General features: G+C 66.6%; 54 protein-coding genes and 3 tRNA genes (1 of these 57 cut by a window edge). 27 read left to right on the top strand and 30 right to left on the bottom strand.

What is annotated here, in order from left to right; genetic code table 11:
* The 3 genes in view from PKE84_RS07220 to PKE84_RS07210 are tightly spaced (at most 54 nt apart) and all read right to left on the bottom strand, a layout consistent with a single transcriptional unit that may run on beyond the window.
* Positions 1-559, bottom strand: the 5' portion of a protein-coding gene (locus PKE84_RS07220) for an ABC transporter permease (protein WP_271176554.1). Its footprint begins 398 nt before the window's first position; 559 of the gene's 957 nt are visible here — the first part of the coding sequence; its start codon is at positions 557-559; the stop codon falls past the left edge of the window.
* Between the two features lie 30 nt (positions 560-589).
* Positions 590-2,242 carry an ABC transporter substrate-binding protein gene (locus PKE84_RS07215; RefSeq protein WP_271176553.1) on the bottom strand — a complete coding sequence of 551 codons (1,653 nt, stop codon included), beginning with the start codon at positions 2,240-2,242 and terminating at the stop codon, positions 590-592.
* Positions 2,243-2,296: 54 nt separating this feature from the next.
* A complete protein-coding gene (locus PKE84_RS07210; RefSeq protein ID WP_271176552.1) occupies positions 2,297-3,949 on the bottom strand; it encodes an amidohydrolase in 1,653 nt (550 codons plus the stop codon).
* Between the two features lie 180 nt (positions 3,950-4,129).
* Between PKE84_RS07210 and PKE84_RS07205 the strand changes: the two genes are divergently transcribed.
* Positions 4,130-4,834, top strand: a complete 705-nt coding sequence (locus PKE84_RS07205) for a TetR/AcrR family transcriptional regulator (RefSeq protein WP_271176551.1) — start codon at positions 4,130-4,132, stop codon at positions 4,832-4,834.
* 125 nt (positions 4,835-4,959) lie between these two features.
* Here PKE84_RS07205 and PKE84_RS07200 read toward each other — a convergent pair whose 3' ends face one another.
* The 4 genes from PKE84_RS07200 to PKE84_RS07185 all read right to left on the bottom strand — a co-directional run bounded on the left by PKE84_RS07200 (position 4,960) and on the right by PKE84_RS07185 (position 7,970).
* The gene (locus tag PKE84_RS07200; protein WP_271176550.1) at positions 4,960-5,304 is read right to left on the bottom strand and encodes an ArsR/SmtB family transcription factor; all 345 of its coding nucleotides are present in this window, start codon (positions 5,302-5,304) and stop codon (positions 4,960-4,962) included.
* Positions 5,305-5,383: 79 nt separating this feature from the next.
* Positions 5,384-7,306 carry a PKD domain-containing protein gene (locus tag PKE84_RS07195; RefSeq protein ID WP_271176549.1) on the bottom strand — a complete coding sequence of 641 codons (1,923 nt, stop codon included), beginning with the start codon at positions 7,304-7,306 and terminating at the stop codon, positions 5,384-5,386.
* A gap of 182 nt (positions 7,307-7,488) precedes the next feature.
* Complete coding sequence (locus PKE84_RS07190) at positions 7,489-7,791, bottom strand: YciI family protein (RefSeq protein ID WP_271176548.1); 303 nt, start codon at positions 7,789-7,791, stop codon at positions 7,489-7,491.
* Between the two features lie 95 nt (positions 7,792-7,886).
* Positions 7,887-7,970: transfer RNA gene (locus tag PKE84_RS07185), tRNA-Leu, on the bottom strand.
* A gap of 206 nt (positions 7,971-8,176) precedes the next feature.
* On the opposite strand from PKE84_RS07185, the gene PKE84_RS07180 reads away from it, so the two are divergent.
* The 7 genes from PKE84_RS07180 (at position 8,177) to pknB (ending at position 17,084) form a co-directional block, all read left to right on the top strand.
* The gene (locus tag PKE84_RS07180) at positions 8,177-8,920 is read left to right on the top strand and encodes an FHA domain-containing protein (RefSeq protein ID WP_271176547.1); all 744 of its coding nucleotides are present in this window, start codon (positions 8,177-8,179) and stop codon (positions 8,918-8,920) included.
* Positions 8,917-9,480, top strand: a complete 564-nt coding sequence (locus PKE84_RS07175; RefSeq protein ID WP_271176546.1) for an FHA domain-containing protein FhaB/FipA — start codon at positions 8,917-8,919, stop codon at positions 9,478-9,480. Before PKE84_RS07180 ends, PKE84_RS07175 begins: the two co-directional genes overlap by 4 nt.
* A gap of 2 nt (positions 9,481-9,482) precedes the next feature.
* Positions 9,483-10,736 (top strand): PP2C family protein-serine/threonine phosphatase, encoded by a 1,254-nt coding sequence (locus PKE84_RS07170; RefSeq protein WP_271176545.1) that lies wholly within the window; start codon positions 9,483-9,485, stop codon positions 10,734-10,736.
* Positions 10,720-12,117: an FtsW/RodA/SpoVE family cell cycle protein gene (locus PKE84_RS07165; protein WP_271176544.1), complete on the top strand. Its 1,398-nt coding sequence runs from the start codon at positions 10,720-10,722 to the stop codon at positions 12,115-12,117. The genes PKE84_RS07170 and PKE84_RS07165 overlap by 17 nt, the downstream gene beginning before the upstream one ends.
* The gene (locus tag PKE84_RS07160; protein WP_271176543.1) at positions 12,118-13,572 is read left to right on the top strand and encodes a peptidoglycan D,D-transpeptidase FtsI family protein; all 1,455 of its coding nucleotides are present in this window, start codon (positions 12,118-12,120) and stop codon (positions 13,570-13,572) included. It begins immediately after the preceding gene.
* Complete coding sequence (locus tag PKE84_RS07155) at positions 13,569-15,302, top strand: serine/threonine-protein kinase (protein WP_271176542.1); 1,734 nt, start codon at positions 13,569-13,571, stop codon at positions 15,300-15,302. Before PKE84_RS07160 ends, PKE84_RS07155 begins: the two co-directional genes overlap by 4 nt.
* 87 nt (positions 15,303-15,389) lie before the next feature.
* Positions 15,390-17,084, top strand: a complete 1,695-nt coding sequence (gene pknB / locus PKE84_RS07150) for a Stk1 family PASTA domain-containing Ser/Thr kinase (RefSeq protein WP_271176541.1) — start codon at positions 15,390-15,392, stop codon at positions 17,082-17,084.
* Positions 17,085-17,166: 82 nt separating this feature from the next.
* Here pknB and PKE84_RS07145 read toward each other — a convergent pair whose 3' ends face one another.
* Genes PKE84_RS07145 through PKE84_RS07135 form a run of 3 tightly spaced genes read right to left on the bottom strand, consistent with a single transcriptional unit; the run spans position 17,167 to position 18,802 of the window.
* Entirely contained in the window at positions 17,167-17,805 is a 639-nt protein-coding gene (locus tag PKE84_RS07145; protein WP_271176540.1) for an anthranilate synthase component II, read from the bottom strand.
* On the bottom strand, positions 17,802-17,960 hold the full coding sequence (locus tag PKE84_RS07140; protein ID WP_271176539.1) for a hypothetical protein: 159 nt from the start codon (positions 17,958-17,960) through the stop codon (positions 17,802-17,804). Before PKE84_RS07140 ends, PKE84_RS07145 begins: the two co-directional genes overlap by 4 nt.
* Before the next feature lie 2 nt (positions 17,961-17,962).
* The gene (locus PKE84_RS07135; protein ID WP_271176538.1) at positions 17,963-18,802 is read right to left on the bottom strand and encodes a class E sortase; all 840 of its coding nucleotides are present in this window, start codon (positions 18,800-18,802) and stop codon (positions 17,963-17,965) included.
* Positions 18,803-18,923: 121 nt separating this feature from the next.
* On the opposite strand from PKE84_RS07135, the gene PKE84_RS07130 reads away from it, so the two are divergent.
* Positions 18,924-19,166 carry a cell division protein CrgA gene (locus PKE84_RS07130; RefSeq protein ID WP_271176537.1) on the top strand — a complete coding sequence of 81 codons (243 nt, stop codon included), beginning with the start codon at positions 18,924-18,926 and terminating at the stop codon, positions 19,164-19,166.
* A gap of 253 nt (positions 19,167-19,419) precedes the next feature.
* On the opposite strand, the gene PKE84_RS07125 is transcribed toward PKE84_RS07130, so the two are convergent.
* Positions 19,420-20,277: a rhomboid family intramembrane serine protease gene (locus tag PKE84_RS07125; protein WP_373877124.1), complete on the bottom strand. Its 858-nt coding sequence runs from the start codon at positions 20,275-20,277 to the stop codon at positions 19,420-19,422.
* Between the two features lie 23 nt (positions 20,278-20,300).
* Positions 20,301-20,840 (bottom strand): peptidylprolyl isomerase, encoded by a 540-nt coding sequence (locus PKE84_RS07120; RefSeq protein WP_271176535.1) that lies wholly within the window; start codon positions 20,838-20,840, stop codon positions 20,301-20,303.
* Positions 20,841-20,941: 101 nt separating this feature from the next.
* Here PKE84_RS07120 and PKE84_RS07115 point away from each other — a divergent pair, with 101 nt between their 5' ends.
* Both PKE84_RS07115 and PKE84_RS07110 read left to right on the top strand, forming a co-directional pair.
* On the top strand, positions 20,942-21,505 hold the full coding sequence (locus tag PKE84_RS07115) for a hypothetical protein (RefSeq protein ID WP_271176534.1): 564 nt from the start codon (positions 20,942-20,944) through the stop codon (positions 21,503-21,505).
* 130 nt (positions 21,506-21,635) lie between these two features.
* Positions 21,636-21,836 (top strand): PspC domain-containing protein, encoded by a 201-nt coding sequence (locus PKE84_RS07110; protein WP_271176533.1) that lies wholly within the window; start codon positions 21,636-21,638, stop codon positions 21,834-21,836.
* On the opposite strand, the gene PKE84_RS07105 is transcribed toward PKE84_RS07110, so the two are convergent.
* Positions 21,833-22,252, bottom strand: a complete 420-nt coding sequence (locus PKE84_RS07105) for an NUDIX hydrolase (RefSeq protein ID WP_271176532.1) — start codon at positions 22,250-22,252, stop codon at positions 21,833-21,835. The two genes, PKE84_RS07110 and PKE84_RS07105, sit on opposite strands and share 4 nt — an antisense overlap.
* 48 nt (positions 22,253-22,300) lie before the next feature.
* Between PKE84_RS07105 and PKE84_RS07100 the strand changes: the two genes are divergently transcribed.
* Positions 22,301-23,179, top strand: a complete 879-nt coding sequence (locus tag PKE84_RS07100) for an Fpg/Nei family DNA glycosylase (protein WP_271176531.1) — start codon at positions 22,301-22,303, stop codon at positions 23,177-23,179.
* A gap of 57 nt (positions 23,180-23,236) precedes the next feature.
* Here the strand turns inward: PKE84_RS07100 and PKE84_RS07095 are convergent, their stop codons facing one another.
* Positions 23,237-23,746, bottom strand: coding sequence for a rhodanese-like domain-containing protein (locus PKE84_RS07095; RefSeq protein ID WP_271176530.1), 510 nt, complete (start codon positions 23,744-23,746; stop codon positions 23,237-23,239).
* Between the two features lie 93 nt (positions 23,747-23,839).
* On the opposite strand from PKE84_RS07095, the gene PKE84_RS07090 reads away from it, so the two are divergent.
* Entirely contained in the window at positions 23,840-24,307 is a 468-nt protein-coding gene (locus PKE84_RS07090) for an Lrp/AsnC family transcriptional regulator (protein WP_271176529.1), read from the top strand.
* 18 nt (positions 24,308-24,325) lie between these two features.
* Here PKE84_RS07090 and PKE84_RS07085 read toward each other — a convergent pair.
* The 10 genes from PKE84_RS07085 to dnaA all read right to left on the bottom strand — a co-directional run bounded on the left by PKE84_RS07085 (position 24,326) and on the right by dnaA (position 35,290).
* A tRNA-Ala gene (locus PKE84_RS07085) sits at positions 24,326-24,398 on the bottom strand.
* 35 nt (positions 24,399-24,433) lie between these two features.
* Positions 24,434-24,507: transfer RNA gene (locus PKE84_RS07080), tRNA-Ile, on the bottom strand.
* Between the two features lie 79 nt (positions 24,508-24,586).
* Complete coding sequence (locus tag PKE84_RS07075) at positions 24,587-25,000, bottom strand: DUF3566 domain-containing protein (RefSeq protein ID WP_271176528.1); 414 nt, start codon at positions 24,998-25,000, stop codon at positions 24,587-24,589.
* A complete protein-coding gene (gene gyrA, locus PKE84_RS07070; RefSeq protein WP_271177126.1) occupies positions 24,990-27,539 on the bottom strand; it encodes a DNA gyrase subunit A in 2,550 nt (849 codons plus the stop codon). The genes PKE84_RS07075 and gyrA overlap by 11 nt, the downstream gene beginning before the upstream one ends.
* Before the next feature lie 28 nt (positions 27,540-27,567).
* On the bottom strand, positions 27,568-29,550 hold the full coding sequence (gene gyrB, locus PKE84_RS07065; RefSeq protein ID WP_271176527.1) for a DNA topoisomerase (ATP-hydrolyzing) subunit B: 1,983 nt from the start codon (positions 29,548-29,550) through the stop codon (positions 27,568-27,570).
* A gap of 123 nt (positions 29,551-29,673) precedes the next feature.
* Complete coding sequence (locus PKE84_RS07060; protein ID WP_271176526.1) at positions 29,674-30,174, bottom strand: DciA family protein; 501 nt, start codon at positions 30,172-30,174, stop codon at positions 29,674-29,676.
* Positions 30,167-31,390: a DNA replication/repair protein RecF gene (gene recF, locus PKE84_RS07055; RefSeq protein WP_271176525.1), complete on the bottom strand. Its 1,224-nt coding sequence runs from the start codon at positions 31,388-31,390 to the stop codon at positions 30,167-30,169. Before recF ends, PKE84_RS07060 begins: the two co-directional genes overlap by 8 nt.
* Before the next feature lie 6 nt (positions 31,391-31,396).
* Positions 31,397-32,284 (bottom strand): phosphogluconate dehydrogenase (NAD(+)-dependent, decarboxylating), encoded by an 888-nt coding sequence (gene gnd, locus PKE84_RS07050; RefSeq protein ID WP_271176524.1) that lies wholly within the window; start codon positions 32,282-32,284, stop codon positions 31,397-31,399.
* A 36-nt stretch (positions 32,285-32,320) separates the two neighbouring features.
* On the bottom strand, positions 32,321-33,466 hold the full coding sequence (gene dnaN, locus PKE84_RS07045) for a DNA polymerase III subunit beta (RefSeq protein ID WP_271176523.1): 1,146 nt from the start codon (positions 33,464-33,466) through the stop codon (positions 32,321-32,323).
* Positions 33,467-33,871: 405 nt separating this feature from the next.
* Positions 33,872-35,290, bottom strand: coding sequence for a chromosomal replication initiator protein DnaA (dnaA, locus tag PKE84_RS07040; RefSeq protein WP_271176522.1), 1,419 nt, complete (start codon positions 35,288-35,290; stop codon positions 33,872-33,874).
* A gap of 442 nt (positions 35,291-35,732) precedes the next feature.
* Here dnaA and rpmH point away from each other — a divergent pair, with 442 nt between their 5' ends.
* The 8 genes from rpmH (at position 35,733) to PKE84_RS07000 (ending at position 43,499) form a co-directional block, all read left to right on the top strand.
* Entirely contained in the window at positions 35,733-35,870 is a 138-nt protein-coding gene (rpmH, locus tag PKE84_RS07035; RefSeq protein WP_223693057.1) for a 50S ribosomal protein L34, read from the top strand.
* A gap of 26 nt (positions 35,871-35,896) precedes the next feature.
* Positions 35,897-36,250, top strand: a complete 354-nt coding sequence (gene rnpA, locus PKE84_RS07030) for a ribonuclease P protein component (RefSeq protein WP_271176521.1) — start codon at positions 35,897-35,899, stop codon at positions 36,248-36,250.
* On the top strand, positions 36,247-36,558 hold the full coding sequence (gene yidD / locus PKE84_RS07025; protein ID WP_271176520.1) for a membrane protein insertion efficiency factor YidD: 312 nt from the start codon (positions 36,247-36,249) through the stop codon (positions 36,556-36,558). Before rnpA ends, yidD begins: the two co-directional genes overlap by 4 nt.
* 7 nt (positions 36,559-36,565) lie before the next feature.
* On the top strand, positions 36,566-37,525 hold the full coding sequence (gene yidC, locus PKE84_RS07020; RefSeq protein WP_271176519.1) for a membrane protein insertase YidC: 960 nt from the start codon (positions 36,566-36,568) through the stop codon (positions 37,523-37,525).
* Between the two features lie 14 nt (positions 37,526-37,539).
* Positions 37,540-38,154, top strand: a complete 615-nt coding sequence (locus PKE84_RS07015; RefSeq protein ID WP_271176518.1) for a Jag family protein — start codon at positions 37,540-37,542, stop codon at positions 38,152-38,154.
* A gap of 33 nt (positions 38,155-38,187) precedes the next feature.
* Positions 38,188-38,820, top strand: a complete 633-nt coding sequence (gene rsmG / locus PKE84_RS07010; RefSeq protein WP_271176517.1) for a 16S rRNA (guanine(527)-N(7))-methyltransferase RsmG — start codon at positions 38,188-38,190, stop codon at positions 38,818-38,820.
* Positions 38,821-41,649: 2,829 nt separating this feature from the next.
* Entirely contained in the window at positions 41,650-42,567 is a 918-nt protein-coding gene (locus PKE84_RS07005) for a ParA family protein (RefSeq protein WP_271176516.1), read from the top strand.
* A complete protein-coding gene (locus PKE84_RS07000) occupies positions 42,567-43,499 on the top strand; it encodes a ParB/RepB/Spo0J family partition protein (RefSeq protein WP_271176515.1) in 933 nt (310 codons plus the stop codon). Before PKE84_RS07005 ends, PKE84_RS07000 begins: the two co-directional genes overlap by 1 nt.
* A gap of 124 nt (positions 43,500-43,623) precedes the next feature.
* Here the strand turns inward: PKE84_RS07000 and PKE84_RS06995 are convergent, their stop codons facing one another.
* From PKE84_RS06995 to PKE84_RS06970, 6 genes are all read right to left on the bottom strand, one after another.
* Positions 43,624-44,592, bottom strand: coding sequence for a D-alanine--D-alanine ligase family protein (locus PKE84_RS06995; RefSeq protein ID WP_271176514.1), 969 nt, complete (start codon positions 44,590-44,592; stop codon positions 43,624-43,626).
* A 28-nt stretch (positions 44,593-44,620) separates the two neighbouring features.
* Complete coding sequence (locus tag PKE84_RS06990) at positions 44,621-45,943, bottom strand: aminotransferase-like domain-containing protein (protein ID WP_271176513.1); 1,323 nt, start codon at positions 45,941-45,943, stop codon at positions 44,621-44,623.
* Between the two features lie 200 nt (positions 45,944-46,143).
* Positions 46,144-46,470 carry a thioredoxin gene (gene trxA, locus PKE84_RS06985; protein WP_271176512.1) on the bottom strand — a complete coding sequence of 109 codons (327 nt, stop codon included), beginning with the start codon at positions 46,468-46,470 and terminating at the stop codon, positions 46,144-46,146.
* A 13-nt stretch (positions 46,471-46,483) separates the two neighbouring features.
* Complete coding sequence (gene trxB, locus PKE84_RS06980) at positions 46,484-47,470, bottom strand: thioredoxin-disulfide reductase (protein WP_271176511.1); 987 nt, start codon at positions 47,468-47,470, stop codon at positions 46,484-46,486.
* A 163-nt stretch (positions 47,471-47,633) separates the two neighbouring features.
* A complete protein-coding gene (gene murJ / locus PKE84_RS06975) occupies positions 47,634-49,232 on the bottom strand; it encodes a murein biosynthesis integral membrane protein MurJ (protein WP_271176510.1) in 1,599 nt (532 codons plus the stop codon).
* Positions 49,225-51,528, bottom strand: a complete 2,304-nt coding sequence (locus PKE84_RS06970) for a DUF6049 family protein (protein ID WP_271176509.1) — start codon at positions 51,526-51,528, stop codon at positions 49,225-49,227. The genes murJ and PKE84_RS06970 overlap by 8 nt, the downstream gene beginning before the upstream one ends.
* A 96-nt stretch (positions 51,529-51,624) precedes the next feature.
* Here PKE84_RS06970 and PKE84_RS06965 point away from each other — a divergent pair, with 96 nt between their 5' ends.
* The 6 genes from PKE84_RS06965 (at position 51,625) to dnaB (ending at position 56,777) form a co-directional block, all read left to right on the top strand.
* Positions 51,625-53,058 (top strand): CCA tRNA nucleotidyltransferase, encoded by a 1,434-nt coding sequence (locus PKE84_RS06965; RefSeq protein WP_271176508.1) that lies wholly within the window; start codon positions 51,625-51,627, stop codon positions 53,056-53,058.
* A 147-nt stretch (positions 53,059-53,205) separates the two neighbouring features.
* Complete coding sequence (rpsF, locus tag PKE84_RS06960; protein ID WP_271176507.1) at positions 53,206-53,595, top strand: 30S ribosomal protein S6; 390 nt, start codon at positions 53,206-53,208, stop codon at positions 53,593-53,595.
* 4 nt (positions 53,596-53,599) lie between these two features.
* The gene (locus PKE84_RS06955) at positions 53,600-54,100 is read left to right on the top strand and encodes a single-stranded DNA-binding protein (RefSeq protein ID WP_271176506.1); all 501 of its coding nucleotides are present in this window, start codon (positions 53,600-53,602) and stop codon (positions 54,098-54,100) included.
* Positions 54,101-54,162: 62 nt separating this feature from the next.
* Entirely contained in the window at positions 54,163-54,426 is a 264-nt protein-coding gene (gene rpsR, locus PKE84_RS06950) for a 30S ribosomal protein S18 (RefSeq protein ID WP_055897232.1), read from the top strand.
* 11 nt (positions 54,427-54,437) lie between these two features.
* Positions 54,438-54,890, top strand: a complete 453-nt coding sequence (gene rplI, locus PKE84_RS06945; protein ID WP_271176505.1) for a 50S ribosomal protein L9 — start codon at positions 54,438-54,440, stop codon at positions 54,888-54,890.
* 513 nt (positions 54,891-55,403) lie between these two features.
* Positions 55,404-56,777 (top strand): replicative DNA helicase, encoded by a 1,374-nt coding sequence (gene dnaB, locus PKE84_RS06940; RefSeq protein ID WP_271176504.1) that lies wholly within the window; start codon positions 55,404-55,406, stop codon positions 56,775-56,777.
* Positions 56,778-56,995 lie beyond the last annotated feature (218 nt).

Raw genomic sequence — 56,995 nt, 5'->3', positions numbered from 1 at the left:
CGATCGACGGCAGGACGAGGTGGTAGATCGTGTCGACGAACCCGTCACCGGAACCGAACGACGGGAACCAGCCGAGCTGCACGGCGAAGACCGAGATGAGCACGATCGATCCCACGAACGACGGGATCGCAGCGAGCACGGTGAGCCCGACCAGCACGGCGCGGTCGAGCATCCGGCCCTTGTTGAGCGCCGCGACGACGCCCGCCGCGAGCCCGACCACCGTGATGATCAGCCCGGCGATGAGCACGAGCCCGAAGGTGACCGGCAGGCGCTCACCGACAACCGTCGCGACGTCCTGCCGGTACTGCAGGGAGCGGCCGAAGTCGCCGTGCAGGATGCCCCCGACCCAGTTCACGTACTGCTGCCAGGGCGGCAGGTCGAGGCCGTACTGCGCCGTGAGATCGGCGACCGCCTGCGGGCTCGGCTTGCGCCCCCGGAGCAGGAAGCTGATCGGGTCGCCCGGCACCAGGAACCGCGAGAAGAAGACCAGGAGCGAGGCGAGGAACAGGGTCAGCAGGAGCGAGCCGAGCTTGCCGAGCACGCGGCGGGCGACGCTCACCGCGCCGCCGCGCCGTCGCGGCCCGCCGGCCTAACGGGCGCCAATGGTGGCCGCCCACGGGTAGTAGAGGAACGCGACCGACGGCTGCACGCCCGTGATGCGCTTTCCGAGGTAGACGGAGGTCGGCGACTCGAACAGCGGCAGCCACGGGAGCTGATCGTTGGCGATGCGCTGGGCCTCGGCCGACTTCTCCGAGCGCGCAGCGGGGTCGTCGATTCCCAGAGCATCGGACACGACGGCGTCGAACGAGGGATCGGACCAATCGCCGTAGTTGCTGAAGTCCCCGGTGCGGAGCACGGAGTACATCTCCAGCGGATCCGGCGATGACAGATACCAGGAGGTGTAGAAGAGATCGGCGCCCGCCCGCGCGGCCGGGTCGCTGAAGAGGGTCGTGTACGCGTTCGGTGTGACGGTCTCGATCTTCGCCTTCAGGCCGATCGACTGCGCCGCCGCTGCCGTCGCCTGTGCCACGACACTGAAGTCGGTGCCGATCGGCGCCGTCCTGATGACGATCTGCTTGCCGGTCGCCCCGGCCTTCTCGACGAGGGCTTTGGCCGCCTTCACGTCGTACGGGTAGGCGTGCAGCCCGGTGAACGCCGTGGCGAGGGCATCCTTGCTCGCGCCCTCCCACACCGACTTCGTCGTGAGGGCGTCGGTCACCGTCCCGTAACCCTTGACGGCGGCGTCGACGATCCCCTGACGGTCGAGCGCCATCATCAGCGCCTTGCGCACGTTGACGTCACCGAGCGGTCCCTTGAGATTGCTGACGACGAGGCTGTTCACCGCGGTGTTGAGCCCGAAGTACAGCTTGCCGCCCGACGAGGAGCCGGAGAGCGTGTCCACGGCGTCCATCGGGATCATCCAGCTGCCGTCGACCTCGCCGGAGGTGAGCGCGTTCGTGCGCGATGTGGAGTCGTTCATGAAGAGGAAGGTGACCTTGCCCGCCTTCGCCTTCAACGTCGAGTCCCAGTAGCCCGGGTAGCGCGTGAGGGTGATGCTCTCCCCCGACTTCCACGAGGTGAACTCGAAGGGACCGGTGCAATTGACCCCGCCGGTCGAGTTGCCGTAGTCGGCCCCCGCCTTCGCGAGGGTCGCCGCCGACTCCACCACGCCGGCCGAACCGCCCATCGCCAGGTTGAACTGCGAGTCCGGCCTCGTCGTCGTGACGGTGACCTCGCGCGCACCCGTCTGGGTGATCGACGAGACGTTCTGGTACACCGAGAACCACGCGGAGCCAACCTCCGGGTCGAGGTGGCGGCGCATCGAAGCCACGGCGTCGGCCGCCGTGAGCGGGCTTCCGTCGTGGAACGTCACCCCGTCACGGATCTCGTAGACCCATTTCAGCGGCGTCGGATGGCTGAACGACGTGGCGAGACTCGGCGAGAGCGTCCAGTCCGGATTGAGCCGCAGCAGCGACTCGCACACGTTGGCGAGCACCTGGTTGTCCGGGTAGTCGAAGGCGTGCGCGTAGTCCAGGGTGAACGGCTCCGCGTAGATCGCCCAGGTGAACGACGGGATGTCGCCCGACGGCGCCGCGGTCTTCGAGGTGAGCGTGAAGCTCGGGTGGTCGCCGCTGCTGCCGCCCGAGGACCCCTGGGGCGAGCAGGCGGCGAGCAGCAGTGCGGCGGTCAGCGCACCGGCGACGACTGCCGCTCTGCGCCGGTTCGAGGGGGATGTCGTCATGGCGCGCTCCTTGGGGTTCGGGTGGGCTGGGGTCTGTCGGATGGTCGGGGCTGGTCAGCCCTCACGCGTGTAGACGGGCTCGCCCTCCACCCACGTCGAGACCACTTCGGACAGGTGGATGTCTTCGACCGGCCCGGCGAAGGGGTCGGGATCGAGCACGACGAGGTTGGCCAGGTAGCCGGGTGCGATCGAGCCGGTGTCGTGATCCCGGTGGTTCACATAGGCGGAGCCCGAGGTGTAGGCGGCGAGCGCCGTGGCGAGGGGGATGCGCTGGTGCGCACCTCCCAGCGGCTCGTCGTCGCTGCCGGGAGAGACACGGTTGACGGCGATGTGGATCGCCTCGACCGGGTCGGCGCTGGAGACGGGCCAGTCGCTGCCGGCCGCCAGTCGTGTGCCGTGACGCTCGAGATCGCCGAACGGGTACTGGCGGCTCGCAGCGCTCTCCTGCAGGAACGGCAGGGTCAGCTGATCGAGCTGCGGCTCGTGACAGGCCCAGAGCGCCTGCAGGTTGGCGATCGCCCCCAGCTCCGCGAAGCGCGGCACGTCCTCCTCGGCCACGACCTGCAGATGGGCGAGATGGTGGCGCCCGTCCGTCGCCCCGTTCGCCGCCCTGGCCGCCGCGACCGCGTCGAGCGCCTCCTGCACGGCCCGGTCGCCGAGCGCATGGAAGTGCACCTGGAAGCCCTCGCGGTCGAGCGTCGTGACGTAGTCGCGCAGCAGCACCGGGTCGATGAACGAGAGGCCCCGGTTGGCGGTGTCGTGCCCGTGGGCATCCCGATACGGGGCCTTCATGGCCGCGGTGGCGTTCTCGGCCACGCCGTCGACCATGATCTTCACGGTTCCCACGTGGAAGCGGTCGGATCCGAGGGCGGCGACCTGATCGCGCCGCTCGATCATCGAGGCCACCTGCTCATCACCCTCGGAGCGCGACCACCACTGCGCCCCGACCACGTGCGCGATGAGGGTCCGCTCCTCGACAGCCCTGCGGTACGCGCCCAGATTCTCGCTGAGCCCGGCGGCCGTGCCGATGAGGGCGTCCTGCCATCCGGTGATCCCGAGCCGGAGGAGCTCGCTCTGCGCGCGGAGCAGGCCCGCATAGCTCAGCTCGTCGTCGTTCTCGGGGCGCACGGACGCGAACAGGTCGGCCGCGCCCTCGTGGAACGTTCCCGCGGGTGAGCCGTCGGGCTCGCGCTCGATGCGGCCGTCTGCCGGGTCGGGCGTCGAGGCGTCGATGCCGGCCATCCGGATGGCGGCCGAGCTCGCCCACACGCTGTGGTGGTCCCGGCTGCTCAGCAGAACGGCGCGGTCGCCAACGGACTCGTCGAGGGCCTGCCGTGTCGGCGCCCCGCCCGCGAAGTGATCCATCGACCAGCCCCCGCCGAGGATCCAGCCATCCGGATGCTCGACCGCGTACTCCGCGATCCGGCGCAGCGCGTCCGCGGCATCCGTCGCGTCGGTGAGATTGCACTGGAGCAGCTCGATGCCGCCGCCCACCGGATGGATATGCGCGTCTTGGAATCCCGGGGCGACAAGCGCGCCCGCGAGGTCGACGACGGTCGTGTCGTCCCCGATCACGGCGGCGGCCTCGTCGCTCGGCACGATGGAGTCGATCCTGCCCGCACGCACGACGACGGCGAACCCGTCGAGCGGATGGCCGGAGCCGGTGAAGATCGCACCGCCGGTGAAGACCGTATCGGCTGTTGTCACGTGGAGACCTCGGTTCGTCGAAGCTGCGCCACCGCTCGTCGTCGAGGCGGATTGATGGGATGCTAATCGCCTGTCATACCTGTTGTCAACACCGTTGACTGCATCCGTCCATCGCCTAGAGTTGTCGCAGATCGAGCGGGCCGACCGACGGCGACGCCCGAGCAGGGACGCGAGGGGAACATGGCCGAAGCACGAGGCCTCGATGGAGCGGAGCGGCCCCGGCTGAGCCGGGAGGTCATCATCCGTGCTGGGCTGGAGCTCGGCTCCCGGCACGACACGGCTGCCGTCTCGGTGCGCAACATCGGCGCAGCGCTCGGCGTCGACCCGACTGCGATCTACCGGTACTTCCCGAGCAAGCAGGCACTCATGGAGGCGCTGCTCGACGACGTGCTGGTGCGGGTCATCGAGCGCATCGATCTGAGCGCGGACTGGCGACAGCGCCTCACCTCCCTCGCGGTCGGCACCCTCGAGGCGTTCGTCGCCGTGCCATCGATCGCCCTCGAGGCGACGGTGCTCACGACCAACGGTCCGGGTGAGACCGACACGATCGAATGCATTCTCGGCGCGTTCGCCGAGGCCGGACTCGCGGGCGAGTCACTCGTGCAGCACTACGCGTTCTACGCCTCGTACGTGTTGTCCGAAGCGGCAGGCATCGCGCGAGGCCGGGGCGATCACGCCGATCCGGACGCGGAAACCTCAGCCGGTGCCTCATCGTCGAGCAATTCGAGCCCGTGGTTCGAGGGCCCGCTGCTGGTCGACCCGACGAAGCAGCCGCACCTCGCCTCGGTGGCCGGCGAACTGGGTGCGCTGCAGGATCACGACATCTTCCGCTTCGGCGTCGACGCGATCATCGCCTCGGCGGAGCGGGCGGCAGCGGCGGGCTGACCGGGACGCACCCGTTCGACGTCAGCTGCGCGATTCGACCTCGATGTCGTCGTCGTCGAGCAGCATTCCGACCGACGTCGCGCACGCGTCGCCCCGCCAGGCCGCGGGGACGCTCGTGCGCGCCGTCATGCGCAGCCGCACTCGTCGCCCGCGCAGCAGCCGGGCTCGACGTAGAGCACGAGGCGCAACAGCTCGTCGAGCGCGGGAGCGAGGTGGCCGTCGGCGAGGCGGTACCACGTGCGCCGCCCATCCGGAATCGCGTCGACGAGCCCGCACCCGCGGAGGCAGGCGAGCTGGTTGCTCATCACCTGACGCGACACCCCCAGAGCGTCGGCAAGGTCGGAGGGGTAGGCCGGCGCCTCCCGCAGGACGAGCAGGATGCCCGCCCTCGTCGGGTCGGACAGCGCGTGCCCGAGCCGGGCGAGGGCCGCCGTGTGCGTCACGGTGGCCGTGGGTGAGGCGGTCTCCATTCCGCGATAGTACAGCGGACGCTGTATTAAAGAGATGCCGTGCCGCGGTGCCGCCGTGCCGCCGTGCCGCCGGCAGCTCCTACGGCGTGACGGCCGTCAGGTCGTCGACACTCAGCGAGAGCGGCGCGTTGGCGACTCCGCCCGACAGGTAGCCCGTGATCCCCAGTCCCCCGGGCCCCTGCAATTCGGGTGTCGCATCCGAGATGGAACGCTGCCACGTCGTCGGCTCCGCTGTGCCGGTCAGCCAGGCGCGCGATTCGATCAGCGTGGGGTTCGTGCCGGTGATCTTCAGCCTGATGGAGAGCTTCGCGCCCGCCGCGTAGGTTCCCGGGATGGCGACCCCGTTCTGCACGATCACCTCTGCGCCTCCCGTCGAGTTCACGCGCACGATGTACATCGAGAGCTTGCCCGCCGACGAGATGACGACCTTCGACTGGTACGCGCCCGCCGTGGCGATGCGCCGACCCGAGATCGACAGGTAGACGCTTCCGGACGACGGCAGCTTGTCGAGTGCGACAGTGAACCGCAGATCCGTCGCCGCAGACGCGACCGAGGCGAGATAGGTCGTTCCACCCGACGCCGTCGGCAACTGCATGGTGCCGACGCCGCCGGCGACGGCGTATCTGGTCGCGCTCCCCGTGAAGGTCCAGGCGCCGCCCGTCGGAGCCGTACCCCAGCCGTTGCTCACGACGCGCTCGAAGGGGTCGCTCGCGAGTGCGCCGGGTTGCTGCGGGGCAGTGACCGTCACCGTCCTGGTCGTCGTGCCGGATGCTCCCCCGTTGTCGGTCACGGTCAGCCGCGCCGTGTATGTGCCCGCAGCGGAATATACGTGTGAAGCGGTGATGCCGCTGCCGGTCGAGCCGTCACCGAAGTCCCAGGCGTACGAGGCCACGGTGCCGTCGGGGTCGGCCGACGCCATGCCGTCGAACGAGCAGCTCAGATCGGTGCAGTTCGACGTGAAGCTCGCGGTCGGCGGCACGTTGCCACCCCCTGCGCCGAGGGTGAAGGAGTCCGTGAAGGCCGCGCCCGCGACCCGTGCGAAGGATGCGGTGAGCTCCGTCGCGGACGCCGTCACGTCGAGAGAGCCGTAGACCGGAGCGGTGCTCACGCCTCGCGTTGCGCCGAAGTAGCCCGCCTCGGAGTCGGCCGGGTTGATGTCGTAGTTGCCGTTGCCTCCCGTTCCGACCGTTGCGAAGACCGTGCCGGCGCCCTTCGTCATGAGGGTGTCGGAGTCGGCCACGCAGGCTGCGGTGAAGGTCCCGGGGACGATCGCCGGGCATCCGGCACCCGTCGCCAGTTGCTTCGTGCGCTGGTACAGGTGCTCGTGACCGCTGAGAACGAGGTCGACCTTCTTACTGACGAGGAGGTTGAGCAGGTCGGCGCCGGGGTCGCAGGTGTATTGGCCCATCGACAGGCACGGCTTGTGCATACCGACGACGACCCACGGGATGCTCGCGCTGCGTGCCCCGTCGATCGCCGCCGCCGTCCAGTTGTAGCGGGGCGTGCCCGCGGCGTAACTCCAGGTGCCGTCGGCGAATGGGAGTGCCGGGGAGATCATCACGAACCGCACGAGCGGAGCGCCCTGGGGCACGTCGACGTAATACTGCCTCCCGTAGGTCCCGACCGCGCCGGGCAACTGGTTCGGAAGGCAGGCCGAGAAGTCGTTGATGTTGCCGTTCTGACCGTTGCTCTCATGGTTGCCGGAGACGAGCTCGAAGGGGAAGCCGGCCCCGACGTTCTGCGTGACCAGGTCGCACCACGACTGCTCCTGACCGGTCGGCGTGTACGACAGATCGCCGAGTGCGAGGGCGAGGTCGGGATGCGCGGAGCCGATGCCCGCGAAGACGGCCTGCGCCGAGGCGGCCGTGCCGAAGTCGCCGGCCGCCATGAAGCGCACGGTCGACGCATTGGGCGCTATCCCGGCTGCTCCCGGTACGGCCATGGCGGCCACGACGAGGGCGGCAGAGGCGGCGAGTGCCACGGGGATTCGGAGGGCGCGCATCCGATCGCTCCTTCACGGCTCGCGATCACGTTCTACTGTCACAGGGCTTCGATGTCCTGTCAGAGGCAGTAGCCCGGCGTGCGGGCCCTGGCCTCAGGCTAGCCCTCGAAAACCGTTCAGGAAAGGTGAACTGAGCATTCCTCACACAGTTTCGGGTCGGCGTCGTCGACCCGGGAGAGTGCTCAGCGGCTGGTCCCGAACTCCTCCAGCACTTCCACGCTTCCGCCGAACGCGAGGTTCGGACTCCTCGTGGCGACCTCGACGGCGGCATCCATCGATTCGAACTCCACCATCGACGCACCCCGCACGTCACCGCTGTACTCGCTGACGCCGCTCGATGTCACGAGCTTTCCACCCGCGACGCGGATCCCGTAGTCCTCCTGCAGCGCGATGTTCCACGCGCGCCATGCTTCCCTGTTCTCCGCGACCCGATCGGCCGGCACGGGGTCGGGCCCGGCCCGGTAGATGAAGATGAACGATGCCATGCGGCCATCCTCCCAGTCGCGAGGTTGCGTCCGGTCTGCAATCGCGGCCGGAAACAGGGAAAGGCCCCCGGATCACCGGGGGCCTTTCACGTTCGTGCGCGAGGGGGGACTTGAACCCCCACGCCCTTTCGAGCACTGGCACCTGAAGCCAGCGCGTCTGCCAATTCCGCCACTCGCGCGAACTAGGAGAGATTATCACGACAGCGCGCGCATTCTGAATTCGGGCCGCTGCCGCCCGCTCAGGGCATGCCGGCACGCGCAGCACCGGGGTACTGCACAGGTCATTCCCGGGATGGATCTTCGCACAATAGAGGGGAGCGCTTGGGCGGCTTCTCACCGGGGCCGACTAACATGCTCATAGTCGACGAGCCGGAGCGGGAGACCTGTGGGCATTCTGGACAACTTCGAGAGAGGTCTCGAACGTGCTGTCAATGGTGCGTTCGCCAAGACCTTTCGATCGGGGCTGCAACCGGTCGAGCTGACGAGTGCGCTCCGGCGCGAACTCGACACGAAGGCCGCCGTTGTCACGCGCGACCGCATCCTGGCGCCCAATCGTTTCGTGCTGACCATGTCGCCGAGCGACTACAAGCGGATGCGCGGCATGGGCGCCGCGCTCACCGATGAGCTCGTCTCGTTCGTGCAGCAGCACGCCACCAGCCAGCACTACCAGTTCGCGGGTGGCATCTCCATCGACCTCGTCGAAGACGCCTCCGTGTCCGAGGGGATGCTGCAGGTCGATTCCGAGAACGTGAAGGGCGCCGTCGCCTGGACCCCGGTGCTCGAGATCAACGGCAAGCGCTACCCGCTGAGCCGTTCCACCACCGTGATCGGCCGCGGCAGCGACGCAGATATCACCGTCGACGACACGGGCATCAGCCGCAAGCACGTGCAGATCATCTGGGACGGCCAGCGGGCGCAGGTGCAAGACCTCGGCTCGACGAACGGCTCGCAGCTCAACGGCCAGCCCGTGCGCAAAGCCATCCTCGAGCCCGAGTCGGTGATCAGCATCGGCCGCACGCGCATTGTGTTCCGCGTGCTGCCCGAGGCCGCACCGCCGTCGCCGCCGCGCAACTTCGTCGACGACGCCACGCGTCGCCACGACGTCGGCGGCTTCTGGAGCGAGTCGTGAACCCGAGCGAGCTCACGCTGCTCGTTCTGCGATTCGGGTTCCTCCTCCTGCTCTGGGCGTTCGTCTTCGGCATCGTCTACGCCCTGCGCACCGACCTGTTCGGACAGCGGGTGCGCAAGTTGCCCGAGCCCCAGGCCGCCGCGGCCCCGTCGCCGTTCCCCGCCGCCCCCACCTCCGGTGCGACAGCCCCCACGATGCAGCCGCCGCCCGTGTCCACCCTGCCGTCCGGCGCGAACACTGCGAGCGGCCGGCCGAAGGCGACTCTCGTCTCCGCGACGCGGCTGGTCATCACCTCGGGTCCCCGTCAGGGAACCGAGCTCGCACTCGGCCGTGAGCCGATCACGATCGGGCGCTCGAGCGAGTCCGGCCTCGTGATCCGCGACGACTACACCTCCACCCACCACGCGCGTCTCCTGCTCTGGAACGACGAGTGGATGATCCAAGACCTCGACTCCACCAACGGCACCTTCCTCGACGGCAAGCGCGTCAGTGTACCGACCCAGATCCCGCTCGACACCCCGATCAAGATCGGAACGACCACCTTCGAGCTGCGACGGTAGCCGTGGCAGCTCCGAACAGGGCAGCGGCCGTCTCGCACGTCGGCAAGATCCGCTCCAACAACCAGGACTCCGGCTACGCCGGGCACGACCTGTTCGTCGTCGCCGACGGGATGGGCGGCCACGCCGGAGGCGACGTCGCGTCCGCCATCGCCGTCAACCGCATCCGCGAGGCCGACCGCGAGTACCAGACCGCGTCGGAAGCCGAGTTCGCCCTCCAGTCCGCACTGATCGCCGCCAACTCGCTGCTGGCCGAGACCGTGTTCGAGCATCCAGAGCTCACGGGCATGGGCACGACGGTCAGCGCCCTCATCCGGGTCGGCGACCAGATCGCACTCGCGCACATCGGCGACTCGCGCATCTACCTGTTCCGCGACGGCGAGCTGAAGCAGGTCTCCATCGACCACACCTTCGTGCAGCGGCTCGTCGACAGCGGCCGCATCACCGAAGAAGAGGCGATGGTGCATCCGCGCCGTTCGGTGCTGATGCGCGTGCTCGGCGACGTCGACGCCTCCCCCGAGATCGACACCTGGATCCTCGACACCCAGCCCGGCGACCGCTGGCTCATCTGCTCCGACGGCCTGAGCGGCGTGGTCAAGAACGACGACCTCAAGGCCGCGCTCGCCTCCCGCGACGCTCCCCGCCAGGTCGCGGAGAAGCTCGTCCGCCAGAGCCTCGACGCGGGCGCTCCCGACAACGTGACGGTCGTGCTCCTCGACATCGCGGATGTGGGGCCCGGCGATGTCATGAAAGACCCGGTGACCGTCGGGTCGGCATCCGCGCCGCTGTCGTTCGGAGGCGACCAGAAGCCGACCTCGCGCACCACGCGCCTCCCCACGCTGCGGCTGCACCCGATACGGCCGGCGACGGGCCCGACCCACTTCGAGCCGCAATCCGAGGACTACCTCGATGAGCTGATCGAAGAGGACCAGCGGCGCGTCCGCCGCCGCAAGATCACCTGGCTCGTCGGGGTCATCGTTCTCGTGGTGGCCATCGCTCTGGCTGCCCTGCTCGGCTACCAGTGGACGCAGTCCCGCTACTTCGTGGGCGCTTCCCCGGCCGGCAACGTCGCCGTCTACCAAGGGGTGCAGCAGAACCTCGGGCCGATCACCCTGTCCCACGTCTACGAGGAGTCGTCGACGCCCGTGGACACCCTGCCCTCGTACGACAAACAGCTCGTCGAGCAGACCATCAACGCCGACTCGCTGAGCGCGGCGCGATCGATCGTAGAACAGTTGAGCGATGTCTCAGGCAAGTAGAGCGGCAGTGACCGACGCGCCCAGGCCCGACACGGGTCGGGTGCGACGGCTGCGCCTCCCCGCCCGCCTCCGCAACCTCGAGCTGCTGCTGCTCCTCATCGCCTGCGGCATCAACGCCGCCGCCATCGTGCTCGTGCAGCTCGGTGCCCTCGGGCACGTCGACCTCACCCTCGTCTACCTCGGCGTCGGCCTCTCGGTGCTGGTGTTCGGGATGCACATCGCACTGCGTTACGTGGCGCCGCAGGCCGACCCGTTCCTGCTCCCCATCGCGACAGTGCTCAACGGCATCGGTATCGCGGAGATCTACCGCATCGACATCCACTACGCCGACGTCGGCTGGAACAGCGCCGGGGTGCGTCAGATCGTCTGGAGCGCGATCGCGATCATCTGCGCGCTCGTAGTGATCATGGTCATCCGCAACCACCGGGTGCTGCAGCGCTACACCTACATCTTCGGGTTCGCGGCCCTGTTGCTCCTTCTCCTGCCCATGCTCCCGGGCATCGGCCAGGAGATCTTCGGCGCCCGCGTGTGGATCCACATCGGCCCGTTCAGCTTCCAGCCCGGCGAGATCGCCAAGCTGTGCCTCGCGGTGTTCTTCGCCGGCTACCTGGTGCAGCGGCGCGACTCCCTCTCGATGGTCGGCAAGAAGTTCCTGGGCATGCGGTTCCCCCGCGCGCGCGACCTCGGCCCGATCCTGGTCGTCTGGCTGATGTCGATGGCCGTGATCGTCTTCCAGCGCGACCTCGGCACCGGCCTCCTGATCTTCGGCCTGTTCCTGGTGATGATCTACACCGCGACGGCGCGCATCAGCTGGGTCATCCTGGGTGTGCTGCTGATCGTCGGCGGCGCCGTGGTCGCCAGCCAGGTCCTCCCGTACGTCAACGACCGCTTCCAGAACTGGCTCAACCCGTTCTCTCAGCAGGTCTACGACGCGCAGGGCGGCAGCTTCCAGCTCGTGCAGGGCCTGTTCGGGCTCGCGCACGGCGGCCTGATCGGCACCGGACTCGGCCAAGGCCAGCCCTGGGTCACCCCGGTGGCGAACAGCGACTACATCATCGCCAGCCTCGGCGAAGAGCTCGGCCTCGCCGGCCTGTTCGCGATCTTCGCGCTCTACCTGCTGTTCGTGGCACGCGGGCTCCGGATCGGCTTCGCCGGGCAGGACGACTTCGGCAAGCTGCTCGCCGTCGGGCTGTCGTTCACTGTGGCTCTGCAGTGCTTCATCGTGATCGGCGGCGTGACGCGCGTCATCCCGCTGACCGGACTGACCACGCCGTTCCTGGCGGCCGGAGGATCGTCCCTGGTGGCCAACTGGATCATCGTGGCACTGCTGCTGCGCCTGTCCGACACCGTCCGCAATCAACCACGATTGGTGGTGAGCTGAGTGAATCGTGAGATCAAGCGCGTCAGCTCCATCGTTCTGGCGATGTTCCTCGCGCTGCTCGTGGCCACGTCGATCCTGCAGGTCTTCCAGGCCGACACCCTGTCGGCGGATGCCCGCAACAGCCGGGCCCGCAACGACAGCTACTCCCAGCAGCGCGGCGCCATCCTGGTCGCCGGCCAGCCCGTCGCGCAGTCCGTGCCGTCGAAGGACGTCTACAAGTTCCAGCGCGTCTACAGCAACGGGCCGTTGTACTCGGCCGTGACGGGCTTCTATCCGATCGACGGACAGGCGACCGGCCTCGAGGGCGCGCTGAACGACACGCTCAGCGGCGCGTCGAACTCCCAGTTCTTCGACCGGGTGAACGCCATCCTCACCGGCAAGAACCCGCAGGGGGCATCCGTCGAGACGACCATCGATCCCGTGGCGCAGAAGGCCGCATACGACGCGCTCGGCGACTACCAGGGCGCCGTCGTGCTGCTCGAGCCGAAGACCGGTCGCATCCTGGCGATGGTATCCAAGCCCACGTTCGACCCCAACGTGCTCGCTTCCCACGACACCGAGGCCGTGAACGCGGCGTACAAGCAGCTGGTCGACACGCCTTCACAGCCGCTGATCGACCGTGCGATCGGCGGAAACCTGAACCCGCCCGGATCGACGTTCAAGCCCGTGATGAGCGCAGCCGCCTTCGGCACCGGCAAGTACAACAAAGACAGCCAGCTGCCGAACCTGTCGTCGTTGCAGCTGCCGGGCACGAGCACCGTCGTGAAGAACGACAACTTCAGCACCTGTGGTCCGGGCAACACGGTGTCGATCGCCACGGCGCAGATCCTCTCCTGCAACATCCCGTTCGCTGAGCTGGGCATGCAGCTGGATGCGGAGACCATCCACTCGCAGGCCGGCAAGTTCGGCTTCAACCAGGACCTGTCGATCCCGATCCCGGTGGAGAAGAGCGTGTACCCGCTCTACACCGACGACGCCCAGCGCGCGCAGGGTTCGTTCGGACAGCTCGACGACCGGGCGACGCCGCTCCAGATGGCGATGGTGTCGGCCGGGATCGCGAACGGCGGAAAGGTCATGTATCCGAACCTCGTCGACTCGATCCGGTCCGCGAATCTGCAGACGATCGAGAGCTTCACACCCAAGCAGCTCGACCAGGCGGCGACCCAGGAGAACGCCGACACGATCAAGCAGATGATGGTCGACGGGGTCGATCACGGCGTGGCGAGCAATGCAAGAATAGACGGGGTCACGGTGGGCGGAAAGACCGGGACGGCGCAGAACGGCGAGAACGATCCGTACACGTTGTGGTTCACGGGTTTCGCCCCGGCTGAGAACCCCCAGTTCGCAGTGGCGGTAGTTGTTGAAAATGGCGGTGGCCAAGGTCAGAACGGCACGGGTAACTCCATCGCCGCTCCGATCGCGAAGAAAGTACTAGAGGCGGTGCTGAATAAATGAGACCCACAGCAGGGCTCACCTTCGGGGGACGATACGAGCTGCAGTCGCGCATTGCGATCGGCGGCATGGGCGAGGTCTGGCAGGCCACCGACCTCGTGATCGGTCGTACCGTCGCGATCAAGATCCTGAAGGACGAGTACCTGGGTGACCCGGGCTTCCTCGAGCGCTTCCGTGCGGAGGCCAGGCACGCGGCCCTCGTCAACCACGAGGGCATCGCCAACGTCTTCGACTACGGCGAAGAAGAGGGCAGCGCCTTCCTCGTGATGGAGCTCGTGCCCGGTGAGGCGCTCTCCACCATCCTCGAGCGCGAGCATGTACTCAGCACCGACAAGACCCTCGACATCGTCGCGCAGACCGCCGCCGCACTGCACGCCGCCCACGCCGCCGGTCTCGTGCACCGCGACATCAAGCCGGGCAACCTGCTGATCACGCCCGACGGCCGCGTCAAGATCACCGACTTCGGTATCGCCCGCATCGCCGACCAGGTGCCGCTCACGGCGACCGGTCAGGTCATGGGCACCGTGCAGTACCTCTCGCCCGAGCAGGCATCCGGGCACCCAGCGTCGCCGACCACAGACATCTACTCGCTGGGCATCGTCGCGTACGAGTGCCTCGCGGGCCGCCGCCCGTTCACGGGCGAGTCGCAGGTCGCCATCGCGATGGCGCAGATCAACGAAGCCCCGCCCGAGCTGCCGGCGACCGTCGCCGAGCCGGTGCGCAACCTCGTGTTCGCCTGCATCGCCAAGAACCCGGCCGATCGTCCGGCGTCCGCTGCCCACCTCGCGCGTGCCGCCCAGGCGCTGCGCCGCGGCGACGTGCAGGCCGCTGCCGCTTCCGTGCCGGCCGTTCTCGGCGTGGCCGGGCTGACGAGCGCGTCGACCGTGCTCATGCCGTCGGCCGGCGCCGCCACAGAGGCGACCACCGTCCTCCCCGCGGCAGGTGCGCCGCTGACGGAGGAGACCGAGACACAGACCTCGACCACCACCAAGAAGCGGTCTCCGTGGACCTGGCCGCTCATCGCTCTCATCGCGCTGCTCGCACTCGTGCTGATCGGCACGATCATCGCCCTGGTCGCCCAGCCGAAGAACCCCGTGACGCCGTCGACGAGCCCGAGCAAGACCGCCTCGCAGACGCCGTCGCAGACGCCGAGCAGCACGCCGACGCCGACCAGCAACACCGTGCCGATCAACGAGGCGGACTTCGACGGGCTCACCGCCGACCAGGCCCGCGCCAAGCTGCAGGACCTCGGGATGATCGCCAACGTGCAGCAGGGGAACGCGGCCACCAAGGCGGCCGACGTCAACAAGGTCTACTCGGTGAACCCGACCGGCCCCGTGCCCAAGGGGTCCGAGGTCACGGTGAAGGTCTGGGGGCCGGTCACCCCCGTACCCACGCCGACCGACACGGTCAGCGCCTCGCCGCCCTCCCCGTTCACGCTCGATGCCGACCCGGCGAAGAACGTCGTCACGATCACGTTCGGCTCTGCGACCTGCCCGGCGGGTCAGAAGCTCGCGGGCCGTCGCCTGATCATCGACGGCCAGGCGCAGCCGCCCGTCAACGCGAACTCCACGACCTGGACCGCCACCGAAGGCGATCACCAGATGGCCTACACGATCTTCTGCGGCGAGTCCGTCGAATCGGATCCGTCGCCGACGATCACCTACACGGTGAACCCGGCGGCGCCCGTCCCCGGCGGCGAGGGGACGACCGACCCCAGCGCCGGTCAGTGACCGTCGTCGCCACGGCCGCGCCCCTAGGAGATATCCAGACAGCCCCCGCTACACTATCCGGAGTCCTCACCCGGAAAGGAGTTCGCATTGAGCCCAGATAGCCGCCTGCTCGCAGGCAGATATCAGGTGGGCGAACTCATCGGTCGCGGCGGCATGTCCGATGTCCATCGCGGTACCGACACCCGGCTGGGGCGAACGGTCGCGATCAAACTCCTCAAGCCGTCGCTCGCCACCGACCCGGCGTTCCGCACCCGGTTCCGGCAGGAGGCCCAGGCGGCCGCGCGCATGGCGCACCCCACGATCGTCCGCGTCTTCGACGCCGGAGAAGAGACCGTGCGCGAGCCCAATGGGCACGAGGCGCAGCTGCCCTTCATCGTGATGGAGTACGTCGACGGCGTGCTTCTCAAGGACCTCATCAAGCGTGGGCCGCTCGAGATCACCGAGGCCGTGCGCATCACCGAGGGCATCTTGACGGCCCTCGAGTACTCGCACCGCGCCGGCGTCGTGCACCGCGACATCAAGCCGGGCAACATCATGATCACCAAGGCCGGCCAGGTCAAGGTGATGGACTTCGGCATCGCTCGCGCGATCAGCGACTCGTCGGCCACGGTGGCGCAGACGACCGCCATCCTCGGAACCGCCAGCTACTTCTCGCCCGAGCAGGCCAAGGGCGAGTCCGTGGATGCGCGTACCGACCTGTATTCGACAGGCGTCGTGCTCTTCGAGATGCTCACCGGGCGGCCGCCGTTCCGCGGCGACACCCCGGTGGCGGTCGCGTACCAGCACGTCAGCGAGACGGCGGTCGCACCCAGCACGATCAACCCCAAGGTCTCGCCTGCGCTCGACGTCGTCGTCTCGCGCGCGATGACCAAGGATCGCTTCGAGCGTTACCAGTCGGTGGCCGAGTTCCGCACCGACCTGGAGACGGCCGCATCGGGCAAGGTCCCGATCCACAAGCAGCCCGACCCCCTCTCGGAGTCCCTCTTCGGCGCGCCGCCGAGCGTGGTCTCCGGTCCGGAGGCGGCCTTCCGTCAGCTGGCGGAGGACCAGACGATGACGCGCACCCAGCGTCGCCCACCCGTCATCTGGGTCTGGGCGGGTATCGCTGTCATGGCGGTCGTCGTCGTCGCGGTTCTCGCCTGGGTTCTCCGGCTCGCGCCGAGCACGTCGCTGCCGGAGACCTCGCGCGAGGTCCCCAACCTCTCGGGTCAGACGGTCGACAAGGCCACGCAGGAACTCGACGGCATGAAGCTCAAGTGGACCCAGGCGACGGAGGCGAGCGCGACCTATCCGGAGGGCCAGGTGGTGCGCACCGATCCCGGTGCCGGCATCGTCGTGGCCACGGGCGACACGATCACGGTCTACGTCTCCACCGGCAAGAAGTCGGTGACGGTGCCCGATGTGCACAACATGACCGCGGATGCCGCCAAGCAGGCGATCACGGCGGCCGGGCTGACCGTGGGCACGCTCACGACCGAGAATTCGGCGACCGTTGCGGCCAATGTGGTCATCAAGACCGATCCGGCCGCGTCCGCCACCGCGCACGAGGGCGACACGATCAACCTCACCGTGTCCAGCGGCAAGGTGACCCTGACCGACCTGGTCGGGCAGTCCATCCAAGCCGCCACCGGCATCCTGTCGCAGCTCGGATTGACCGCGGATCCGAAGCCCGACAACACCTGCCCGTCCGATTCGGGGACCCCGATGGTGCACACGCAGTCGGTGGCGCCGGGCGATGTGCCTCAGGGTTCGACCGTCGGTCTCACCTACTGCACCGGCTGAGCGCAGGCATGCGGCTGAGCGCAGGCATGCGGCTGAGCGCAGGCATGCGGCTGAACGCAGGCATGCGCAGCGCTGAGCGGGATCAGGCCAGCTTGACCAGCGGGTTCAGCGCGCGCGAGCGCTCGGCGGCACCGGCGAGCCCGGCGACCTCGAGCCAGTTGCCGAGCATCCGGTAACCGCCCTCGGTGAGCACCGACTCGGGGTGGAACTGCACGCCGTAGATCGGCGCGGTGCGGTGCTGCAGGCCCATGATGACGCCCCCGGCGGTGCGTGCGGTGATCACCAGCTCGTCGGGGACCGTTCCGTCGACCACCGCGAGAGAGTGGTACCGCGTGGCCGTGAAGGGCTGGCCCACACCGTCGTAGAAGGCGCTGTCGTCGTGGGTGACCTGCGACGTCTTGCCGTGCATCAGCTCTTCGGCGTTCGTCACGACGCCTCCGAACGCTTCGGCGATCGCCTGATGACCCAAGCAGACCCCGAGCAGCGGCTGACCGGTGCGCAGGGCGATCTTCACGACCGGGATCGAAACGCCCGCATCGGCGGGCTTTCCGGGGCCGGGAGACACCAACACCGCGTCGTACTCCGCCAGACGCTCCGCGAGCTCCTGCTCCGGGATGTCGTCGTTGCGCACCACGTCGGTGCTCGCCCCGAGCTCACGGAGGTAGCCGTTGAGCGTGTAGACGAAGCTGTCGTAGTTGTCGATGACGAGTACGCGGGTCACGGCCCCACGGTACCTTCCTGCGGACCCAAGAGCGAATCCACCCAGGGGAACACCCAGGTGACGAGCGCGAAGAGCACGACCGCCGCCAGCACGACGAGAATCAGGATGCGCACCCACACCGGCCCGGGCAGGACGCGCCACAGCGCTGCGTACATGCTCAACCTCCGTTCGCCGCAACGGCGGCCGCGATCTCGTTCGGAACCTTCGCCGTCGGCTGGAACCCGGCGAACACGTTGTAGGCGATCAGCCGCTCCCCGGCGTGGAACGGCGGATTGCACGTGGTGATGGTCATGAGCCGATCCACCGGCTTCGTGGTCGGCTGCCGTGGAACCGGCGCGATGACGGCGACCGCGGTGGGCTGCACGTACTCGAAGTTGCGGAAGGTGTAGGTGTACCAGCCGTTCTTCGTCTGCACGTAGATGCGGTCGCCGATCCGCAACTTCGACAGGTCGATGAACGTATTTCCCCAACCGCTGTCGTGGCCCGCCACGGCGAAGTTGCCCACCTCGCCGGGCAGCTGGGTGTTCTCGTAGTGCCCGACACCCGCGTCGTAGCTGTTGAGGACCTTCTCCGTGTCCACCGTCTGGCGGATCGTTCGCTTCCAGTCGGCGCCGAGGCGGGGGATGTAGATGACGGCGAACGGCTGGTAGTCGGCCGGCTGGGCGCCGAGGGTCGGCGGAGCGGCCGGGGTCGGCGTCCCCGTGGGATTCGGCGCCGGGGTGGTCGTGGCACTGGGCGACGGGCTCTTCGTCGCCTCCTCGAGCCACCGCTGGCTCTGCTCACTCGCGGCGTTGGTCTGCTGACCGGCGAGCACGAGGCTGTTCCACCAGACCTGCCAGCCCAGGAAGAGGAGCACGAGCACACCGGCGGTGATCAGCAGCTCGCCCAGAACACCGAGGAACGTCGGCCGTCGAGGGGGCCGAGGAGTTCGACCCGTCGCGCGGCTCGAACGCCGGCCACGCGCCGCAGGCGGGTCGCTGGTGTTCGGGTCGCTCATGTCGATCATGCTAGCTGCCACTGCTGGGCGACCGCAGAGTTCTCCACAGGCTCGTCTACCCCGAGAACGCGGGGGATGACGCGGCCTGACCGCCCAGCCTCGACCGCTACACTATGGTGCTATGGCACGCACCAAGTCGAAGACCAAGCCCGAGCGCATCGACGCGCAGTCCGGCGAGGACGCCCCGAACCCCGTGTGGTTCAAGCCCGTGATGTTCGGCTTCATGCTGCTGGGGCTGGTGTGGATCATCGTCTTCTACGTCAGCCAGAACCAGTACCCCATTCCGGCCCTCGGCGCCTGGAACATCCTCGTCGGCTTCGGCATCGCCTTCATCGGCTTCCTTATGACCACCCGCTGGCGCTGAACCCGCCACTCTTCGACTCCACCGGGATCGGCTTCGGCCGGTCCCGGTTTTTTGCGGCCTCGAGGCGGTTATCCACACCATTCATCCACAGTGAGGAGAACTCCGTGGACTCGCCTCACACGGTTCTCCCCAGTGTTAATAAGCCTGTGGAGAGTTACACGCGTGTAATTATCCCCATTGTTAATAAGGCTGTGGATAACTTATCCACGCATTGGGGAGAGCTGGGGATGGCCGGGAGAGAGGGGCTGCGGGCTCAGGCGAACAGGTGGATGAGGCTGAGCGCCACGAGGATCAGGCAGAGCACCACGAGGAGGGGGATCTGCAGGCGACGCCGTGCGGGCGTGCGGGTCTCGACATAGATCAGTCCCACGAGCACTCCGGCGATCAGACCGCCGACGTGCGCCTGCCATGCGATCCCGAACGACGGGATGAACCCGATGACGAGGTTGATACCCACGAGGATGAACAGCTGGGTCGCGTTGCCGCCCAACCGGCGCTGGATGACGAGGAAAGCCCCGAGCATCCCGAAGATCGCGCCGGATGCGCCGACCACCGGCTGCACGGGCGACGCGATCAGCAGCACGGCCACCGACCCGGCGAACCCGCTGATCAGGAAGAGCGCGAGGAACCGCGCGCGACCCAGCAGCGGTTCGAGGAGCATCCCGAACACCCATAGCGTGTACATGTTGAGCGCGATGTGCAGGATGCTCGCGTGCGCGAACACCGTCGTGAGCAGGCGCCACGGCTCGAAGGCGACGCCGCCGAAGGTGCCCGTCGGGTACGAGTAGGCGCCCGCGTACTGGATCGCCTGCGTGATCGTGCCGCCGATGCCCGGCAGCGACTGCAGGATGTAGACCAGCACGCAGATGCCGATCAGGGTATACGTGATGACCGGGGCGCCGCGCCCGGTCATCCTGGTCAGGATGGCGGGCTTTGTCTTCGGCGCCGTCGCACGCTGTTGCGCCATGCACTCCGGGCAGATGACACCGACGGCCGCCGGCGTCTGGCACTCGGGGCAGATCGTTCGCCCACACCGCTGGCAGAGAACGTAGCTGACGCGATCCGGATGCCGGTAACAGGTGCTCGCCCGAACATCAGCGGGCTGGGACATGGCGCTACTCAGGCCTTACTGTTTCAGACCTGCTCGACGTCGACCGACTCGATGACCACGTCGTCGAGGGGACGGTCGCGGGCGTCGGTGGGGAGCTCGGCGAGCTTGTCGACGACCTTGCGCGATGCCTCGTCTTCAACCGCGCCGAAGATGGTGTGCTTGCCCTGCAGCCAGGTCGTCGGGCCGACGGTGATGAAGAACTGCGAACCGTTGGTGCCGCGCCCCATCTGGATGCCGGCGTTGGCCATCGCGAGGATGTAGGGCTCCGTGAAGTCGAGCTCAGGGTTGATCTCGTCGTCGAACTGGAAGCCGGGGCCGCCGGTTCCGTTGCCCAGCGGGTCGCCGCCCTGAATCATGAAGCCCGGGATGATGCGGTGGAACACAACGCCGTCGTACAGGTTGTCGGTCGTCTTGGCACCCGTGCGCGGGTTGGTCCACTCGATCTCACCGGTCGCCAGGCCCACGAAGTTCTTGACCGTCTTCGGGGCGTGGTTGCCGAAGAGGTTGACCTTGATGTCCCCGTAGTTAGTGTGGAGTGTGGCGACGGCGGTGTGCTTTGACATGGCATCAATTCTTGCACAGGGGTTCTCACCTCTCGGGTCATCCACAGCCCATTCGGTGGCAAGATGGAGTCTGATCGCTACACGACGCAATGGAGGTCCAGATGAGCCTGACACGGAAGCGTAAGAAGGAACTCAAACGCCTGCGCAGTAGCGCCGAGGAGCTGTGGGGTGCGCAGCAGGAGGTTCTGGCGAACGCCAATGCTCTTGCGAGCGAGGCCCGACGCCAGGCGAACTACTACACACGCGAAGAGCTCGCTCCCCGCGTCCGCGACGGATACGACCAGTACGTGCGCCCCGCGACGCAGACCGCGAGTCGCGTCGCCGGCGTCGCCCGCGACCGGCTGGTCACCGATGTGATCCCGGCCGTCGGAGCGACGATCGGCACCGCGATGTCGGTGGTCGACCATGCACGCGACGCCCGCGCCCGCGCCTTCATCGGCGACGTCAAGAAGGCGGGCAGCGAGGTCTCGAAGCGTGCACAGGACGTGTCGAAGCGGGCCCAGGCAGTGACGGAGAAGTCCGGCCCCGGCGCCGGCACCGTGATCGCCGTCGGGCTCGGCATCATCGCCGCGGTCGGACTGCTCTACGCGGTCTGGCAGACGTTCCGCGCTGACGACGAGCTCTGGGTCGCAGACGAGGAGCCGACGGCGCCCGCCGCCGAGTAGGCGAACGAGCGAAGAGGCGACAGCTTCACGAGAGGGCGGCACCGCAGAGGTGCCGCCCTCTTCTCGTGTCGGGGATCATTCGGGGGTTACCCCGATGGTCAGCGCCCGGCTCGGCTGGCACCGTAGAAGCATGAACACTCTTCAGCGTCCCCTCAACGGCCGGATCTTCGGCGGGGTCTGTGCCGGCCTCGCGCAACGCTTCGGGTGGCGACCCAGCACGGTGCGCATCCTGTTCGTGCTGTCGTGCCTGCTTCCCGGCCCGCAGTTCCTCGCGTACCTCGCACTGTGGATCATCATGCCGAGCGAAGGTTCGGCCCGCGCGACCGCTTAGTCGGCGAGACCGGCCATCCGGAGCGCGACGTTGACCAGTTCGACCCGTCGTGACGGAATGGCCGTCAGCGAGAACCACGCCGCCTCGTCGGTGCTGCCGTCCAGCTCGTTCGTGAGCGATCCGGAGACCACCCGAGCGCGGTAGACGATGCGCAGCGCGTGCAGTGGGCCGGCATCCGGATCGAAGCGATGCTCGGCCGGCACGATGTGCGAGTCGATCCCGAGCAGCTCTCCTGCCTCGGCCACGTAGCCGGTCTCCTCCGCGATCTCGCGGACCACAGCGTCGACCGGGTCCTCCCCAGGATCGATGCCGCCACCCGGCAGGGTCCAGCCGGAGCGCCCTCCCTCGTTCCAGTGCGCGAGAAGGATGCGGCCCTCATCGACGATCACGCCGTACGCGGCCACCCGGATATCCATCCCGACAGACTACTCGCGGATGTCGGTGGCGGGATGCAGACTGGGATGGTGCCCGAGTTGCCCGAAGTCACCGCACTGGCGGCCGACCTGGATGCGCGCCTGCGAGGCCGCGTCATCGATCGGCTGAGCATCGTGGCGTTCGCTGCGCTCAAGACCTTCGACCCGCCCGTGTCCGAGCTGTCCGGATCGACGATCAGTGGCGTGAGCCGCCACGGGAAGTTCCTCGACATCGCCGTGGACGCAGCGTCGGGCGAGGCTCTGCACGTGACGATCCATCTCGCGCGGGCGGGGTGGATCCGCTGGCGCGACGGCGCTCCGCCCCCACCGTCCGGTCGTCCTGGCCACGGCCCGCTGGCCGCTCGACTCGTGCTCGACGACGGGTCTGGCTTCGATGTGACCGAGGCCGGCACCAAGAAGAGTCTCGCGATCTCGGTGGTGCGCGACCCGAGCGACGTGCCAGGCATCGCGCGTCTGGGCCCGGAGCCGCTCGATCCGTCGTTCACGCTCGAGGTCTTCGAGGGCATCCTGCACGACGCCGGTCGCGCTCAGATCAAGGGCGTACTGCGCAGCCAGTCGATCATCGCGGGAATCGGCAACGCCTACTCCGACGAGATCCTGCACACCGCGCGCATGTCGCCGTTCAAGCCGGCGGCGATGTCGGCCGACGACGCCGCACGTCTCTACGAGGCGCTGCAATCCACCCTGCGCGCGGCACTGGCGCGCGCAGACGGCCTCGCGGCCTCCGAGCTGAAGAGCGAGAAGAAGAGCGGGATGCAGGTGCACGGCCGCACGGGTCAGCCGTGTCCGGTGTGCGGCGACACCGTGAGGCAGGTAATCTTCCACGACTCGACGCTGCAGTACTGCCCCACCTGCCAGACCGGCGGCAAGCCGCTCGCCGACCGCGTGCTGTCGCGGCTGCTCAAGTAACACCGGACCGCGTCGCACCCGGCCCGCGTCGCACCCGGACGCGCACGCCCCGCGCGGTCAGCAGTCGCAGTCGATCGCCGCGACGGAGACGGGCGCCGTCAGTTCATCGGTCGGGCGTTCGATCCGTCCGTGGTCGTCGACGATGCCGAGTCCCTCGCGTGCCCAGTACTCGAAGCCGCCGATCATCTCCGTGACGTCGTACCCGAGCAGACTGAACTGGAGCGCTGCCCGTGTCGAGCCGTTGCATCCCGGCCCCCAGCAGTAGACCACGACCGGGGTCGACGGGTCGATCAGCTCGGCGGCCCTCTCCGCGATCTGGGCCGTCGGCAGGTGGATGGCGCCGGGGATGCGGCCCTGACGCCACGACGTCTCGCCCCTGCTGTCCACCAGGGCGAACCGCTCCCCGGCATCCAGCGCTGCTTTCACATCGGAGGGGTCGGTCTCGAACCGGAGCTTCGCCGCGAAATGTCGGGCGGCCTCCGACGGCGAGATGGCGGTGGCGGCGACGGCGGCGACGGTGTCGGAAGTGGCGGGGGCGGTGGCGACGGGCGCTTCGATGGTTGACATGACTACGAGATTAGGCAGCCGGATGCCCGGATTGAAGAGACTTCTCACGGCGTTCGGCCTCGTGCGCCGTCGTTTTCGTGGAAGAATCCGGGCATGGCCGCGAATTTCACGATCAGCACGGATTCCGTCGATGATGCCCTCCTCGCCGAGCTCCAACGCGACGGCCGTCAGTCGATCGCCGAGCTCGCCCGGTCGGTGCACATGTCGAACAGCGCGGTTGCCGAGCGCGTCCGCCGGCTGGAGGAAGCCGGTGTGATCGGCGGCTACCGGGCGGTCGTCGACCCGGAGCGGCTGGGGTACTCCGTGCTCGCGTTCCTGCGGCTGAGATACCCGAGCAGCGTCTACACGCCGCTGCACGATCTGCTGGGGCAGACTCCCGAAGTGATCGAAGCGCACCATGTCACGGGCGACGACTGCTTCATCCTGAAGGTGGTGGCGACATCGATGCGGCACCTCGAGCAGGTGACCGGCAAGATCGGAACACTCGGGAGCGTGACCACGAGCGTGTCGTACTCGAGCCCGTTCCCGACGAGGCCGATCGTGCCACCGGCCGCGAGCTGACGCTCAGACACTTTCTTGTGGAGCCTAGGAGATTCGAACTCCTGACATCCTGCTTGCAAAGCAGGCGCTCTACCAACTGAGCTAAGGCCCCGAATCGGGAGCGTGTCGTTCATATGACACTCTGCGTGGGGATACGAGGACTTGAACCTCGGACCTCTTCGTTATCAGCGAAGCGCTCTAACCGCCTGAGCTATATCCCCGATTGGGCAGATTAGAGACTACCTGATCTGCCCCGGCATTACGAAATCGAGCGGGCTCGAATCGCGCCGAACCGCCGTTCTAGCTGTTCGTGAATCCGACCAGCAGCCCACCGGTGATCTTCACCGACAGGTTGTACAGCAGTGCGAACACGGCGCCGAGCGCGGTGATCACGATGATGTCGAGCACACCGACGACGAGCGAGAAGCCCATCACCTGCCCGAGGCCCAGGATGGCCTTCAGGTCGGTGCCGCCCGCCCCGGAGATGTCCTTGAACAGGCTGTTCACCTGGTCGAAGATGCCGGTGCGGTCCAGCACGGTCCACACCAGGAACGTGCCGACGATGGCGATGATCGCAAGGCAGATCCCAGCGAGGAACGACAGCTTCACAGTCGACCAGAAGTCGATGTAGACCAGCTTGAGCCGGACCTGCTTGGCCGACGTCGGTCGACGCGACGACTTCTTCGCGAGTTTCTCGGCGACACTACTGCTCATCTACGGTTTCTTCCTTCCCGGCGTCCTCGGATTCTTCGTCAGCTTCCTGAGAATCGAGGTTACGTTCGGTGTTCTTGGCCAGAGCGATGATCTTGTCGGACTCGGCGAAACGTGCAAATACGACACCCATGGTGTCTCGGCCCTTGGCGGGTACCTCGGCCACGGCAGAGCGTACCACCTTGCCGCTGGCAAGAACCACAAGGACCTCGTCGTCTTCGTCCACGATCAGGGCGCCCACCAGGTCGCCGCGATCGTCGTTCAATTTGGCGACCTTGATGCCCAGACCACCGCGGTTCTGCAGGCGGTACTGGTCGGCGGCGGTGCGCTTCGCATAGCCGCCCTCGGTCACGACGAACACGTAGCCCTCGTCGGAGACGACGGAGGCGTCGAGCAGTTTGTCCTCGCCCCGGAAGTGCATGCCGATGACACCGGAGGTCGAACGGCCCATCGGACGGAGCGCCTCGTCGGACGCCGTGAACCGGATGGACATGCCCTTGCGCGAGACGAGGAGCAGATCGGAATCGTCTTCGACCAGCAGGGCCGAGACGAGCTCGTCCTCCTCGCGGAGCTTGATCGCGATGATGCCGCCGGATCGGTTTGTGTCGTACTCGCTGAGTGCGGTCTTCTTGATGAGTCCGTCGCGGGTCGCCAGCACCAGGTACTTGGCCGCTGTGTAGTCGCGGATGTCGAGGATCTCGGCGATCTCCTCATCCGGCTGCATGGCGAGCAGGTTGGCGACGTGCTGACCCTTGGCATCGCGGCCGGCCTCCTGCACCTCGTAGGCCTTCGCGCGATAGACGCGGCCCTTGTTCGAGAAGAAGAGGAGCCAGTGGTGCGTCGTGGTGACGAAGAAGTGGTCGACCACGTCCTCCCCGCGCAGCTGTGCACCCTTCACACCCTTGCCGCCGCGGTGCTGGCTGCGGTAGTTGTCGCTGCGCGTGCGCTTGATGTAGCCGCCACGCGTCACCGTGACCACCATCTCCTCTTCGGGGATGAGGTCTTCCACACTCATGTCGCCGTCGAAGCCGAACATGATCTCGGTGCGGCGGTCGTCCCCGAACCGGTCGACGATCTCGGTCAGCTCGTCGCTGACGATCGTGCGCTGACGCTGCGGGTCGGCGAGGATGGCTTTGAAGTCCTCGATCTCGCGCTCGATCGCGTCGTGCTCGTCGATGATCTTCTGGCGTTCGAGGGCCGCGAGGCGGCGCAGCTGCATGGTCAGGATGGCGTCGGCCTGGATCTGGTCGACCTCCAGGAGGTCCATCAGGCCTTCTCGCGCGTCGTCGACGGTCGGCGACCGGCGGATGAGCGCGATGACCTCGTCGAGTGCATCCAGAGCCTTGAGGTAACCACGCAGGATGTGCGCGCGTTCTTCGGCTTTTCTCAGACGGAACTGCGTGCGACGGACGATCACTTCGATCTGGTGATCGACCCACGCGGTGATGAAACCGTCGAGCGGCAGCGTGCGGGGAACGTTGTCGACGATCGCCAGCATGTTGGCGCCGAAGTTCTCCTGCAGCTGGGTGTGCTTGTAGAGGTTGTTCAGCACGACCTTCGCGACGGCATCGCGCTTGAGCACGATGACGAGGCGCTGACCGGTGCGGCCGCTCGTCTCGTCGCGGATGTCGGCGATGCCGCCGATCTTGCCGTCCTTGACGAGCTCGGCGATCTTGATCGCGAGGTTGTCGGGGTTGACCTGGTACGGGAGCTCGGTGACGACCAGGCACACGCGGCCCTGGATCTCCTCGATCGTCACGACGGCGCGCATGGTGATCGAGCCGCGACCGGTGCGATAGGTGTCCTGGATACCCTTGATGCCGAGGATCTGGGCACCGGTCGGGAAGTCCGGTCCCTTGATGCGCTTGATCAGCTCTTCGAGCAGCTCGTCGCGCGACGCATCCGGGTTCGCGAGGTGCCAGAGGGCGCCGGCCGCGACCTCGCGCAGGTTGTGCGGCGGGATGTTCGTGGCCATGCCGACCGCGATGCCGACCGAGCCGTTGACCAGCAGGTTCGGGAAACGGCTGGGAAGAACCGCCGGCTCCTGGGTGCGACCGTCGTAGTTGTCCTGGAAGTCGACGGTCTCCTCGTCGATGTCTCGGACCATCTCAAGCGCGAGCGGGGCCATCTTCGTCTCGGTGTATCGCGGAGCGGCCGCGCCGTCGTTGCCGGGCGAGCCGAAGTTGCCCTGCCCGAGCGCGAGCGGGTAGCGGAGGCTCCACGGCTGAACGAGACGAACGAGGGCGTCGTAGATCGCGGTGTCACCGTGCGGGTGGAACTGCCCCATCACGTCGCCGACCACGCGGGCGCACTTGGAGAACGCCTTGTCGGGGCGGTAGCCGCCGTCGTACATCGCGTAGATCACACGACGGTGAACCGGCTTGAGGCCATCGCGCACCTCGGGCAGCGCACGCCCGATGATGACGCTCATCGCGTAGTCGAGGTAGGAGCGCTGCATCTCCGACTGCAGATCGACCTGGTCGATGCGGCCGTGGATGCCGAAGCCGGCTCCGTCGGTGGTGGCGTCGTCGCCGTCGGTCACGATGTTCTCGTCTCCGGTGGTGTTGTCGTCAGATGTCAAGGAAACGCACGTCCTTCGCGTTCTTCTGGATGAAATTACGGCGCGACTCGACGTCTTCGCCCATCAGGGTGGCGAAGATCTCGTCAGCCGCCGCGGCGTCGTCGAGCGTGACCTGCAGCAGGGTGCGGGTCTCGGGGCTCATCGTGGTCTCCCACAGCTCCTTGTAGTCCATCTCGCCGAGACCCTTGTAGCGCTGCACGCCGTTGTCCTTCGGGATGCGCTTGCCAGCCGCGATGCCGTCGGCCAGGAAGGCGTCGCGCTCGCGGTCGCTGTAGACGTACTCGTGCTCCGCGTTGGTCCACTTGAGCCGGTAGAGCGGCGGCTGCGCGAGGTACACGTAGCCGAGCTCGATGAGCGGACGCATGTAGCGGAAGAGGAGCGTGAGCAGCAGCGTGGTGATGTGCTGGCCGTCGACGTCGGCATCCGCCATGAGCACGATCTTGTGGTACCGCGCCTTGTCCGGGTTGAAGTCCTCGCCGATGCCGGCGCCGAACGCTGTGATCATCGCCTGCACCTCGTTGTTGGCGAGCGCCCGGTCGAGACGGGCCTTCTCGACGTTCAGGATCTTGCCGCGCAGCGGAAGGATCGCCTGCGTCTCGGGGTTGCGGCCCTGAACGGCCGAACCACCGGCCGAGTCGCCCTCCACGATGAAGATCTCGGAGATCGACGGGTCCTTCGACTGGCAGTCCTTGAGCTTGCCCGGCATCCCGCCGCCTTCGAGCAGACCCTTGCGACGTGCGGTCTCGCGCGCTTTGCGGGCGGCCAGACGGGCGGTCGCAGCCTGAAGCGCCTTGCGGATGATGTCTTTGGCCTGATTCGGGTTGCGGTCGAACCAGTCGCCGAGCCGGTCGCCGACAACCTTCTGAACGAACGCCTTGGCTTCGGTGTTGCCCAGCTTGGTCTTCGTCTGACCCTCGAACTGCGGCTCGGAGAGCTTGACCGAGATGACCGCGGTCAGTCCTTCGCGCACATCGTCGCCCGAGAGGTTGTCGTCCTTCTCTTTGAGGATGCCCTTTTCACGCGCGTACCGGTTGACCAGCGTGGTCAGTGCGGCGCGGAAGCCCTCTTCGTGGGTTCCGCCCTCGTGCGTGTTGATGGTGTTGGCGTAGGTGAAGACGCTCTCGTTGTAACCCGTCGTCCACTGCATCGCGACCTCGAGCGCGATCTTGCGCTCGGTGTCCTCCGACTCGAACGAGATGATCTCCTCGTTGACGACCTCCGCCTTCTTGGCGGAGTTGAGGTAGTGCACGTAGTCGGTCAGACCCTGCTCGTAGAGGAAAACGTCGGAGCGCGGTTCGGCGTCATCGTCTTCGTCGGGCTGGGGACGCTCGTCGGTGAGGGCGATGCGGAGCCCCTTGTTGAGGAACGCCATCTGCTGGAAGCGGGTGCGGAGCGTGTCGTAGTCGAACTCGACGCTCTCGAAGGTCTCCGGGCTCGGCCAGAAGGTGATGATGGTGCCCGTCTCGTCGGACGCCTCGCCCATCTCGAGCGGAGCCTGGGGAACACCGTGGCGATAGCTCTGCCGGTAGACGTTGCCCTGACGGCGCACCTCGACGTCGAGACGGGAGGAGAGCGCGTTGACCACCGAGCTGCCGACGCCGTGCAGGCCACCGGAGACGGCGTAGCCGCCGCCACCGAACTTGCCGCCGGCGTGCAGGATGGTGAGGACGACCTCGACCGTCGACTTCTTCTCGACCGGGTGGATGTCGACCGGGATGCCACGGCCGTTGTCGTAGACGCGCACACCACCGTCTTCGAGGATGGTCACCACGATGTTGTCGGCATGGCCGGCGAGAGCCTCATCGACGGAGTTGTCGACGATCTCCTGAACGAGGTGGTGGAGTCCACGAGGGCCGGTGGAACCGATGTACATTCCGGGTCGTTTGCGTACGGCTTCGAGACCTTCGAGTACCTGGATCTCATTGGCGCCGTAGTCGTGTTCTGCCTCGGCCTTGTTCGGTTCCATCGTCATATGAAGTTAGGCTCCTGACCGCACTGGGTGTGACCTATACATTCTACCAAGCGATGGGTGCCGGATTGCCCGAAATCGCCCGTCTGACGCGTTATTTTTACGCGCCTGACCTCTTTTGTGCACTCAGCCGTAAGTATCGCGCGGACCGCGCCCTGGAATCGACCTGGGGCCTCTTTTCCAGGAGGGGGCGTCCGGCCCTTGAAAACGGATGGACTGGATCTCCGCCTGGGGGAACCTGTCGGCGATGCGCGCGAGGAGGTCGGAGCGCATGATCCGCAGCTGGGTCGCCCATGCCGTCGACTCGCATCTGACGGTGAGGACACCCTCGGTGATGCCTTCCGGGACCGCGTGCTTCGCGGTCTCCTCGCCGGCCAGTTCGAGCCACCCTGCGAGCAGGTCCGACTGAGCGAGCGACGAGCTCCAGCCGAGCTGCGTCGCGAGCGCGTCGACCACATCGCCGACGCCGTGCGGATCCCGGCCTTTACCGAACGGCTGGCTGGCGGAAGGATCCCGTTCGTCGCGCTTCTTCGCTCGCCGGGTTCGGCTCGGCACTCCCCCGAACAGCTCGCGGAACCGCAGGTAGACCGCCGATGCCTCGCTCAGTTCGGGGCGCTCGTCAGGCACGGTCGGCCTCGGAACCCGCCTCGGGATCTGCGGCGGGATCGACCACTGGTCCGGGCTCTACCACTGCCCCGGCCTCGATGCGCACCGTGTGTGCCGTCAGGTCGGCCGGGACATCGTCGAAGACCGCCGCCGTGATGAGCACCTGCTCGTAACCTGCTACGGCGGTTGCAAGCATCCGGCGCCGCGCCTGGTCGAGTTCGGCGAACACGTCGTCGAGGATCAGCACCGGATCCCCCGTCACCGACTCGCGGCGCAGGAGCTCGGCCGAGGCGAGCTTGAGGGCGAGCGCGAACGACCAGGACTCGCCATGGCTCGCGTAGCCCTTGGCCGGCAGGCCGTTCAGTTCGAACAGGATGTCGTCGCGGTGCGGCCCGATGAGCGTGAGACCGCGGTCGAGCTCCTTGCGACGCACCGTCGCCAGAGCCTGACGGAACGCGTCCGCGGTCGAGAAACCGGTCGAGTCGGTTACAGCCCCGGCATCCGTTGATCCATCAGCGTCGATGTCGTCGACATCCGCGCCGCGCACCGTGAGAAGGGGGATGAGCTTCGGATGGTGGTCGTCGCCGGCGACGGACCGGTAGGCAGAGATGAGGGGATCCGTCAGCCGCTGCACCAGGTCGACCCGCGCATCCACCAGCTCGGAGCCGAGGGCGACCAGGCGCTCGTCCCAGATGTCGAGGGTGCCGAGTTGGCTCTCACGCAGACCGGATGAGCGTGCCGACTTGAGCAGGGTGTTGCGTTGTTTCAGCACCCGCTCGTAGTCGGCGAGCACTCCGGAGAAGCGGGGGTTCCGCTGCACCAGCAGCTGATCGAAGAACCGGCGCCGGATGCTCGGCTCCCCGCGCACGAGCGCGAGATCTTCAGGAGCGAAGAGCACGCTCGAGAAGTAGCGAGGAAGCTCCCGGGTCTTCACGGCCGACCGATTGACCTGGGCACGGTTCGCGGTGCCGCGGTTCAGCTGCACCTCGACGAGCAGCTCCCGGCCTTCGTGCTGGATGCGGGCCCGCACGATCGCGGACTCCGCACCCTGCCGGATCATCGCCTGGTCGCTCGAGACCCGATGGGAGCCGAGGGTGCTGAGGTAGCCCAGTGACTCGACCAGGTTGGTCTTGCCCTGACCGTTGCGGCCGACGAAGAGGTTCGCGCCGGCCGCAAGCGGGACTTCCGCGTGTCGATAATTACGGAAGTCGGTCAGGGAAAGATGTGTAACTCTCAAAGAGGGTTAGTCCACGGCCTTCACGGCGTGGCCGCCGAACTGGTTGCGCAGCGCAGCCACGGCCTTCATGGCGGGCGAGTCCTCCTGGCGGGAGACGAACCGCGCGAAGATGGACGCGCTGATCGTGGGGACGGGAACCGCGTTGGCGAGTGCCTCTTCGACGGTCCAGCGTCCTTCGCCCGAGTCCTGCACGTAGCCTTCGATGTGCTCGAACTCCGGGTCCTGCTCGAGAGCGCGCACCAGGAGGTCGAGCAGCCAGGACCGCACAACGGTTCCGCGCTGCCACGCCTTGAAGGTTCCGGTGACGTCCTTGACGATGTCCTTGCGGGTGTCGAGGAGCTCGTAGCCCTCGGCGTAGGCCTGCATCAACGCGTACTCGATGCCGTTGTGCACCATCTTGGCGTAGTGACCGGCGCCGACCATGCCGACGTGCACGAAGCCCTCGTCGCGCGGGCCCTCGGGGCGGAGCGCGTCGAAGACGGGCATCACGCGCTCGACCTGCTCGGCGCTGCCGCCGACCATGAGGCCGTAGCCGTTCTCGAGACCCCACACACCACCGGAGACACCGGCGTCCATGAAGTCGATGCCCTTGGGCGCGAGCTGCTCTGCGTGCTTGAAGTCCTCGGTGAAGCGCGAGTTGCCGCCGTCGATGACGAGGTCGCCCTTCTCGAGCAGCGGCTCGAGGTCGGTGACCACGGCGTCGGTGATCGCTCCGGCCGGGACCATGATCCAGACCGTGCGCGGGGCGGGCAGTGCTGCCACGAGGTCGGCGAGTGTTGCGACATCCGACACATCGGGATTGGTGTCGTATCCGGTCACCTCGATGCCGTTCTTCTCGAGGCGGGCACGCATGTTGTTGCCCATTTTTCCGAGACCGATGAGGCCGATGTGCATGATTGTCCTTCTTCTGTTCTCTCGGACGCGAGACGACTAGCGCAGCAGCAGGTTCGGCTGCAGCAGGTACTTGTAGTTGTCCGCGCCGGCCTGGTCCTTCGATGTCTGACTCGTGATGAGCACCGGACCCGGCTTGTTGGGGTTGTCGGTCTTGGTGAAGGAAATGCGCACGAATTCCGAGTGCACTGCACCGAGACCATCGAGCAGGAACTGCGGCTTCAACGAAACCACCGTCTCCTGGCCAGTGAGGAGAGCGTCGATGCTCTCGGATGCTTGCGCCTGCTCCGAACCGATGGCCTCGAGGGTGAGTCCGTCGGCGGAGAAGGTGTACCGAAGGGCGGCTTCGCGCTCGAGGACGAGCGACACGCGTCGCGTCGCCTCGATGAGCTCAGCCGTGTTGATGACCGCGTAGTTGTCGACCGTCTCGGGGAAGAGCCGGCGCACAGGCGGGAAGTTGCCCTTGATGAGCAGGGAGGTCACGGTCTTCTTGTCGGCCGTGAAGGCGATCAGCTCGCGATCGTCGCGATTGGTGATCGAGACCGCGATGGTGCCGCTGTGACCGAGTGTCTTTCCGATCTCGGTGAGGGTGCGCGCGGGCACGAGCGCGGTGACGGGCTCACCCGACGTGGTGCCGTTGTCCCAGTCGATCTCGCGGACGGCCACGCGATAGCGGTCGGTGGCCACGAGTCCGAGCGTGTTGTCGCCGACCTCGAGCTGAACGCCCGTGATCACCGGGGTCACATCGTCGCGGGAGGCGGCGACGCCGACCTGGGCGACGGCCTCGGCGAATTCGTCGGCCGGAACCAGACCGGACTGCCCACTCACCTGCGGGATGCTCGGGTATTCCTCGACCGGCATGGAGAGAAGCGTGAAGTTCGCAGATCCGGCGCGCACGACGATCTTGGAGTCTTCCGTCGAGAGCTGGACGGGTGCGTTCGGGAGCTTCGACGCGATCTCGGCCAGAAGGCGGCCGGAGACCAGGACGCGACCGGCCTCTTCGATCTCGGCTGCGATCTCGGTCTGCGCCGAGACCTCGTAGTCGAACGACGACAGCTGCAGCCCGGTATCGGTTGTTTCGATCAGGACGCCGCTCAGGATGGGAAGGGTCGTGCGCTGCGGAAGGAGCTTGACAGCGAACGAGACGGCTTCACTGAACACATCCCGATTGGCTTGGAACTTCACGAAGTCACCTCTGTCGTCGGCGGGAAATGGATCGTGACAAATCCTAGCGCCTGCCCCCGTCGGGGAAAGTTGTGATTCGAGCGCCGGGCGAAGGTTGTCGGCATCCCCACTAAGAAGAGTTAACGATTAATGGTGTTAACCGCTGTGGAAACTGTGGATAACTCGGTGGAGACCGCGGAATGACAGGGAAGCACAGCCATGTCACTTGTTGATGGCCTGGGGAGACCCGGTGTAATCAGGCCGATCGCCGGGGCCGCGAAAATCGTGTAACTCACAAGCACTCATGATTCGTCCCCATTAACGCCCCGAGTTTCCGGATGTTGTCCACAAGTTATCCACATGTGCGGAAACCGCATTGTCCCCACGTTGGGGAGAGGCTGTGGATAACTCTCGAGGCGCCGGCGGCTACTTGCTGTAGCGGTGGTTCTGCTTGATGCGGCTGGTGAGCTCGGTCACCTGGTTGTAGATCGAGCGACGCTCCTTCATGAGCTCGCTGATCTTCTTATTCGCGTACATCACGGTCGTGTGGTCGCGGTTGCCGAACAGCTGCCCGATCTTGGGCAGCGACAGATTGGTGAGCTCTCGGCAGAGGTACATCGCGATCTGACGGGCAGTCGCGACGGCCTGCGATCGGCTCGAGCCGTAGAGGTCGTCGACGGTGAGTTTGAAGTAGTCGGCGGTGTTCGTGATGATGTCGGTCGGCGCGATGACGTTGTCGTCGTCGAGCGTGATGAGGTCCTTGAGCACGGTCTGCACGAGCGGCATGTCGACAGGGGTCCTGTTGAGGCTCGCGAAGGCGGTCACCCGGATGAGCGTGCCCTCGAGCTCGCGGATGTTGCTCGACACCTTCGTCGCCATGAATTCGAGGATGTCGTCGGGGACCTGGATCTTCTCGCTCTGCGCCTTCTTGCGGAGGATCGCGATGCGGGTCTCGAGGTCGGGGACCTGCACGTCGGTGATCAGACCCCACTCGAAGCGGGAGCGCATCCGGTCTTCGAAGCCGGTGAGGTGCTTCGGCGGGAGGTCGCTCGTGATGACCACCTGCTTGTTGTGGTCGTGGAGGGTGTTGAACGTGTGGAAGAAGGCTTCCTGGGTCTCGACCGCTCGCTGCAGGAACTGGATGTCGTCGATCAGCAGGATGTCGATGTTGCGATAGCGGGCCTGGAACGACGAGCCGCGGTTGTTCGCGATCGAGTTGATGAAGTCGTTGGTGAACTCCTCACTACTGACGTAGCGGACCCGGATGCCCGGGTACAGGCTCATCGCGTAGTGGCCGATGGCGTGCAGGAGGTGCGTCTTGCCCAGCCCGGAGTCCCCATAGATGAAGAGCGGGTTGTACGCCTTGGCCGGCGCTTCGGCGACGGCGACGGCGGCCGCGTGGGCGAAACGGTTGGACTGGCCGATGACGAAGTTGTCGAAGCTGTACTTGGGATTGAGGCGGGTGTCGTTGTTGCGGGGCGGCGCCGTGATCTCGGCCGGGGGTGCCACGAGCGGAGTCTCGATGTACGCGGCTTCCGACGGTTCCGTCGGGCCCGCCATCGTCTCCTGCTGGATCTCCGGATTCACCACGATCGCGAAGGTGCTGACCTCGAGTCCCTCGTCGAGGGTGCCGATGGCGTTGAGAAGGGGGACCCTGCTGCGCTGCTCGATCATGCCGCGGGTGAACTCGTTGGGCACCTCGAGGTAGAAGGTGCCGGCCATGATCCCCTTGGGCTCGACCAGGCTCAGGAAGCCGTGGAGCTGCGGTGTGATGCGGTCATCCGTCTCGAGTGTGTCGAGCACGTTCTGCCATGCCGCAGAAATGGACGCTTCGCCGCCTGCCATCGTTCCCCGTATTCGTCGTCGTGTTGATGCCGTCATCCGACGACGAGGTCACAACGTCGTGACTCGTAGCGTCGAGCCGGAAGCGTGGTCGCCGCCGGAATGGTATTCACAGGGTTATCCACCGCTGTGTGTCCAATACCGTAGCGATCTCCGGCCCTTTTTCGGTACGGCTGGGGATAACTTTCGTCCCCCACGGTAACTAATCCACAGGCACGGGATCAAATTCGTTCTTCGGAATACAGCGGCGCGTCGTTCTCGGCTTTCCTGCTAATGCTGTGCATAATCAATGGATTTGGCTCGATTGGTTTGACCTCGTCGGCCTCAGGTCGTAGCTTTAATCAGTTGACTTCAGCCGTTCAGGCTGCCCAAAAACTTTTCATGGCCTCCCCGTGCTGGCTTTTCCTTCAGCACCGGCCTGTTAAGAGACCACACGGAGATTGATATGAGCAAGAGAACGTTCCAGCCGAACAACCGCAAGCGCGCGAAGACCCACGGTTTCCGTCTGCGGATGCGCACCCGTGCCGGGCGCGCCATCCTCGCCGCTCGTCGCGGCAAGGGCCGCACGAAGCTCTCGGCTTAGCCCAGCCCGGTTAGCTGGCCGGCCGGGTGCTCTCTCACGCCAATCGCATTACGCGGGGGGCCGATTACAAGGCGACCGTGCGGCGCGGTGCTCGCTTCACTGGAGCGAACACCGTCACGTACGTGCGCCCTGGTAGCGACCCGGACGTGGTGCGATTCGGCTTCATCGTCGGCAAGACGGTGGGAATCGCCAACCGGCGCAACCTCGTTCGCCGCCGGCTCAAAGCGGCGGCCTACGAGTTGCTCCCCCAGCTCCCGCCTGGCATGGATGTCGTGATCAGGGCATTGCCAGCGTCCGCTCATGCGGAGTGGGCTACCCTGCACGAAGAGATGTCACGCTCGATCAGCCGCATCACCAGTAGAGGCAACCTCCGTTCATGAACACCGCGCTCACAGCAGTGCTGCTCATGCCTCGGAATGTCGCGGTTCTGCTGTTGCGCGGCTATCGCGCTGTCATCTCGCCGCTGTACGGCGACGTGTGCCGCTACTACCCGTCCTGTTCCTCGTATGCCTTGCAGGCCATCCAGGAGTACGGGCTCGTAGTGGGGTCGGCGCTCGCCGTCCGCCGTATCGCTCGCTGCCACCCGTGGGCAGCCGGAGGGGTCGATGACGTCCCTCTCAAGAAGAACCGTCGCTATCGGGTGACGTCGTTCGGTTTCGTCGTCGCAGCAAGCCAGGGAAAGGCCTAGCAACCACATGGACATCATCGGAACGATTCTGTGGCCCATCAAATGGGTCGTAGAACTGATCCTCGTGGCCTTCCACTGGCTGCTCACGAACATGGGCCTCGACCCGGCAGCGGGCCTGACGTGGGTGCTGTCCATCGTCGGACTCACCGTCGTCGTCCGTGCCGCGCTCATCCCGATCTTCGTTCGCCAGATCAAGAACCAGCGCCGGATGCTCGAGGTGGCGCCGCAGCTCAAGAAGATCCAGGACAAGTACAAGGGCAAGAAGGACCAGTTCTCTCGCGAGGCCATGTCGCGCGAGACCATGGAGCTGTACAAGAAGACGGGCACGAACCCGCTCAGTTCGTGTCTGCCTCTGCTGCTGCAGATGCCGATCTTCTTCAGCCTCTTCCAGGTTCTCAACGGGGCGCAGAGCGGCAAGGCCGGCGTCGGCCCGCTGAACGAGACGCTCGCCCAGCAGTTCGGGAACGCCTCGCTGTTCGGTATCGCACCGCTCCACCAGAGCTTCCAGGGTGCGCTGAACGCCCACCCGCAGCAGGTCGCCGTCATGGTGATCGCCGCCACGATGGTGGTGCTGATGACCGGCTCGCAGTTCCTGACGCAGCTGCAGATCGTCTCGAAGAACATGTCGCCGGAGACCAAGGCGAGCCCCCAGTTCAAGCAGCAGCGCATCCTGTTGTATCTGCTCCCGTTCGTCTTCCTCTTCTCGGGCTTCGCCTTCCCGCTCGGAGTCATGTTCTACTGGCTGACCTCGAACATCTGGACGATGGGCCAGCAGTTCCTCGTCATCCGCAACATGCCGACGCCCGGTTCGGACGCCGCGAAGGCCCGTGAGGCGCGCCTGGCCCGCAAGGGCAAGCTCGTCGAGGCCGACGGCGCGACCGTTCTGACGGTCGAAGAAGTCAAGAAGCCGACGCAGCGTGTTCAGCCGGTGGGTAAGAACCGCGCGAAGAAGCAAGCCGGAAAGTAGTGAGGACCCGACAGATGACCGACGTACAGCAGACCGAATCCGAGTCCATCGTCGACCAGGATGCCGCAACCGCCGACGCCGCCGAGTCGACCGACTCCGCCGCTGCGGCGTCGAACGACGTTGAGACCGCCGGCGAGGTCGCCGGTGAGAGTGCTTACGCGGAGCCGACCGCAGCGCAGCTCGACCAGGAAGGCGACATCGCCGCCGACTACATCGAGGAGCTGCTCGACATCGCCGACATCGACGGCGACATCGACATTGACACTCGTAACGGCCGGTCGTACATCTCGGTGAACGCGGGCGAGGAGACGAACCTTCGTCTGCTCTCCAAGCCGGACACCGTGACCGCTCTTCAGGAACTCACGCGCCTCGCGGTGCAGAGCAAGACCGGCTCGTTCTCGCGGCTGATCCTCGACATCGGTGGATCCCGTGACGCTCGACAGGCCGAGCTCGCGGAACTCGTCGCCCGCGCGATCACGCGCATCGAAGAGGGCGCGGAGCAGGCTGCCCTTCCCCCGATGTCGTCGTACGAGCGCAAGCTGGTCCACGACATCGTGTCCGAGCGCGGCTATGTGTCGAACTCGCAGGGCGAGGGTCGCGACCGCCACACGGTCATCACCGCAGCCTAGTTTCACGTGAAACGCTAAAGGCCGGCACACAACGTGACGACGGAACTCCTCGAGACCGAGCCCTCGACGGCGACCGAACTTTTCGGCGAGCGAATCGATCTCGCGCGACGCTTCACGAGAAACCTTGCTGAGCAGGGTGAGGAGCGTGGTCTCATCGGACCCCTCGAGCTCCCCCGTCTCTGGTCACGCCACGTCCTGAACTGTGCGATCGTCGCGCCATTGCTGCGCCCCGGCAGAACCGGGGATGTCGGTAGTGGCGCCGGCCTTCCCGGCTTGGTGCTTGCCATCGCCCGCCCGGATGTGACACTCGTGTTGATCGAGCCGATGGAGCGACGTGTTGCCTGGCTGTCCGAGCAGGTCGAGGAGCTTGGACTCGACAACGTCGAGGTCGTTCGCGCCCGGGCGGAGGAGGCCCGACTTGATGCCCCTCTCGATCAGGTGACGGCGCGCGCAGTGAGTGCGTTCCGCAAGCTGATCCCGTTGACCGCTCCCCTGGTTCGGGATGGCGGCGAGCTGATCCTCATGAAGGGTGCCGGCGCTCCTGCCGAGGTGGATGCCGCCGCGAAGGAGATCCGCAAGTTCAGACTGCACGACGTCGAGGTTCTCACCCTCGGCGAGGGTGTTCTCGACGACGTCACCCGCGTGATTCGGGCCGGCGTCCGCTAGTTTTCGGTCGGCGCGGAGGGTCGATGGGACCCGCAGAATCGCTCTGAGCGCGCGGAAGCACCCCTCTTCGCTGCTGTCAGAGCCATTCTCCGGCCGTTTGGGCAATGGCTCGGTGGCCGTTTTCGCGGCGATTTGTGGCGTTTTTTTTGCGATCGCCACTATTCGGCGATGGGCCAGCGGTCCTAACCGGGTCGAGTCTGCTGTCCGTTTCTTGGCTGATCGGCGATCGGACGCGATCGCTCATGAACCAGGTCTGCATCGGGGTGGTCGATCCATTCGCCTCAAGGATAAGGATTCGGCACCCTCGAGCGAGAGAGTCGCGTGGTCGATCGAACGTGTTCCGATCGGACGCTAGGTGGCCTGGGTCAATCCGTCGTCGAGCTGTCGCCGTTCGGATGCACTCCCCCACTCGCCTGGCCCGAGCTCACTTCAGCGGACGTGCTCCCGTTCACTCGATCGCGAGACGCTCACTGAGTCCCGCCGCTGTCTGGTTCGAGAGAATCTGCACTCGCGGACGACCAGGCACAGGGCTTTGCACGGAGAGCTGGTCAAGCGTGCGCCTTCCAGACTGGAGCCGCTATAGCGTCGGGAAGGCACCCGTGTTTTGCGATCGGCTTCTGCCGCGGACAAGCGGAGCGTTGCGCGTCTGACTGGCTCCTCGGCCACTCGCTCCCTGTAAGTCACGCGGCTCCCGCCGATCATTCCAGCCGACGTTTCACGTGAAACATTCGACGCCAGGGGGGCGTTGAGCTCACATCTCAATCAGCCTGGTGAGTCGTTGCTTGATGGCCATAGCAGGAGACGCGGACTATCCGCCCTCATGGGACGCGGAGGCGAGACTGATGCCGACGTGACGGAGGCTGGGTACGCGGCGTCTGGGGTCCAATCATCTGCCAGCGGGGCTCGCTGAGCGAGGTAGCTGGCCGCCACTCGTTCCTGGCAGTTGTTCGGTGGGTGGCGCGGGTGCCCGGTGATCCGTTCTCGACGGATGTGTTCGACGGTTTCGCCATTCGCTCGCCGGCCCCGTTCCTCGTCGGCCCAGTGTTGTGGTCGGTTGGTACTCGCAGGCAGCGGGAAGATGACGACTGACGGGCAGGCGCGTGCCTTCTGACCGCCCGAGTCCTTCACGGTGAGGTTGGGTCTGGTGACCCAGTCTCGATTTCTTTCCTCGCGTTCGGCCATTAATGGACATGGCTGGCAACGGCTGCCTATGCCTGCCACCTAGCGGTACTGGTTTGGTTTGGGTTCAAGCGTGATCTGCCGGAGCGCAACCAAGAGGCATCACCCCTCCCCCGGCACCGGTGGGCCTGTGCGCGGGACGGCGCAGATCGTCGTTGCGCAGCCTGGAGGCGTGTTCGTGCTTGTCGGTCGCGGACGAGATTGAATGCGCCTCGCACGGGGTCCGTCGCTAGATCTTAGGCGGCATGTTTCACGTGAAACACTTCGTCGACCGACCGGTGTTGGACGTAGGGTCCTCTACCCGACAGGGCGAGCGCGGTCGTACAAGCGCGTGGGGCGGGCGCGGCAGGCTCGCGCCACAACACGGGGTTGCCGATCGCCAGACCGAGTTCGGCGACACGGACTGGGCGTCGGCCGGCGCATGGCGTGAGCGTTGCAGCTGGTCAAGATCGGACCGCCCTGACACCAGGCCAATCCTCGACACCACTACTCGACTTGGCGTGGCTTCACGGATGGCGCGCGGCACCCCTCCTCATGCGAGTCGCGGCCGCGGCGGACGTGGGGAGGACGCGACTCGCGATTCAGGCGACTCGCGGGTTCTAGCTCCGTGCTCGGCCCAGGTGTGCGCTCTCCCCCACAGAAGTTCGCAGCTCCACGCGCGCGCGGCGGGCTCTCCCGAAGGTCATCGCCGCCGCCGCCAGCAGGAGGGTGACGCTCCTCACACGAGTCCGCCGTTTCCGGCGCGCGAAGGCCGGCTGTAGGACGCTGAGCCTCGCCGTACCCAGGTGTGTCGAGTCAGAGATTGTCCGGCGAGCGGCCATGACCGCACGGTTCTCGCGTGCTGGCATCAGCGATGCTGCGCGGGCGGACGTCGGCAGGAGTTGTCGCGCCCCCCGGGGTCGGCGTCCGACTGCGAAGCGTTTGGAGTGTCTTTGGGCAGTTGTTACCGCTGCCCGGTCGGCGTACGGCTGTGGAGCGTCAGTAGTGTCTTTGGGTGGTTGTTGCCGCTGCCCGGGTCGGCGTCCGGCTGTGGAGCGTCAGCAGTGCCTCTGGGTAGTTGCTACTGCTGCCCGGTCGGCGTCCGGCTGTGGAGCGTCAGCAGTGCCTTTGAGCAGTTGCTACCGCCCCCGTCGGCCCCCGCCCGCGAAGGGTCAGGAGCGCCTTCGGGCCGTCCATTGCTACCGCTGTGCGACTGCGGCTGCTTTGGATTCTGCGTCCATTCTGTGGTGCGATGCGATGCTGCGCACGCACAGATGCACTGTCGGCCCCGTCGGCTATAGAGAGCTCACTCACCCCAGCAGTGCTCTGGCCGTGAACACCGCATCGCGCGCGGCTGGTGGGACCTTCCCTGTAATCACGTCGCGGCCCCGATTCGCGGGCGTTGGTCCAACCGCGTTCTGACTGTTCGGGTGTGGCCGTGCCGGCAATGTTTCACGTGAAACGCGGGCCCCTGGGCGGATTTAGGACGAAGTTTCCTCCACAGGTGCGGAACACGGAGTTTCATCCACAGTCAGGAGGACCGGACGAGTCAGACTTTCATTCAAGCTAGAGTTGATCGGGTGGTCCGCTGCCCTGGCGCGACTGTTCCCCGACGACTGCCCCAACTGCTGAACGCGGTGTTGGACACCATATCGAGCGACAAGGTTTCACGTGAAACATCCTGATCAGGACGCCCAGGTCGATGTGACCTCAAAGGAGTTCGATGGATCGACGCCGCTCGCGCGCGAAATTCAGGATCTGACACGTCGCCGACAGGCAATCGCTGCGGAAACACTCCCCCTCCCCTCGCGGACTCGGATCTTCACGATTTCGAACCAGAAGGGTGGGGTCGGCAAGACGACGACTGTCGTCAACCTGTCCGCCGCGCTGGCGAAATCGGGCGCCCGAGTGCTCGTAATCGACCTGGATCCACAGGGCAACGCGTCGACCGCGCTCAGCGTGGAGCACCGGGAAGGCACGCCCAGCGTCTACGACGTCATCGTCAACGACAAGGAACTCGAAGAGGTCATTCAGAAGAGCCCCGAGTTCGACGGACTGTTCGTGATCCCCGCGACCATCGACCTCGCCGGCGCCGAGATCGAGCTCGTCTCCATGGTCGCCCGTGAGCAGCGACTCTCCAGATCGCTCGCGACGTTCCTCGATGAATACGACTTCGACTACGTGCTCATCGACTGCCCCCCGTCCCTCGGACTTCTGACGATCAATGCTTTCGTGGCGGCGACCGAAGTCTTGATCCCGATCCAATGCGAGTATTACGCGCTAGAGGGGCTGAGTCAGCTGCTCAAGAACATTCAGCTCATCGAAAAGCACCTGAACCCGAAGCTCCGGGTTTCGACCATCCTGCTCACGATGTACGACTCGCGCACCAACCTCGCCCACCAGGTGGCAGAGGACGTACGAGCCCACTTCCCCAAGGAAGTGCTCAACACGATCATCCCGCGCTCGGTGCGTATCTCAGAAGCGCCGAGCTATGGGCAGAGCGTCATCAGCTACGACACGAACTCGTCCGGGTCCCTCTCCTACCTGGAGGCGGCCGCGGAGATCGCACGAAGAGGAGTACCCCGCTAATGGCAGCGAAGCGCACAGGACTGGGCCGCGGGATCGGCGCACTCATCCCCACCACCGATTCGTCGGCACGACCCGTCGATGTCTTCTTCCCCGACTCCTCGGCGCAGGCCGAGGAGCTCGTCGCTGTGCCGGGGGCCCGCCTCGCGAACCTCTCCCCCGATGACATCGTTCCCAACGCTGTACAGCCGCGCACCGAGTTCGACCGCGAAGCGCTCGACGAGCTTGTCGTCAGCATCCGCGAAGTCGGTGTTCTGCAGCCGGTGGTCGTGCGCCCGATCGCCGGGCAGAAGGACAAGTACGAGCTGATCATGGGCGAGCGCCGGCTGCGCGCGACCAAGCAGCTCGGGCTCCCGACGATCCCGGCCGTCATCAAGGACACGGCCGATGAGGACATGCTGCGTGATGCTCTCCTCGAGAACCTGCACCGCTCGCAGCTGAACCCGCTCGAAGAGGCGTCCGCGTACCAGCAGCTGCTCGCCGACTTCGGGATCACACAGGAAGAGCTCGGAAACCGCATCGGTCGGTCACGCCCGCAGATCACCAACACCCTGCGTCTGCTGAAACTGCCTTCGGGCGTTCAGTCCCGCGTCGCGGCGGGTGTGTTGAGCGCCGGGCACGCCCGTGCCATCCTCTCGGTCGGTGACGATGATGCTGCGATGACGCGGCTTGCCGACAAGATCGTCAACGAGGATCTCTCGGTACGCGCTGCTGAGGCGGTCGCGAGCAAAGAGCCCAAGCCCGCACGCACGAAGGTCACGGCTGGCAAGCATCGTGGGCACCTCGACGAAATCGCCGATAAGCTCGGTGATCGGCTCAATACGCGCGTCAAGATTTCGCTCGGTGCACGAAAAGGCCAGATCGTGGTCGATTTCGCCACCATTCAGGACCTCAACCGCATCCTCGATGAGATCGGCCAGCCGAGCTACAGCTGAGTCTCCCGGTTTCACGTGAAACGCTGACCTGTCGCGATACGAGTGCGGCTCCCGCACACCATCACGTTTCACGTGAAACACGATGCAGAGCGCCGCTCCAGGCCGGCGGCCGCGGCAGTCGTCCCTACAGCCCCGTTGCGGAGTCCTCGATCGCTGCGCGTGCGAGCGCCGCGTACACGTCACCGAGGTCCCGCCCAGAGGCGGCGATCGCCTGCGGCATGATCGAGGTCTCGGTCAGGCCGGGAAGCACGTTCGCCTCCAGGAACCACGGCACGCCATCCGCGTCGACGATCAGGTCGATGCGCGACAGGTGCCGCAGCCCGAGGGCAGTGTGAGCGGTCGTCGCTGCCTCGGCCACGGCCGCAGCCACGGAGTCGTCCAGCCGCGCCGGCACGTAGAACCGGGTCTCCCCCGCGTTGTACCGGGCGTTGAAGGTGTAAGCCCCTTCCACAGGCTCGATCTCGACGGCCGGCAGCGCGTCCGGACCATCGCCCGTGTCGATCACGGCGACCGAGACCTCGACGCCCTCGACCTTGCGCTCGATGAGCGCGACGTCTGCATACGTGTACGCGTCCACCATCGCTCGCGGCAACTCGTCCTCTGTCGTCACGATCGTCACGCCCTGCGCCGAACCACCCTGGGCCGGCTTCACGACGAGGGGAAGACCGAGCCCGGCGAGAACCGTCGCCAGAACGCTGTTGGCGCCGAGCTCGCGGAACGTCTCCTTCGGCAGGGTCACCGACGCAGGTGTCGCGCCCCCGGCCCGGGCAACGAGTGTCTTCGCGGTCGGCTTGGACCAGGCCAGGCGAGCGGCGTCGGTGCGCGAGCCGACGAACGGGATGCCGGTCTGCTCGAGCAGCGCCCGCAGCGCGCCGTCCTCGCCGCTCGCACCGTGGAGGGCCGGCCAGATCACGTCGGGTCGGTTCTCGGCCAGATAACCCAGCAACGACGCATCCGGATCCCGGAACGACACCGTGTGGCCGAGGGAGTTGAGACCGTCGGCCACGCGACGGCCGGAACGCAGTGAGATGTCGCGCTCGTGCGAGATCCCGCCGGCGAGCACCACGATATCGAGAGCGGAAATATCGGCCATGATCAGGTATTTTCCTAACTCGTTGCGACTAGCGGAGGTCGGTCGGGAGGTTGTTGCTCGTGCGGTCCGCTCGCACGGACGAGAGCAGTCCCGTGCCGGCGAATGTCTCGAGCAGGTCGGTCTCGCCGTTGATGACGGTGGCGAGCCGGCGGATGCCCACCCGGATGCTCTCCGGTGTCGGGTAGCAGAACGAGAGTCGCATGTTGTGGCGGCCGGAGCCGTCGGCGTAGAAGGCGGTGCCGGGCGTGTATGCCACGAGCTCCGTGACCGCGCGCGGGAGCATTGCCTTGGAGTCCAGATGTGGCGGCAGCGTGAGCCAGACGTAGAACCCGCCGTTCGGATCCGTCCAGCTCAGATCCGGGAGGTGCTCCTGCAGCGCGGAGATCATCGTCTCCTTGCGCTCCCGGTATACCCCGCGGAAGGTGTCGATCTGCGCCTTCCAGTCGGCGTCGCTCAGGTACTGCGAGACGACGAGCTGGCTGAACGAGCTGGGGCTGAGCACCGCGGCCTCGTTCGCGAGGATGAGCTTCTCGCGGATGGCGTGCGGAGCCAGCGCCCAGCCGACGCGGAAGCCCGGGGCGAGCGTCTTCGAGAAGGTGCCCAGATAGACCACACCCTCGCGCTCGACGGAGCGCATCGCGGCTGGGGGCTTCTCACCGAAATACAGCAGCCCGTACGGGTTGTCCTCGAGTACCAGGATGTCGTTCTGCCGCGCGATCTCGAGGATCTCGAGGCGGCGCTCCCACGACAGCGTCACTCCGGCGGGGTTGTGGAACGTCGGCACGGTGTACAAGAACTTCACTCGCCGGCCATCGGCCTTGAGGCGGGCGATGTGCTCGCGCAACGCTTCGGGGATCATCCCGTTCTCGTCCATCGGAACGTGGTCGACCTCGGCCTGGTACGACTTGAAGATCACCATGGCGGTCACGTAGCTCGGTCCCTCGGCCAGCACCACGTCGCCCGGGTCGAGGAAGAGCTTGCTGAACAGCTCGAGAGCGTGCTGCGAGCCCGTGGTCACGACGACGTCGTCGGCGCTCCCGCTGATGCCCTCGAGAGCCATCACGTCGAGGATCTGCTCGCGAAGCGCAGGAACGCCCTGCCCCGAGCCGTACTGGAGCGCGACCGGACCCTGCTCGCGCATCACGCGATCCATCGCCCCGACCACCAGATCTTCGGGGAGGGCGGAGACGAACGGCATGCCGCCGGCCAGAGAGACCACCTCAGGGCGGCTGGCGACGGCGAACAGGGCTCGGACCTCACTGGCGGCCAGGCCGCTCGTACGCTGCGCGTAGTGGTTGTACCACGGGTCCAGATTGTTGCCGCGTGAACGCGGGCTGCCCTGATCAGTCACGTCTCTTCCGTTTCTAACGCCGTTTGCCAATGCTATTTGGGTGGAGTCCCGACCCGAAATCGGGTCGGGACGTGGTGCAGGTGTCACTTTTGGTGCGGGTGGTGCGAGATAACGCAGTGCGGATGGTGCGGGGTACAGCGGGAGGTACAAAAAAAGACCCGCCCGGCGTGTGCCGGACGGGTCTGTGAAGGACTGGTCGGCTACGCGAGGTAGGCGGCCAGGTCGGCTTCGAGGGCGGGCTTCGGCTTGGCGCCGATGACGGTCTTGACGACCTCGCCACCCTGGTACACCTTCATCGCGGGGATGGAGGTGATCTGGTACTTCGCAGCGGTCTGCGGGTTCTCGTCGACGTTCAGCTTGACGATCTCGATCTTGTCGGAGTGCTCGGACGCGATCTGGTCGAGGATGGGTCCGACGGCGCGACACGGGCCGCACCACTCTGCCCAGAAGTCGACCAGGATGGTCTTCTCGCTGTTGAGGACGTCGCTCTCGAAAGAAGCGTCCGTGACCGAACGTGCTGCAGACATTGTGTAGTTCTCCTTATGCGGTTGTTGTGAGTTCGAGATCGCTCGCCTCAGCCGGAACGGCTAGGGCCAGCAGGTCTTTTGGGAGGGTCGCGAGGTAGTGCTCGGCATCCAGAGCCGCAACGGTTCCGGATGCTGCCGCAGTGACCGCCTGACGATAGGTCGGGTCGATCACGTCACCGGCTGCGAACACACCGGCGACCTTCGTCTTCGAGCTCCGGCCGGCGACCGCGATGGTGCCCTCCGGAGTGAGGTCGAGCTGACCGTGCACGAGGTGCACGCGCGGGTCGTTGCCGATCGCGATGAACAGGCCCTGGAGTTCCAGGTCGCTCTTCTCACCGTTCACGGTGTCGCGCAGGGTGACGCTCTTCACGGTCTGGTCGCCGTTGATCGCCACGACCTCGGAGTTCCAGACGAACTCGATCTTCTCGTTGGCGAACGCGCGGTCCTGCATGATCTTGGAGGCGCGGAGGCTGTCCTTGCGGTGGATGACGTACACCTTGTCGGCGAAGCGGGTGAGGAAGTTGGCCTCCTCCATCGCCGAGTCACCGCCGCCGACGACGGCGATCGTGCGCTCGCGGAAGAAGAAGCCGTCGCAGGTGGCGCACCAGGAGACGCCGTGGCCCGACAGGCGCTCTTCGTCGTCGAGTCCCAGCTTGCGATAGGCCGAGCCGGTGGCAAAGATGACCGCGAGGGCCTGGTGCACGGCACCGGATCCGAGCGTGACGGTCTTCACGTCGCCCGACAGGTCGACGGACACGACGTCGTCGAGCACGACCTCCGTGCCGAACTTCTCGGCCTGCGCCTGCATCTTGAACATCAGGTCGGGGCCGAGGATGCCATCCGGGAAGCCGGGGAAGTTCTCGACCTCGGTGGTGTTCATCAGCTCGCCGCCCGCCTCGACCGACGAGGCGATCAGCAGCGGATTCAGATTGGCACGGGCAGCGTAGACCGCAGCCGTGTACCCAGCGGGGCCGGAACCGATGATGATGATCTGCCGCACAGCGGAGCTCCTTGCACTATCTGTAGCGGTCCCGATTGGAATCGCTGACGTGTAGAACACATCCTAGGCGGATGCTATTCCGTGTCACCTGTGTGTTCGGAGCGGGCGGCCGAACGGTTCAGAATCCGCACCGATCCGAGTCACAGCCCCGCGAGAAGCGGGTTCAGGATCGGCGGCTGAGCCGGTTCACAAGCGGCACCAGCCCGGCCTCCAGGTCGCGCGAGCGCAGCAGGGCGAGGAAGCCCACGTACACGATGAGCATCACGACGCCCACGACCGCGATCGACACCAGCGCGCCGAAGAACGACGACACCGAGAAGGACCCCTCCCGCACCCCGCCGAGCAGCACGAGGAAGCCGGCTCCGGCGATCATCGCCGCGACGGCCGCGACGACGAACCGCCACAGGCCGCGCAGGATGCGCCTGCCGTCCACTCCCCCGATGCGCCGGCGGAGCAGCCAGATCGCGATGATCGCCTGCACGGTGCCGGCGATCGACACGACGAGCGCGATGGCAGCGGCGCGGAACGACCGGTCGACGGTGAGGCAGAGAAGCACACCGGCGATGATCAGGACCACTTGCGCGACGGTGAAGTAGAAGGGTGTGCGGGTGTCGCCCAGCGAGTAGAAGGCGCGTTGCGCCATGAACACGATCGAGAACGGCACGAGGCCCACCAAGTAGGCGATGAGCACGAACCCGTAGTCCTGGTAGGTCGGAGTGAAGACGCTCGCCAGCGGGAACGCGACCACGATGAGGGCGGCGGCCGAGAACACGATGAGCAGCAGGATGGAGCGGGCGCCGTTCGAGAAGTCCGAGCGGAACGACACCGTGTCTCCGCGATGCGCATGCTCCGCCATCCGGGTGTAGTAGGCGGTGACGATCGAGACGGCGATGATGCCGTGCGGGAGCATGAAGATCAGCCAGGCGCTGTTCATGATCGCCGGACCGGCGAATCCCTTGCCGACCGAGTTCGCCACGTTCGTCTCGACGAGGCCGGCGATCTGGGTCGCGATGAGCATGCCGAAGGTCCAGGCGGCCGCGCGTCCGGCGTGACCGAGGTTCACGCCGCGCCAGCCGAAGTCGAACCGGAAGCGGAGTCCGATCCGCTTCCAGAAGAAGAACAGGATGAACGCCTGCACGGCGACGCCGAGCGTCGCGCCGCCGGCCAGCAGCGCCACCATCGCGGGGTTCCACGCGTGCGCGCCGCGCAGGCTGTCGGGGTCCGACCCGAAGACGGCGATGAAGATGACCAGCATCGTGATGCCGATGACGTTGTTGACCACCGGCGCCCAAGTGAAAGGCCCGAACGACTTGCGGGCGTTGAGCACCTCCCCGAGCAGCGTGTAGAGGCCGAGGAAGAAGATCTGCGGCAGCGACCAGTAGGCGAACGCCGTGGCGATCGCGGCGGCATCGCCACGGAGACCGAAGAGCTGCATCAGCACCGGCGAGAGCAGCGTGGCGATCAGGGCGACGCCGGCGAACACGACGATGCCGACGGTGACGAGCTTGTTGATGTAGGCCTTGCCGCCGTCGGAGTTCGATGACGCCCGCACGATCTGCGGCACCAGGACGGCATTGAGGATGCCCTGTGCGATGAGCGCGTAGATGCTGTTCGGGACGATGGTCGACGTCGCGTACGGGTTGGAGGCGAACGCGACGGCGCCGATGGCCTGCAGCAGCAGCCAGGCCTTGACGAAACCGAGGATGCGCGAGACGAACGTGCCCGACGCGAGCATCGCGCTCGCGCGACCGACGCTAGCCACGCTCGGAGTCCTTCTCCGCCGAGGAGTGCGGTGAGGCATCCGGCGCGGCGGGTAGTCCGGCATCCGGTGCGCTATCCGGATCGGCCCCCGCCTCCGCGTCCGTCGCCTCGACGTCGTCGCTGCCGCGCTTGCGGCGTCGCAGGATGTTGCGCACGATGCCGAAGCCGAAGAGCAGCACCAGGAGGATTCCGAAGATCAGCGCTCCGATGCCCTCCCAGTCGGCGTGCACGTCCACCGTCACGAAGCTCGGCGAGCCGATCTCCACACCGGTCGGGCTGAACAGCCGCAGCGAGAGCACCACCTGACCGTTGCCGAGCTTGGCCTTGACCGGAACCAGTACCGTGGCGCGGGACTCGGGCAGGATGTGCTTGGTCGCGTCCTCGTCGATCTCGAGCCGGCTGTTCGACGGCGAGGCGCTCAGCACGATGTTGACGGCCTCGCCCTTGAGTTCATTGCTCACCGTGAACGGGATCGAGCCCTGAGCGCTCACGAGATTGACGTTCTCGGTCGGCAGGATCGTGATCGAATCGAGAGTCGCCGAGGTCGCCTTCCGGCTTGCGACGACCGCTGCAGCCCAATCGTTGCGCGGATCCTGCCAGGAGACGGCGAGCAGAGTGAGCAGCTCGGCCCGGGTGCGGCCGGTCATGGTCGTCGGGTCGTCGAGCACCGTGGAGAAGCCGCTGATCGCCTTCTCGTCTTCAGCCAGGTTCTTGATCGAGGCGATCCGTGCGGGGCCCTCCGGCTTGTCGGAGAGGCTCAGGCCGCTGGTCGAGGGCGCAGCGAGCGTCGACGGAAGCGTCGCGGGGGCTGACCAGGCGGACCCGAGCAGCGCGTCGAGCGTGCGGTCGAGCTGCGTGCCGCTCGACGGCCACGCACGGTCGAACGCCACCAGCAGGTTCTTGGAGTCCGCACTCTCCTGACTCGTCAGCAGGAGCTGGGCGTTGACCTTCGACATCGCACTGTTCCAGGCCACGTCGCTCGGTGCCGACGCGGCATCGCGGATGGCATCGGAGAGTCCGGAGTCGGAGACCGCCAGTTTGCCGCCGGTGAAGGGGAGCACGGCGTTCGGGGTGCTCTGCATCCCCGGTGCGTTCGTGTTCGATCCGGAGACGATGGTGGTGGTGAGCCCTGCCGTGACCAACGCGGGCAGATCGGACCTGACCACGGTCGCATCCCCCGGCCACGCGATGCCCTGCATCGTGTATGTCCACGAAAGCAGCTCATCCAGCGTCGGAAGGACCGGCCCGGCTCCCGCGGTGGGGGTGGGCGTCGGGGTCGGCGTCTCCGTGGTGCCGCCGGTCGGCGCCGGGGTCTCCGTGACCGGCGCCTCGCCCACCGGTGTCGGCGACGGCGTGAAGTTCTTCGGATCCAGCGCGTAGGACAGCGAGGTCGGTGTCAGTGGGGTGCGGATGCCGCTCTGGATCTGCCCGACGAGGTCGGCGTCGCCGAAGCCGAGCGAGAACACGTCGTTCGGCAAGGCGGCGAGCCGTGCGAGCCAGTCGCTCGCGGTCGCCGGCGCCGCGTTGCCGAGCACCCGGATGGACGCGATGATCATCGGGTCGATGCCGATCGCGACCGTCGAGTGCTTGGCCACGCCGTCGAGATCGCGTGTGAGCACGCCGTTGGCGGCCGTGTAGGTCGTGAGGTCGTCGGCGGAGATGAGTCCCCCGCCGGTCGAGGGGCTGATGATGGGGAGCACGACGCCGATCGACGACTTGGTCGCTGCGCCTCCCGGGTTCCACGCGACGCTGCCGCGGGCGATCGCGGTGGTGGCCGACGGGAGAGTGACGGTCGTACCGATCCCGTACACGGCCTGTGTCGCGCTCGCCGCGAACGGCACGTTCGCCGCGGGGACCGTCACGGTGACGACCGTGCTCGTCCCCGGCTCCAGAGCGCCGACGGCGGCGTGGCCGATCGTGCTCGTCCCGTCGGGCGCGTCCGTGGCGGCGAGCCAGGACGAGAGGCTCGAGCGGGTGGCGAGCGGGTCCGGGTCGACCCAGAGATCGACCGTGCCCGCCGGGTACGCGGTCTCCGAGGTGTTGCTGACGCTGACGGAGGCGACGAGGTTCTTGCCCTTGCCGAGCACTCCCCCGTCGATGGTCGTCACCGACGCGGTGATCGGCGAGGATGCGGCGGCAGCGGCGGCGCGGGCGGATGACGCCGCAGCGGCGTGAGCGGCAGGCGGCGCGGCTGCGCCGGCGACAGCAGCGGGAGCGAGGGCGAGGGCGACGGTGGCGCCGATGAGCGCAGCGAGGCCCCGCACACCCCGCAGTCGGGTGAGGCCGGGTACGCTCATGCGTCGACGCACGATCCCGTTTCGGCCTCCATGTCGACGATTCTAGAGTGCGGGCCCTGAGAGACCGCGGCGAGCACGCCCGTAAACTGGGGCACCATGCAGAGCGTCGCCGAATCCCTCGAACGCCTCGGCGACCTCGCGCGCTCCGCGACGGTCACCCAGGTCTCCACGGCTTTCGCCGACGCAGGACACGAGCTGGCGCTCGTCGGCGGCCCTGTCAGAGACGCCCTGCTCGGCCGCGACGTGCACGACCTCGACTTCACGACGGATGCGCGCCCCGACCGCATCCTGTCGATCGTCGGGCCCATCGCCGACGCGGTCTGGGACATCGGCCGTGACTTCGGCACGATCGGCGCCCGCTTCGGCGACGACACGGTCGAGATCACGACCTACCGCACCGACAGCTACGACGGCGAGACACGCAAACCGGACGTGGAGTTCGGCAACAGACTCGAAGACGACCTCCTGCGCCGCGACTTCACCGTGAACGCGCTCGCGCTGCGGGTGCCGGAGGTGAAGCTGGTCGACCCGTCCGGGGGCGTCGAGCACCTGCTGAGCCGCACGATCACCACCCCGAGCAGCCCGGAGATCTCGTTCGGCGACGACCCGCTGCGGATGATGCGCGCCGCCCGCTTCACCTCGCAGCTCGGATTCACGGTCGACGAGGACACCCGGCGTGCGATGACGGAGATGGCCGACCGCATCGAGATCGTGAGCGCCGAGCGGGTGCGTGACGAGATCAGCAAGCTCCTCGTCACCGACCGCCCGCGCGACGGCATCGAACTGCTGGTCGAGACCGGTCTCGCCGATCGGGTCATCCCCGAGATCCCTGCGCTCCGCCTCGAGATGGACGAGCACCACCACCACAAGGACGTCTACCAGCACAGCCTCACCGTGCTCGATCAGGCCATCGGCTACGAGAAGGAACGCCATCCGGGCTCGGAGCCCGATCTCGTGCTGCGGCTCGCGGCCATCCTGCACGACATCGGCAAGCCGGCCACGCGCCGCCTCGAGCCGGGGGGAGTGGTCAGCTTCTACCACCACGACGTGGTCGGGGCGAAGCTCGCCAAGCGACGGCTCACCGCTCTGCGCTTCGATAAGGCGACCATCGACGCGGTCGCGCGCCTGATCGAGCTGCACCTTCGGTTCTTCGGGTACACCGAGGGGCACTGGACCGACTCCGCCGTACGCCGCTATGTACGGGATGCCGGGCCGCAGCTCGAACGTCTGCACATGCTCACCCGCGCCGATGTGACGACCCGCAACCGCCGTAAGGCCGACCGGCTGGGATTCGCCTACGACGACCTCGAGGCGCGCATCCGGGAGCTGCAGGAGAAAGAGGAACTGGACGCCGTGCGCCCCGACCTCGACGGCGAGCAGGTCATGCGCATCCTGGGGCTGCGGCCGAGCCGGGAGGTGGGTGACGCAATGCGGTACCTGCTCGAGCTGCGCCTCGACCACGGGCCGCTCGGCGAGGAGGAGGCCACCCGCCGGCTGCTCGCATGGTGGTCGGAGCGCTCGGCATCCTGAGCCCGTCCCGCTCCGATTGGCGCCGGATGCCCGCGGTCCGCTACTCTAGGTAGGTTGTCCGGGCAGATCTATGCCCGCGCAGCAGATGTAGAACCCTCCTGCTACAGACCGTCTGTAGCCGCTAAGTCCAAAGGAGGTGGGTTAGTCATGCATCAGTACGAGTTGATGGTCATCCTCGATCCCGAGATCGACGAGCGCACCGTAGCTCCCAGCCTTGACAAGTTCCTCAACGTCGTTCGCGACGCCGGTGGAACCGTCGACAATGTGGACATCTGGGGCCGCCGCCGCCTCGCCTACGAGATCAACAAGAAGACCGAGGGCATCTACGCCGTCGTTCAGCTGACCTCGGACGGCGACGCCACCAAGGAGCTCGACCGCCAGCTGAAGCTCAGCGAGGCCGTCATGCGCACCAAGGTCCTCCGTGCAGAAGAGGCGATCGCTCAGGTCGCCGCCGCCGCGAAGCTCGCCGACGAGAAGGCCGCCCGCAAGGCTGCCGCTCCCGCCAAGGCTGCTGCCGCCGAAAAGGCCGGCGCCTAGTCCGATGGCCGGCGAGACCGTCATCACCGTGGTGGGCAACCTCACGAGCGACCCGGAGCTGCGTTACACGCAGAACGGACTCGCGGTTGCCAACTTCACCATCGCGTCCACTCCCCGCACGTTCGACCGTCAGGCGAACGAGTGGAAGGACGGTGAGGCTCTCTTCCTGCGTGCGAGCGTCTGGCGTGAATTCGCCGAGCACGTCGCCGGATCGCTGACGAAGGGCTCCCGGGTCATCGCCCAGGGTCGCCTCAAGCAGCGTTCCTACGAGACGAAGGAAGGCGAGAAGCGCACGAGCATCGAGCTCGAGATCGACGAGATCGGTCCGTCGCTTCGCTACGCCACTGCTTCGATCACTCGCGCACAGTCGTCGCGCGGCCCGGGTGGAGCACCCGGCGGCGCCGTCGAAGAGCCGTGGGCTGCCTCAGCGCCGTCCGACGCTTCGTCCTCCGGGTCGGACGTCTGGAACACGCCGGGCAACTACAACGACGAGACTCCCTTCTAAAGGGCGCACCCGGGGAGTGACTCCCTGCGGCGATACACACTTCAACGAAAGCAAAGGAAATCATGGCTGGAAAGTCGAGCGGCGACCGCCGCAAGCCGATCCGCAAGGGCAAGGACGGCAAGAACGCCGCACCCGCGAAGTCGATTCGCGTCGGCGTCATTGACTACAAAGACGTCGCTACCCTGCGTAAGTTCATCTCGGAGCGTGGCAAGATCCGCGCCCGTCGCATCACCGGTGTCTCCGTGCAGGAGCAGCGCCTCATCGCCCGCGCCGTCAAGAACGCGCGCGAGATGGCGCTTCTGCCCTACGCCGGCTCGGGCCGTTAGGAGCCACGGATATGTCGAAACTGATTCTGACGCACGAGGTCTCCGGCCTCGGCTCGGCCGGTGACGTCGTCGACGTCAAGAACGGCTACGCACGCAACTTCCTCATCCCCCAGGGCTTCGCCATCGCGTGGAGCCGTGGCGGCGAGAAGCAGGTCGAGCAGATCAAGGCGGCTCGCACCGCCCGTGAGCTCGCCACCATCGAGCAGGCCCAGGACCTCAAGGCGAAGCTCGAGGCCACCAAGGTCAAGCTCACCGTCAAGGCCGGTCGCGAAGGCCGCCTCTTCGGTTCGGTGAAGACCTCCGACGTTGCCGACGCCGTCAAGGCGGCCGGTATCGGCGAGCTGGACAAGCGCAAGATCGAGCTGCCCAACGCGATCAAGGTCGTGGGCGACCACGAGGCGACCGTTCGTCTCCGCGACGACCTGTCGGCGACGATCACCCTTCAGGTGGTCGCTGCCAAGTAGGCGCACTCGAGCAGTATTCGTAGCGGCGGGCTCCGGCCCGCCGCTACACCCTTTTAACGCGCGGACGCAAGCTTCATCCTCATGTTTGTACACAGGGACACCCTCACGGGGGACAAGGTTCGACACAACCTTTAAACAAGTTTCTACACACAGGGTGGGGAAGGATAAATCCCTGGTCAGGGGATCTATAACCGCCGAAATTCTTTGACTTTCCACAGTTCTCCCCACAGGTTGTGCACAAGCGCTACGGCGTTTCGCGCAGTTTGTCCCCAGCGTTATCCACAGGCCGAGTTGTGAGGATCGTCACGCGCTCCCTAGGGTGGAGCGACGTCGACACACGGGGGTCGGCGCAACCCGGCTTCGCACTCATCGTGTCGGTGGGTCGCAGTATCCAGGAGTGAGTATCGGTCTCGCCAGCGAGCCGTCGCGCGCAGGGTCGCGTGCAGGCGTTCACTGGAAACGAGCGCCGAATACGCACGCCCGCGCAACGCAACGAACAACAGAGGAGACATCGTGTCGATCGCCCATCTGGGTCTCGCTGACCAACGCGAACCGGGCGAAGGCAGGACTCACGAGCGAACGCCGCCGCACGACCTCCTGGCCGAACAGAGCGCGCTCGGCGGAATGCTGCTCAGCAAGGACGCGGTCGCGGACGTCGTCGAAGTCGTGCGCGGTGGCGACTTCTACATCCCCAAGCACGAGATCATCTACGACGCCATCCTGTCGCTGTACTCGCACGGCGAGCCGACCGATGTGATCACGGTCACCGACGAGCTGACCAAGGTCGGCGAGCTCTCGCGCGCCGGCGGTGCGGAGTACCTGCACACGCTCACCAGCCTCGTGCCCACCGCGGCCAACGCCGGCTACTACGCGAACATCGTCGCCGAGAAGGCGCTTCTGCGACGTCTCGTGGAGGCGGGCACCCGCATCACCCAGATGGGCTACAAGGCCGAGGGTGAGGTGCTCGACCTGGTGAACAACGCGCAGGCCGAGATCTACTCGGTCACCGGTTCGCAGGAGACCGAGGACTACGTGCCCCTCACCGACGCGGTGACCGTCGCGATCGACGAGATCGAGGCCGCGAGTCACAAAGACGGTTCCATGACCGGCGTGCCGACCGGCTTCGCCGAACTCGACGAGCTCACGAACGGCCTGCACCCGGGCCAGATGATCATCGTCGCCGCGCGTCCGGCGCTCGGAAAGTCGACGCTCGCGCTCGACTTCGCTCGGGCCGCGTCCATCCACCACGAGATGCCCACGATCTTCTTCTCCCTCGAGATGGGGCGCAGCGAGATCGCGATGCGTCTGCTCTCGGCCGAGGCATCGGTGCCCCTCCAGAGCATGCGTAAAGGCAAGGTGGAGAGCCGCGACTGGACCACGATCGCCGCCACCCGCGGTCGCATCAATGACGCCCCGCTCTACATCGATGACAGCCCGAACATGACGCTCGTCGAGATCCGGGCCAAGTGCCGTCGCCTCAAGCAGCGCGTCGGCCTCAAGATGGTCGTCATCGACTACCTCCAGCTGATGACGAGCGGCAAGCGCGTCGAGAGCCGCCAGCAAGAGGTCAGCGAGTTCTCCCGAGCGCTCAAGCTGCTCGCCAAGGAGCTCCAGGTGCCCGTGATCGCCCTCTCGCAGCTGAACCGTGGACCCGAGCAGCGCGCCGACAAGCTGCCGGCGCTGAGCGACCTCCGTGAATCCGGATCGATCGAGCAGGACGCCGACATGGTGATCCTGCTCCACCGCGAGTCCGCCTACGAGAAAGACAACCCCCGCGCAGGCGAGGCCGACCTGATCGTGGCCAAGCACCGTAACGGCCCCACGCGAACAGTCACCGTGGCCTTCCAGGGCCACTTCTCGCGGTTCACCGACATGGCGCCGATCTAGGCCGCGACTGTCGAACGCGGAAACTGGCAGAGCCGCGTTGGGGGATGGATGCAGGTGTGGATTTCGGTCTATGACGCGAGCGTAGAGTCAATCTCCGAGCAGCGCGGCCAGGTTTTCGAGCAACTGTCCCCATCCGATCTCGAGCCCTCCCAACGCTGATGCCGCGTCCGGGCTGGTGTCGTCGACGCGGATGGTGAGCAGCAGGTCGGTCGTGTTGT

It is taken from the genome of Leifsonia poae, from assembly GCF_027921845.1.
In the GTDB taxonomy this organism is placed as follows: Bacteria; Actinomycetota; Actinomycetes; order Actinomycetales; family Microbacteriaceae; genus Leifsonia; species Leifsonia poae.
The sequence above is the reverse complement of the archived record's forward strand: the minus strand, read 5'-3'. Positions and strand labels throughout refer to the sequence as shown.

Bases quoted from the DNA above. Each gene is read 5' to 3' on its own strand.
- rplI (WP_271176505.1), top strand. From the start codon at position 54,438: ATGTCGAAACTGATTCTGACGCACGAGGTCTCCGGCCTCGGCTCGGCC.
- PKE84_RS07200 (WP_271176550.1), bottom strand. From the start codon at position 5,304: ATGGAGACCGCCTCACCCACGGCCACCGTGACGCACACGGCGGCCCTC.
- PKE84_RS07155 (WP_271176542.1), top strand. From the start codon at position 13,569: ATGAGACCCACAGCAGGGCTCACCTTCGGGGGACGATACGAGCTGCAG.
- PKE84_RS06955 (WP_271176506.1), top strand. From the start codon at position 53,600: ATGGCCGGCGAGACCGTCATCACCGTGGTGGGCAACCTCACGAGCGAC.
- gnd (WP_271176524.1), bottom strand. From the start codon at position 32,284: ATGCACATCGGCCTCATCGGTCTCGGAAAAATGGGCAACAACATGCGT.
- yidD (WP_271176520.1), top strand. From the start codon at position 36,247: ATGAACACCGCGCTCACAGCAGTGCTGCTCATGCCTCGGAATGTCGCG.
- rpsF (WP_271176507.1), top strand. From the start codon at position 53,206: ATGCATCAGTACGAGTTGATGGTCATCCTCGATCCCGAGATCGACGAG.
- PKE84_RS07215 (WP_271176553.1), bottom strand. From the start codon at position 2,242: ATGACGACATCCCCCTCGAACCGGCGCAGAGCGGCAGTCGTCGCCGGT.
- PKE84_RS07190 (WP_271176548.1), bottom strand. From the start codon at position 7,791: ATGGCATCGTTCATCTTCATCTACCGGGCCGGGCCCGACCCCGTGCCG.
- gyrB (WP_271176527.1), bottom strand. From the start codon at position 29,550: ATGACGATGGAACCGAACAAGGCCGAGGCAGAACACGACTACGGCGCC.
- PKE84_RS06965 (WP_271176508.1), top strand. From the start codon at position 51,625: ATGCAGAGCGTCGCCGAATCCCTCGAACGCCTCGGCGACCTCGCGCGC.
- PKE84_RS06995 (WP_271176514.1), bottom strand. From the start codon at position 44,592: ATGGCCGATATTTCCGCTCTCGATATCGTGGTGCTCGCCGGCGGGATC.
- trxA (WP_271176512.1), bottom strand. From the start codon at position 46,470: ATGTCTGCAGCACGTTCGGTCACGGACGCTTCTTTCGAGAGCGACGTC.
- PKE84_RS07205 (WP_271176551.1), top strand. From the start codon at position 4,130: ATGGCCGAAGCACGAGGCCTCGATGGAGCGGAGCGGCCCCGGCTGAGC.
- PKE84_RS07090 (WP_271176529.1), top strand. From the start codon at position 23,840: ATGGCCGCGAATTTCACGATCAGCACGGATTCCGTCGATGATGCCCTC.
- PKE84_RS07110 (WP_271176533.1), top strand. From the start codon at position 21,636: ATGAACACTCTTCAGCGTCCCCTCAACGGCCGGATCTTCGGCGGGGTC.
- rpsR (WP_055897232.1), top strand. From the start codon at position 54,163: ATGGCTGGAAAGTCGAGCGGCGACCGCCGCAAGCCGATCCGCAAGGGC.
- PKE84_RS07000 (WP_271176515.1), top strand. From the start codon at position 42,567: ATGGCAGCGAAGCGCACAGGACTGGGCCGCGGGATCGGCGCACTCATC.
- PKE84_RS07140 (WP_271176539.1), bottom strand. From the start codon at position 17,960: ATGTACGCAGCGCTGTGGCGCGTCCTGCCCGGGCCGGTGTGGGTGCGC.
- PKE84_RS07115 (WP_271176534.1), top strand. From the start codon at position 20,942: ATGAGCCTGACACGGAAGCGTAAGAAGGAACTCAAACGCCTGCGCAGT.
- PKE84_RS07130 (WP_271176537.1), top strand. From the start codon at position 18,924: ATGGCACGCACCAAGTCGAAGACCAAGCCCGAGCGCATCGACGCGCAG.
- PKE84_RS07195 (WP_271176549.1), bottom strand. From the start codon at position 7,306: ATGCGCGCCCTCCGAATCCCCGTGGCACTCGCCGCCTCTGCCGCCCTC.
- PKE84_RS07165 (WP_271176544.1), top strand. From the start codon at position 10,720: ATGTCTCAGGCAAGTAGAGCGGCAGTGACCGACGCGCCCAGGCCCGAC.
- PKE84_RS07095 (WP_271176530.1), bottom strand. From the start codon at position 23,746: ATGTCAACCATCGAAGCGCCCGTCGCCACCGCCCCCGCCACTTCCGAC.
- PKE84_RS07120 (WP_271176535.1), bottom strand. From the start codon at position 20,840: ATGTCAAAGCACACCGCCGTCGCCACACTCCACACTAACTACGGGGAC.
- PKE84_RS07125 (WP_373877124.1), bottom strand. From the start codon at position 20,277: ATGTCCCAGCCCGCTGATGTTCGGGCGAGCACCTGTTACCGGCATCCG.
- yidC (WP_271176519.1), top strand. From the start codon at position 36,566: ATGGACATCATCGGAACGATTCTGTGGCCCATCAAATGGGTCGTAGAA.
- dnaA (WP_271176522.1), bottom strand. From the start codon at position 35,290: ATGGCAGGCGGCGAAGCGTCCATTTCTGCGGCATGGCAGAACGTGCTC.
- PKE84_RS07075 (WP_271176528.1), bottom strand. From the start codon at position 25,000: ATGAGCAGTAGTGTCGCCGAGAAACTCGCGAAGAAGTCGTCGCGTCGA.
- rpmH (WP_223693057.1), top strand. From the start codon at position 35,733: ATGAGCAAGAGAACGTTCCAGCCGAACAACCGCAAGCGCGCGAAGACC.
- PKE84_RS07135 (WP_271176538.1), bottom strand. From the start codon at position 18,802: ATGAGCGACCCGAACACCAGCGACCCGCCTGCGGCGCGTGGCCGGCGT.
- PKE84_RS06970 (WP_271176509.1), bottom strand. From the start codon at position 51,528: ATGAGCGTACCCGGCCTCACCCGACTGCGGGGTGTGCGGGGCCTCGCT.
- PKE84_RS07015 (WP_271176518.1), top strand. From the start codon at position 37,540: ATGACCGACGTACAGCAGACCGAATCCGAGTCCATCGTCGACCAGGAT.
- PKE84_RS07105 (WP_271176532.1), bottom strand. From the start codon at position 22,252: ATGGATATCCGGGTGGCCGCGTACGGCGTGATCGTCGATGAGGGCCGC.